General features: G+C 62.2%; 50 protein-coding genes, 2 pseudogenes and 1 riboswitch (2 of these 53 running past the window's edge). Of the genes and pseudogenes, 26 read left to right on the forward strand and 26 right to left on the reverse strand.

All coding sequences use genetic code 11. The features are described 5' to 3' along the window. A riboswitch (TPP riboswitch) is annotated at positions 1-36 on the reverse strand; it reaches 78 nt to the left of the window's first position. Positions 37-479: 443 nt separating this feature from the next. Next, the gene (locus NMG80_RS20185) at positions 480-1,856 is read right to left on the reverse strand and encodes an aspartate aminotransferase family protein (protein ID WP_254019721.1); all 1,377 of its coding nucleotides are present in this window, start codon (positions 1,854-1,856) and stop codon (positions 480-482) included. 144 nt (positions 1,857-2,000) lie between these two features. Between NMG80_RS20185 and NMG80_RS37065 the strand changes: the two genes are divergently transcribed. The 5 genes from NMG80_RS37065 (at position 2,001) to NMG80_RS20205 (ending at position 5,481) form a co-directional block, all read left to right on the forward strand. Beyond that, complete coding sequence (locus NMG80_RS37065) at positions 2,001-2,126, forward strand: hypothetical protein (RefSeq protein ID WP_301943377.1); 126 nt, start codon at positions 2,001-2,003, stop codon at positions 2,124-2,126. Between the two features lie 2 nt (positions 2,127-2,128). Beyond that, positions 2,129-3,250 carry an NAD(P)/FAD-dependent oxidoreductase gene (locus NMG80_RS20190; RefSeq protein ID WP_254019722.1) on the forward strand — a complete coding sequence of 374 codons (1,122 nt, stop codon included), beginning with the start codon at positions 2,129-2,131 and terminating at the stop codon, positions 3,248-3,250. Between the two features lie 114 nt (positions 3,251-3,364). After that, positions 3,365-3,580 carry a hypothetical protein gene (locus NMG80_RS20195; protein ID WP_254019723.1) on the forward strand — a complete coding sequence of 72 codons (216 nt, stop codon included), beginning with the start codon at positions 3,365-3,367 and terminating at the stop codon, positions 3,578-3,580. 163 nt (positions 3,581-3,743) lie between these two features. After that, the gene (locus NMG80_RS20200) at positions 3,744-4,205 is read left to right on the forward strand and encodes a hypothetical protein (protein WP_254019724.1); all 462 of its coding nucleotides are present in this window, start codon (positions 3,744-3,746) and stop codon (positions 4,203-4,205) included. 85 nt (positions 4,206-4,290) lie between these two features. Beyond that, complete coding sequence (locus NMG80_RS20205; protein ID WP_254019725.1) at positions 4,291-5,481, forward strand: NADH-quinone oxidoreductase subunit D; 1,191 nt, start codon at positions 4,291-4,293, stop codon at positions 5,479-5,481. 15 nt (positions 5,482-5,496) lie between these two features. Here the strand turns inward: NMG80_RS20205 and NMG80_RS20210 are convergent, their stop codons facing one another. Both NMG80_RS20210 and NMG80_RS20215 read right to left on the reverse strand, forming a co-directional pair. Further along, on the reverse strand, positions 5,497-6,249 hold the full coding sequence (locus NMG80_RS20210; protein ID WP_254019726.1) for a metallophosphoesterase family protein: 753 nt from the start codon (positions 6,247-6,249) through the stop codon (positions 5,497-5,499). Next, complete coding sequence (locus NMG80_RS20215) at positions 6,242-7,054, reverse strand: nucleotidyltransferase family protein (RefSeq protein ID WP_254019727.1); 813 nt, start codon at positions 7,052-7,054, stop codon at positions 6,242-6,244. The genes NMG80_RS20210 and NMG80_RS20215 overlap by 8 nt, the downstream gene beginning before the upstream one ends. 163 nt (positions 7,055-7,217) lie before the next feature. On the opposite strand from NMG80_RS20215, the gene NMG80_RS20220 reads away from it, so the two are divergent. Next, complete coding sequence (locus tag NMG80_RS20220; protein ID WP_254019728.1) at positions 7,218-7,502, forward strand: acylphosphatase; 285 nt, start codon at positions 7,218-7,220, stop codon at positions 7,500-7,502. Between the two features lie 272 nt (positions 7,503-7,774). Here NMG80_RS20220 and NMG80_RS20225 read toward each other — a convergent pair whose 3' ends face one another. Continuing rightward, positions 7,775-8,209, reverse strand: a complete 435-nt coding sequence (locus tag NMG80_RS20225) for a hypothetical protein (RefSeq protein ID WP_254019787.1) — start codon at positions 8,207-8,209, stop codon at positions 7,775-7,777. A 299-nt stretch (positions 8,210-8,508) separates the two neighbouring features. Between NMG80_RS20225 and NMG80_RS20230 the strand changes: the two genes are divergently transcribed. From NMG80_RS20230 to NMG80_RS20245, 4 genes are all read left to right on the forward strand, one after another. Then, positions 8,509-8,688: a hypothetical protein gene (locus tag NMG80_RS20230; RefSeq protein WP_077374092.1), complete on the forward strand. Its 180-nt coding sequence runs from the start codon at positions 8,509-8,511 to the stop codon at positions 8,686-8,688. 366 nt (positions 8,689-9,054) lie between these two features. Next, the gene (locus NMG80_RS20235) at positions 9,055-9,462 is read left to right on the forward strand and encodes a hypothetical protein (protein WP_254019729.1); all 408 of its coding nucleotides are present in this window, start codon (positions 9,055-9,057) and stop codon (positions 9,460-9,462) included. Between the two features lie 231 nt (positions 9,463-9,693). After that, positions 9,694-10,611: an aldo/keto reductase gene (locus tag NMG80_RS20240; RefSeq protein WP_254019788.1), complete on the forward strand. Its 918-nt coding sequence runs from the start codon at positions 9,694-9,696 to the stop codon at positions 10,609-10,611. After that, on the forward strand, positions 10,612-11,277 hold the full coding sequence (locus NMG80_RS20245; protein ID WP_254019730.1) for a DUF6064 family protein: 666 nt from the start codon (positions 10,612-10,614) through the stop codon (positions 11,275-11,277). A 264-nt stretch (positions 11,278-11,541) separates the two neighbouring features. On the opposite strand, the gene NMG80_RS20250 is transcribed toward NMG80_RS20245, so the two are convergent. The 4 genes and pseudogenes from NMG80_RS20250 to NMG80_RS20265 form a co-directional block, all read right to left on the reverse strand. Next, entirely contained in the window at positions 11,542-12,183 is a 642-nt protein-coding gene (locus NMG80_RS20250; protein WP_254019731.1) for a ThuA domain-containing protein, read from the reverse strand. A gap of 68 nt (positions 12,184-12,251) precedes the next feature. After that, a pseudogene (locus NMG80_RS20255) lies at positions 12,252-12,892 on the reverse strand (LysE family translocator). Between the two features lie 23 nt (positions 12,893-12,915). Continuing rightward, positions 12,916-13,845 (reverse strand): dihydrodipicolinate synthase family protein, encoded by a 930-nt coding sequence (locus tag NMG80_RS20260; protein ID WP_254019732.1) that lies wholly within the window; start codon positions 13,843-13,845, stop codon positions 12,916-12,918. An 11-nt stretch (positions 13,846-13,856) separates the two neighbouring features. Further along, entirely contained in the window at positions 13,857-14,483 is a 627-nt protein-coding gene (locus tag NMG80_RS20265; RefSeq protein ID WP_254019733.1) for a LysE family translocator, read from the reverse strand. A gap of 169 nt (positions 14,484-14,652) precedes the next feature. Here NMG80_RS20265 and pdxR point away from each other — a divergent pair, with 169 nt between their 5' ends. Continuing rightward, complete coding sequence (gene pdxR, locus NMG80_RS20270) at positions 14,653-16,146, forward strand: MocR-like pyridoxine biosynthesis transcription factor PdxR (protein WP_254019734.1); 1,494 nt, start codon at positions 14,653-14,655, stop codon at positions 16,144-16,146. Positions 16,147-16,373: 227 nt separating this feature from the next. Here the strand turns inward: pdxR and NMG80_RS20275 are convergent, their stop codons facing one another. The 3 genes from NMG80_RS20275 to NMG80_RS20285 form a co-directional block, all read right to left on the reverse strand. Further along, complete coding sequence (locus NMG80_RS20275; RefSeq protein ID WP_254019735.1) at positions 16,374-16,709, reverse strand: hypothetical protein; 336 nt, start codon at positions 16,707-16,709, stop codon at positions 16,374-16,376. A gap of 110 nt (positions 16,710-16,819) precedes the next feature. Beyond that, positions 16,820-17,992, reverse strand: coding sequence for an acetate/propionate family kinase (locus NMG80_RS20280; protein WP_254019789.1), 1,173 nt, complete (start codon positions 17,990-17,992; stop codon positions 16,820-16,822). Continuing rightward, positions 17,992-20,418: a phosphoketolase family protein gene (locus NMG80_RS20285; RefSeq protein WP_254019736.1), complete on the reverse strand. Its 2,427-nt coding sequence runs from the start codon at positions 20,416-20,418 to the stop codon at positions 17,992-17,994. Before NMG80_RS20285 ends, NMG80_RS20280 begins: the two co-directional genes overlap by 1 nt. A gap of 267 nt (positions 20,419-20,685) precedes the next feature. Between NMG80_RS20285 and NMG80_RS20290 the strand changes: the two genes are divergently transcribed. Together NMG80_RS20290 and NMG80_RS20295 are read left to right on the forward strand one after the other, a co-directional pair. Then, positions 20,686-22,680 carry a protein-L-isoaspartate(D-aspartate) O-methyltransferase gene (locus NMG80_RS20290; protein ID WP_254019737.1) on the forward strand — a complete coding sequence of 665 codons (1,995 nt, stop codon included), beginning with the start codon at positions 20,686-20,688 and terminating at the stop codon, positions 22,678-22,680. A 96-nt stretch (positions 22,681-22,776) separates the two neighbouring features. Further along, positions 22,777-22,983, forward strand: a complete 207-nt coding sequence (locus tag NMG80_RS20295; protein WP_029350518.1) for a hypothetical protein — start codon at positions 22,777-22,779, stop codon at positions 22,981-22,983. Here the strand turns inward: NMG80_RS20295 and NMG80_RS20300 are convergent. The 4 genes from NMG80_RS20300 to NMG80_RS20320 form a co-directional block, all read right to left on the reverse strand. Further along, a complete protein-coding gene (locus NMG80_RS20300) occupies positions 22,949-23,503 on the reverse strand; it encodes a DUF1772 domain-containing protein (protein ID WP_254019738.1) in 555 nt (184 codons plus the stop codon). The genes NMG80_RS20295 and NMG80_RS20300 overlap by 35 nt on opposite strands. A 537-nt stretch (positions 23,504-24,040) precedes the next feature. Further along, positions 24,041-25,663 carry a SpoVR family protein gene (locus NMG80_RS20310; protein ID WP_254019739.1) on the reverse strand — a complete coding sequence of 541 codons (1,623 nt, stop codon included), beginning with the start codon at positions 25,661-25,663 and terminating at the stop codon, positions 24,041-24,043. A gap of 9 nt (positions 25,664-25,672) precedes the next feature. Then, positions 25,673-26,983, reverse strand: a complete 1,311-nt coding sequence (locus tag NMG80_RS20315; RefSeq protein WP_254019740.1) for a YeaH/YhbH family protein — start codon at positions 26,981-26,983, stop codon at positions 25,673-25,675. A gap of 19 nt (positions 26,984-27,002) precedes the next feature. Next, a complete protein-coding gene (locus tag NMG80_RS20320; protein WP_254019741.1) occupies positions 27,003-28,952 on the reverse strand; it encodes a PrkA family serine protein kinase in 1,950 nt (649 codons plus the stop codon). Positions 28,953-29,371: 419 nt separating this feature from the next. Between NMG80_RS20320 and NMG80_RS20325 the strand changes: the two genes are divergently transcribed. Continuing rightward, positions 29,372-29,551, forward strand: a complete 180-nt coding sequence (locus NMG80_RS20325; RefSeq protein WP_254019742.1) for a hypothetical protein — start codon at positions 29,372-29,374, stop codon at positions 29,549-29,551. Between the two features lie 27 nt (positions 29,552-29,578). Here NMG80_RS20325 and NMG80_RS20330 read toward each other — a convergent pair. Together NMG80_RS20330 and NMG80_RS20335 are read right to left on the reverse strand one after the other, a co-directional pair. Further along, positions 29,579-30,015 (reverse strand): annotated as a pseudogene (locus tag NMG80_RS20330) (DUF2267 domain-containing protein). A gap of 96 nt (positions 30,016-30,111) precedes the next feature. Continuing rightward, positions 30,112-30,276: a hypothetical protein gene (locus NMG80_RS20335; RefSeq protein WP_254019743.1), complete on the reverse strand. Its 165-nt coding sequence runs from the start codon at positions 30,274-30,276 to the stop codon at positions 30,112-30,114. A 94-nt stretch (positions 30,277-30,370) separates the two neighbouring features. Between NMG80_RS20335 and NMG80_RS20340 the strand changes: the two genes are divergently transcribed. The 7 genes from NMG80_RS20340 (at position 30,371) to NMG80_RS20370 (ending at position 37,952) form a co-directional block, all read left to right on the forward strand. Next, positions 30,371-30,841, forward strand: a complete 471-nt coding sequence (locus NMG80_RS20340) for a nucleoside deaminase (protein WP_254019744.1) — start codon at positions 30,371-30,373, stop codon at positions 30,839-30,841. Between the two features lie 126 nt (positions 30,842-30,967). Continuing rightward, positions 30,968-31,963 (forward strand): cytochrome c oxidase subunit II, encoded by a 996-nt coding sequence (gene coxB / locus NMG80_RS20345; RefSeq protein ID WP_301943378.1) that lies wholly within the window; start codon positions 30,968-30,970, stop codon positions 31,961-31,963. Further along, positions 31,960-34,476, forward strand: a complete 2,517-nt coding sequence (gene ctaD, locus NMG80_RS20350; protein ID WP_254019746.1) for a cytochrome c oxidase subunit I — start codon at positions 31,960-31,962, stop codon at positions 34,474-34,476. The genes coxB and ctaD overlap by 4 nt, the downstream gene beginning before the upstream one ends. A gap of 7 nt (positions 34,477-34,483) precedes the next feature. Continuing rightward, positions 34,484-34,864 (forward strand): hypothetical protein, encoded by a 381-nt coding sequence (locus NMG80_RS20355; RefSeq protein ID WP_254019747.1) that lies wholly within the window; start codon positions 34,484-34,486, stop codon positions 34,862-34,864. After that, a complete protein-coding gene (locus NMG80_RS20360) occupies positions 34,861-35,484 on the forward strand; it encodes a cytochrome c oxidase assembly protein (protein WP_254019748.1) in 624 nt (207 codons plus the stop codon). Before NMG80_RS20355 ends, NMG80_RS20360 begins: the two co-directional genes overlap by 4 nt. Then, positions 35,484-36,569, forward strand: a complete 1,086-nt coding sequence (locus NMG80_RS20365; RefSeq protein ID WP_254019749.1) for a c-type cytochrome — start codon at positions 35,484-35,486, stop codon at positions 36,567-36,569. The genes NMG80_RS20360 and NMG80_RS20365 overlap by 1 nt, the downstream gene beginning before the upstream one ends. A 108-nt stretch (positions 36,570-36,677) precedes the next feature. After that, on the forward strand, positions 36,678-37,952 hold the full coding sequence (locus NMG80_RS20370; protein ID WP_254019790.1) for a PQQ-dependent sugar dehydrogenase: 1,275 nt from the start codon (positions 36,678-36,680) through the stop codon (positions 37,950-37,952). A gap of 97 nt (positions 37,953-38,049) precedes the next feature. On the opposite strand, the gene NMG80_RS20375 is transcribed toward NMG80_RS20370, so the two are convergent. The 3 genes from NMG80_RS20375 to NMG80_RS20385 form a co-directional block, all read right to left on the reverse strand. Further along, a complete protein-coding gene (locus NMG80_RS20375) occupies positions 38,050-39,180 on the reverse strand; it encodes a GNAT family N-acetyltransferase (protein ID WP_254019750.1) in 1,131 nt (376 codons plus the stop codon). Further along, entirely contained in the window at positions 39,180-40,166 is a 987-nt protein-coding gene (locus NMG80_RS20380) for a sterol desaturase family protein (protein WP_254019751.1), read from the reverse strand. The genes NMG80_RS20375 and NMG80_RS20380 overlap by 1 nt, the downstream gene beginning before the upstream one ends. 270 nt (positions 40,167-40,436) lie before the next feature. Then, positions 40,437-42,344: a heparinase II/III family protein gene (locus NMG80_RS20385; protein ID WP_254019752.1), complete on the reverse strand. Its 1,908-nt coding sequence runs from the start codon at positions 42,342-42,344 to the stop codon at positions 40,437-40,439. Between the two features lie 117 nt (positions 42,345-42,461). Here NMG80_RS20385 and NMG80_RS20390 point away from each other — a divergent pair, with 117 nt between their 5' ends. Beyond that, the gene (locus NMG80_RS20390; protein WP_254019753.1) at positions 42,462-43,706 is read left to right on the forward strand and encodes a glycoside hydrolase family 5 protein; all 1,245 of its coding nucleotides are present in this window, start codon (positions 42,462-42,464) and stop codon (positions 43,704-43,706) included. Here NMG80_RS20390 and NMG80_RS20395 read toward each other — a convergent pair. After that, entirely contained in the window at positions 43,700-45,046 is a 1,347-nt protein-coding gene (locus NMG80_RS20395) for a phenylacetate--CoA ligase family protein (RefSeq protein ID WP_254019754.1), read from the reverse strand. The two genes, NMG80_RS20390 and NMG80_RS20395, sit on opposite strands and share 7 nt — an antisense overlap. Positions 45,047-45,114: 68 nt before the next feature. After that, entirely contained in the window at positions 45,115-46,233 is a 1,119-nt protein-coding gene (locus NMG80_RS20400; RefSeq protein WP_254019755.1) for a glycosyltransferase family 4 protein, read from the reverse strand. A 165-nt stretch (positions 46,234-46,398) separates the two neighbouring features. Here NMG80_RS20400 and NMG80_RS20405 point away from each other — a divergent pair, with 165 nt between their 5' ends. Continuing rightward, positions 46,399-47,838 carry a lipopolysaccharide biosynthesis protein gene (locus NMG80_RS20405; RefSeq protein ID WP_254019756.1) on the forward strand — a complete coding sequence of 480 codons (1,440 nt, stop codon included), beginning with the start codon at positions 46,399-46,401 and terminating at the stop codon, positions 47,836-47,838. Between the two features lie 80 nt (positions 47,839-47,918). Here the strand turns inward: NMG80_RS20405 and NMG80_RS20410 are convergent, their stop codons facing one another. The 3 genes from NMG80_RS20410 to wecB are packed head-to-tail and all read right to left on the reverse strand — an operon-like array spanning position 47,919 to position 51,197. After that, entirely contained in the window at positions 47,919-48,722 is an 804-nt protein-coding gene (locus NMG80_RS20410; RefSeq protein WP_254019757.1) for a WecB/TagA/CpsF family glycosyltransferase, read from the reverse strand. Next, the gene (gene wecC, locus NMG80_RS20415; protein WP_254019758.1) at positions 48,719-50,050 is read right to left on the reverse strand and encodes a UDP-N-acetyl-D-mannosamine dehydrogenase; all 1,332 of its coding nucleotides are present in this window, start codon (positions 50,048-50,050) and stop codon (positions 48,719-48,721) included. The genes NMG80_RS20410 and wecC overlap by 4 nt, the downstream gene beginning before the upstream one ends. Then, complete coding sequence (gene wecB, locus NMG80_RS20420) at positions 50,043-51,197, reverse strand: non-hydrolyzing UDP-N-acetylglucosamine 2-epimerase (protein ID WP_254019759.1); 1,155 nt, start codon at positions 51,195-51,197, stop codon at positions 50,043-50,045. The genes wecC and wecB overlap by 8 nt, the downstream gene beginning before the upstream one ends. A 263-nt stretch (positions 51,198-51,460) precedes the next feature. Here wecB and NMG80_RS20425 point away from each other — a divergent pair, with 263 nt between their 5' ends. Then, positions 51,461-52,840 (forward strand): glucosamine inositolphosphorylceramide transferase family protein, encoded by a 1,380-nt coding sequence (locus NMG80_RS20425; RefSeq protein WP_436798642.1) that lies wholly within the window; start codon positions 51,461-51,463, stop codon positions 52,838-52,840. 17 nt (positions 52,841-52,857) lie between these two features. Here NMG80_RS20425 and NMG80_RS20430 read toward each other — a convergent pair whose 3' ends face one another. Then, positions 52,858-54,165 carry a VpsF family polysaccharide biosynthesis protein gene (locus NMG80_RS20430; RefSeq protein WP_254019761.1) on the reverse strand — a complete coding sequence of 436 codons (1,308 nt, stop codon included), beginning with the start codon at positions 54,163-54,165 and terminating at the stop codon, positions 52,858-52,860. 171 nt (positions 54,166-54,336) lie between these two features. Here NMG80_RS20430 and NMG80_RS20435 point away from each other — a divergent pair, with 171 nt between their 5' ends. Beyond that, positions 54,337-55,902 (forward strand): GumC family protein, encoded by a 1,566-nt coding sequence (locus NMG80_RS20435; protein WP_254019762.1) that lies wholly within the window; start codon positions 54,337-54,339, stop codon positions 55,900-55,902. 8 nt (positions 55,903-55,910) lie between these two features. After that, positions 55,911-56,343, forward strand: the beginning of a protein-coding gene (locus NMG80_RS20440) for a glycosyltransferase (RefSeq protein ID WP_254019763.1). The gene runs 674 nt beyond the window's last position; 433 of the gene's 1,107 nt are visible here — the first part of the coding sequence; its start codon is at positions 55,911-55,913; its stop codon lies off the right edge, out of view.

Here is a 56,343-nt window from a genome sequence, read left to right on the forward strand (position 1 = left end):
AGCCCCGGCAATTACGGAGCGCCCCTGTCGATTTGGCTGGAAGTAGCACCGGCGCGGTGGATGTTCAAGTACGGTCCAAGGGCAATCGTTCCAAACCAATTGCCGAGCTGGCGCCGTCAGCGAAGCTGCCGATCTCCCCCCTTGCGGGGGAGATGCCGGCAGGCAGAGGGGGGTGCTGTCCCTCGAGCCTCTCAAGACTTGGGTTCCTCGCTCCCGCGAAGCGGGGGAGAGGTGGCCGCGAAGCGGCCGGAGAGGGGGCTTTCGTAGGGCGCGGTTCCCCCTCTCCGTCTCGGCTTCGCCGAGCCACCTCTCCCCCACTCTGGTGGGGGCGAGGAACCCAAGCTGGAATGAAGCCGCTATCCCCCTCTGTCCTGCCGGAGATCTCCCCCGCAAGGTCCCCGCAAGGGGGGAGATTGGATGTCGCCTTGGCTTTCGCCAATCACCAGCGCCCATTCAGCCTCTTTGTTTCGCTGCCCTGTTCAACTCGGTGATCCGACCTGCCCGGCGGCGGCTTCGAGCGATCTTTCGAACGCCTCGATCACCTGATCGACCTGAGGCTCGGTGATGATGAGCGGCGGGCAGAAGGCCAGCGCGTCGCCCATGTTGCGGGAGATGACGCCGTTCTGCTGCATAAAACCGTTGACGAGCCCGCCCAGCGCGCCGGCCGTCTCCCACGGCGTCTTGTTCGCCTTGTCGCCGACCAGTTCGACCGCCGCGATCAGGCCGACGCCGCGCACCTCGCCGACAAGCGGGTGCGAAGCGAACTTGCGCAGCCGCTCCTGCATATGCGCGCCGACCCTGCGCGCATTGCCGACGAGATCGCGCTCCTCGATCAGCTTCAGGTTCTCCAGCGCGACCGCGGCCGCAACGGGATGGCCGCCGCCGGTGAAGCCGTGGCCGAAGGTGCCGATGCGATTGCTTTCGTCGGCAATCGGCCCGAAAACCTTCTCGTTGATCAGCAGCGCCGAGATCGGCAGGTAGGACGAAGAGATCTGCTTCGACAGCACCATGATGTCCGGCCTGATCCCGAAGGTCTGCGAGCCGAACATTTCGCCGGTTCGGCCAAAGCCGCAGATCACCTCGTCGGCAACGAGCAGAATGTCGTATTTCGACAGCACCGCCTGGATCTTCTCCCAATAGCCGGCCGGCGGAACGATGACGCCGCCGGCGCCCATGATCGGCTCGCCGAAGAAGGCAGCGATGGTTTCCGGTCCTTCTGCCAGGATCAGCTTTTCCAGATCGTCGGCAAGCCGGCTCGAAAACTCTCCTTCGCTCTCATTTGGCAGCGCCTCGCGCCAGTGGTGCGGCGTCGAGGTGTGCAGCACGTTGCCGATCGGCAGGTCGAAGGAATTGTGGTTGTTGGGCAGCCCGGTCAGGCTTGCCGAGGCAATGGTGACGCCGTGATAGCCGCGGATGCGGCTGATGATCTTCTTGCGCGCCGGCTGGCCGAGCGCGTTCGACCGGTACCAGATCATCTTCATGGCCGTATCGTTGGCCTCGGAGCCGGAATTGGTGAAATACGCCTTGCTCATCGGCACCGGCGCCATCTGCACCAGCTTCTCGGCGAGATCGATCAGCGGCGAATGCGATTTGGAACCGAAGTCGTGATAGTAAGGCAACTTGGACATCTGGCGCACCGCAGCGTCGACCAGCCGCTTCTCGGAGAAACCGACGGCGACGCTCCAAAGCCCGGCCATCGCCTCGATATAGCGGTTGCCGGCGAGATCCTCGACATAGATGCCGTCGCCTTTCTCGATGACGAGCGGCCCTGCCTCTTCATGCTTGCGGGCATTGGTGTAGCCGTGCATGTGGTAGCTGATGTCGCGGGCTTCGGGAGAATTCGGTCGAGCGTCCATGATGGCTCCTGTCCTGCATGCCGGGACGTGCGTCCTGCCGCCGTTCGGCGCGCGCATCGGCCTCTGGATTAATGCTGTTTGGTGCATCCGTTTCTTGTAAGGGTGTCAAGCCCTTTTGGAAGGGCCGGCGGATGGACGGAAGACATGCAGAATTTCAGCTTCGAGGCTGCGGAACGCGAGAACCTGCGCCAAGCCGACGTTGCGCGTGGCCAAGACTTGATCCCCGAACGGGTCACCAGCAGGCACAACAACAAGGCTGAGGTGGCCTGATCGTGGACCATGTCGACTGCATCGTCGGCGGCGCCGGCGTCATCGGCCTCGCGATCGCGCGAGAGACGGCGCAGCGCGGCATGGACACCCTGATCCTCGAGGCCGAGAACGCCATCGGCACCGGGATTAGCTCGCGTAATTCCGAGGTCATCCATGCCGGCATCCACTATCCGGCCGGATCGCTGAAGGCCCGGCTCTGCGTGGCAGGCCGCGAAATGCTCTACCGTTATTGCCAGGAGCGGGCGGTGCCGCATGCGCGCTGCGGCAAGCTCATCGTCGCCACGAATACCGAACAGGAACCAGTGCTCGCTTCGATTCTGGCCAATGCCGCTGCTAGCGGCGCGGGCGATCTGGTGCCGTTGAGCCAAGCTGAGGCGCTTGCGCTGGAGCCGAAGCTGCGCTGCACGGCGGCGCTGCTGTCTCCCGCCACCGGCATCATCGACAGCCACGCCCTGATGCTTGCGCTGCTGGGCGACGCCGAGGAGCACGGGGCGGCGCTCAGCCTCAACACCCGCATCGTTGCCGGCCGCATCGAGGGCGGGCGCATCGCGCTCGACACGGTCGACAGCACCAGCGGCGAGCGCTTTGAAATCGCCACCACGCGCTTCATCAACGCCGCCGGGCTTGGCGCCACGGCACTTGCCGGCTCGCTTGACGGGCTCGACCCACAATTCGTGCCAGGACTTCGCTATGCCAAGGGCAATTATTTCTCGGTCGCCGGCCGGGCGCCGTTCTCGCGGCTGGTCTATCCCGTGCCCGAACCCGGCGGGCTCGGCGTCCATCTGACGCTCGACCTCGATGGCGTCGCCCGCTTCGGGCCTGACGTCGAATGGACCAAGACACTCGACTATCGCGTCGATCCAACGCGTGGCGAGCGCTTCTACGACCAGATCCGCAAATACTGGCCGGATCTGGCCGATGGCAGCCTGCAGCCGGCCTATAGCGGCATCCGGCCGAAGCTCTCCGGTCCCGGCAAAGCCAATGCCGACTTCATCATCCAGGACGCTGCGGTGCACGGCGTCGAGGGCCTGGTCAATCTGTTCGGCATCGAGAGCCCCGGCCTGACCTCAAGCCTGGCGATCGCCGACCATGTCGCGCAGCGCCTCGCGCCAAAGGCAAGCTAGCCGAGGCGACCCGCGCGAGCGCGCCCGCTGCCAAAAGCATAATGCCAAACGCCGTAAGCCATCCATAAGCCGGGATCGCAGAACCTCGGTCCGTCGATCACCGGGACCATCGATATGAAGATCCGTTTCGAAGCCATACCGAACCCAAGCTGCCGGTTCGAGATCTGGGACAATGAGACCGGCGTGCCCGTCGTCCATCGCAATCGGCTGCTCACCTTCGCCTCGGCGAAATCGGCGGCAAGGATCGCCGACTTTCTCAACGACGGCCGCAGCCACAGGCGCCGCGCCGACGCCACCGAACGGCGCGTTGCGGATCGCGATCTCGGCTGAGGAGGATGATCGCCAGGCTGCTCTACCTCGCGGTGGCGGAGCTTCGCCGGGTCGGTTTCCACCCCACCGACGGCCATCTCCATCACGGACGGGAACCATAACCCGGCACGATGGTTGTCTGGTCACCAAGTGATCCTCCTCGAGCAATCGGAGAACGGAAGGAATGATCATGCGCATGTTGACGACAATTGCCGCTCTTTCGGGGTTGGCCCTGGCGCAGCCGATCCACGCGCAATCCACCGACCCGCAGCTTCCCCAGATCGCACCCCCGGCCCCGGAAGCCCTGCCCGATCCAACCCTCCCTGACCAAACGCCGCCCGACCAGGCCCTGCCCGACCAAGCCTTGCCCGACCAAGCCTTGCCGGATCAGGATTTCACCGACCAGAACTTTACTGGCATTGCCATCGTCGCCCTCGAGGATTTGCCTCCGGAACTCAAGACACAAGCCGAGGCGGTGATCACCCAGACCAGCGTTGAAGATCTGCTTACCCTGCAGAGCTCGATCGATGCGTCGCCGCAGGCAGCGACGGCGCTGGCGGCGAACGGGCTGGATTCCTCGCAGGTCGTCGCTGCCAACATCGATGGCGACGGCACGCTGACGCTGATCATCCAGACAACCACGTAATTGGCGGGACCTGATCGGTGGTTCGGGCGTGGCGGGCCGGAGCACGCGGCTTCGGCCCTGAAACCCGGTACAGCGGAGCAGCGCCATGGTCGAAGCCGCAGTTCGCAACTTCACCCTCAACTTCGGGCCGCAGCATCCCTCTGCTCACGGTGTGCTGCGGCTGGTGCTGGAACTGGACGGCGAGATCGTCGACCGCGCCGATCCCCATATCGGCCTGCTCCACCGCGGCACGGAGAAACTGATCGAGTACAAGAACTATCTGCAGGCCCTGCCCTACTTCGACCGGCTCGACTATGTCGCGCCGATGAACCAGGAGCATGCGTTCTGCCTCGCCGCCGAGAAGCTGCTCGAAATATCGGTGCCGAAGCGAGGACAGCTCATCCGTGTTCTGTTTTGCGAAATCGGCCGGCTCTTGTCGCATCTCCTCAACGTCACGACACAGGCCATGGATATCGGCGCGCTGACCCCGCCGCTCTGGGGTTTCGCCGAGCGCGAGAAGCTGATGGTGTTTTACGAGCGCGCCTCCGGCGCCCGCATGCATGCGAATTATTTCAGGGTCGGCGGCGTGCACCAGGACCTGCCTGAGAAGCTGCTGGACGATATCTGGAATTTCTGCGATCCGTTCCTCAAGGTTTGGGGCAACCTCGACGAATTGCTCACGGAAAACCGCATCTTCAAGCAGCGCAATGTCGATGTCGGCGTGATCGGCCTCGATGACGCCTGGGCCTGGGGCTTCTCCGGCCCTATGCTGCGCGGCTCGGGCGCAGCATGGGACTTGCGCAAGACGCAGCCATATGAATGCTACCCCGAGATGGATTTTGACATTCCCGTCGGCAAGCACGGCGACTGTTACGACCGCTATCTCGTCCGCATGGAGGAAATGCGCCAGTCGGTGCGGATCATGAAGCAATGCCTGGAGAAATTGCGATCGCCCGAAGGCCAAGGGCCGGTGGCAATTCCGAACCACAAGATCACGCCGCCGCCGCGGGCGACGATGAAACGCTCGATGGAAGCGACGATCCACCATTTCAAACTCTACACCGAGGGTGTTCGCGTGCCCGCCGGAGAGGTCTATGCCGCCGTGGAGGCGCCGAAGGGCGAGTTCGGCGTCTATCTGGTTTCGAACGGCAGCAATACTCCCTATCGCTGCAAGATCCGCGCGCCGTCTTTTGCCCATCTGCAGGCGATGGATTTTCTGTCGCGAGGGCACATGATCGCCGATGTCGCCGCGATCATCGGGTCGCTCGATATCGTGTTCGGCGAGATCGATCGCTGACGAGGCGCGGGGTGTTCAGATTTCGAGCAAGGCGTAGGGACGGCCGGTCGGCTTCGCCACGTGCATGGCGACGTTATACACCGGGGCGCCGCCCGGCGTGCGACCTTCATAGACGCCGCGATGCGCGTGGCCATGCACCACCGCGCTGACCTTGAACCGATCGATCGTCTCCGCCAGCCGCGACGAGCCCAGGAACGGAAAAATCTCCAATGGCTCACCAGCGACCGTCTCGACCACCGGAGCGTAGTGCAGGACGACAAGCGTGCGCTCGGTGCGGACCTGCCGCATTGCGTTTTCGAGCCGCATCGATTCGCTGACGCTTTCGGCGACCATCGCCTTGATCGCCGGCTCGCCGAAGGAGCCGAGCATGCGTGATCCAAAACCGCCAACGAAACCCTTCACGCCGACAAAGCCGACCTGCTTGATTTCCGTCGTCTGGCCGTCAAGAAGATGGACGCCCGCCTGCCGAAGAATGTGGGCGACGTCCTCGACCGCGCCGGATTCATAGTCGTGGTTGCCGAGCACAGCGACAACCGGGATCGTGCAGGTGCGTAAATCCTCCGCGAGGATTTCGGCTTCGCGCGGTTTGCCGAGATTGGTGAGATCGCCAGTGAGCACGAGAACGTCTGCTTCGCGCGAAATTTCCCGGAAGAGGTCACGACAGGAGGCCTGGGCGTCTTCCTGCACGTGCAGGTCGCCAACAGCCGCAATCCTGACTGTGCGGCCTGTCTCGGTTGTTGCCATGGCTGCTTCGTTCCTCTCAGCCATCGCGAAATTCTCCTGTTCCGCCGACGCCGGCAAAGCCCCATTCCTTGACGTCGATCTCGTAGTCGGTCGGCGAAAGCAGGCGCCCGCGGCAGATTTTCATCCGGGGGGTAGGCAACTCCCTCTGCTTGGCGAGCCGGTCAAGCAATTCGTCGAGCAGCCAGGCGGGAACATGGTCGCGCTCGCTCGGATAGATCCATCGGAAATTCAGAAGCTGCATCAACAGGACCTCCCAGTGAACTTCGAGGTAGGAAAGGAGCCGGTGCCAGTCGATCTGATCCTGCGCTTTGAGGAGGGTGTGAGCGATGTCAGCGCCGTCATGGCGGCCTCTGTCCTGGATGAAGCACTTGGACCAGATAAGCTCCGTCGGACCGACGATCCGCACCCGGCTGCCCAGCAAATCGATTTGCCTTGCGTGCTCCAGCCACTCGTCGCTGACAGGCATGGTTCCGTTCGCCGATGCGAATATGACGTCAAAAAAATGCGTGCCCTTGAAGACCTTGCCGAGCCACCGGTCATCCAATATCTCGACCGCATAACCGGCCTGTTTGAAATGGGCAAGGATGCGGGCGTAATCGCCGGCCTTGCAGAAAATGTCGAGATCCTTCGTCTGGCGCGTGACGCCGGTGTAGGCGCTCACCGCGTAGGTGCCGGCGACAAGAAAGGGAATGTCCGTCGCGCTGAGTTCGCGGATCGCCTCGGTGTAGAACACCTCGGCCTCGGCGTAGCGAAGCGTCGGCTCCGCTTTTGCGTCGATCGTCGGAACGGACGCGGGGATGGCGCCTCCCTTTGGAGAATCGTTGGTCATGAAATCGCGGCTCCGAAGCCCAGCAACCTGCAGCTGTCCGTCTTTAAACAAAGCCGCCGCCGCATGGTTCCGTTGCCGACATAATGCGTAAAATGTGATGGCGGAGCCTTTTTCGCCGCTGGTGAGTTGAAGGTGTGAACAAACCAGCCGCACGGAGGTGACCATGGAGGACGGGCGCAAAGCGGTACGGGTCAGACTGAGTGGAAGGGTGCAAGGCGTCTCGTTTCGCCTGTGGACACGGACCGAGGCCGAGAGGCTCGGTCTTTCGGGCTGGGTTCGCAATGAGGAGGATGGATCCGTAACGGCACTGATCGTCGGAGCCGAAGGCGCGGTTTCGACCATGATGAACCGGTTCTGGAAAGGGCCGACCGGAGCGTCGGTCGCCAGCGTGACATCCCAAGACGTCGATGCCGGCCAGGAGCCGAACGGATTCAGAATCATCGGCTAGAAAATGGGGTACCTGCTTCGCCGATGCGGCTGTGCGGAAGTGGTCCATCGCCGCTACACGACGCCCGCCGACTGAAATCCGCGCACACTGTGGTATCGAACCTATGGTTCGAGCTTCGCCGATGGCGGATCGCCGCCGAAACGGCCTATCCGCTCATCAACCACCACTGATGCGAGGCGTGGAAATCACTTCGCCGCCCCATCACCCGAACATGCCGACCCGTAGCATAAATGCCGGCAGCGTGAATGCCCGTAGCGTGAATGCCCGTAGCGTCAGTGCATGAATATTCCTCGCAGCCAGGCGAAGAAACCAAACCGCTCGGACATTGCCGCACGGACGCGAGAGGCAGCCCATCGCGCTCGTATCGTGGCGCCGACATGGCAATGGCAGACGATTTCGTGCAGCTGCCAGTCGGTCAGCTCGAAGAAGCGCCTGGCTTCACCGTAGGTGTCATCTCTCAAGCCTTGCGCGCGAAAGATCGGGTCCTCGAAGGCAACCGTGAGAGGCGAGTCGTTGTAACGCATTTTCTCGCGTATCTCAGGGGACTTGTATTCGGTGCCCGTCAACGCTTCGAGACGTCGATCGGGATTTTTCTCCAGCAGTTTCGCCCAACGTTCGAGACGCTGGCTTCGAGTCGCTACGAGGTCTGTTGCTTCAGCGTGAACGTCGGCAACGGTATGCAGTTGGTCAAGTGTTTGGTGCTTCACGGCCGCCTCCTTATTCAGCAGGTGAGTTCGTCCCACCCTAAAATGGAAATTATGGCGCTCCACGACGCCGGCAAGGCCCTTATGGGCGGACCATTCGATCACTTTTCTGACGGTCCCGTCCGGCCACGAATGCCGATGCCTGCGGGATCATCGCAGGCTCGCGTCGGAACCATAGGCATGCGTGGTCGTTCTGCGTGCGTCAGCCCGAGCGAAAACCGATCGAAACGGGGTGGTTTCAAAAATCCCAGCCGACGTCGGCGACCCGCCAAGGCAGAGTGCGAGCGGAAGGAAATCACACCATGGCCATTCTTCCCACTCCCGAACCAACGCCCACTCCCGCGCCCACACCGCCACCGTTTCCTGAACCGAAGCCCGTGCGTGAGCCGGACCCGGACAGACTTCCCGACGAAGCTCCTGTCCCCAATCCGGATGAAAATGATGCGCCGCTGAAAATCGGTCCTAAAAATCCCGGCATTTGACGGATCGGATTAAGCGATCGGGAGACGCTTATGGAGGCCGGATGGCGTCGGCGCATTGCGCGGCCGAAATGCCAATCGTTGCAGGCATCGAGTTCTGCGGCGAAGCCAACCCCGAGGGTCGCGCACGATAGCGGCGCGTGCGCGTGGGGCGCCGTCAGCTCAAGGTCGGACGGGCGACAAACGACATCGTGAAGTTGTGCAGGTTGACTCGTTTGTGGGCTGGCTTAACTAGATCTCGGGGCCCAGCGCAAATTCTCCACAGTCGGTATGATATCTCCTCGCATCCGAACGCTTGTCTGTCTTCTTGTTGTTTCCGCCGGCGGTTCGATCCTGTCCTCCTGCGTCGCGCCTGACGATACGTCTAATGTGACCAAGGAAGACGCTACCGCGGCAGCAGCCCGCAAGGAGATGGTCGGGCTAAGCGAGGCGGACGTGCGAATGTGCGCCGGCTTTCCGACTGCCACCGCCGATGCCGGCGGATCAGGCCAGATCTGGACCTATCAGCGTACCGTTCAACGCGGCAATCTCAACGTCGTGATTCCAACTTTGGCCGTGGGTGCGATCCCGACGGTTGGAGGATCGCTCAATGTCGATCCGGGCGGCTACTGCAACACGCAAATCCGAATGGTCGATGGCCGAGTTGCCGAGGTGGCCTATGCGGGCGACAACAATCTGCCGAATAACCGCGATGCGCTCTGCGTCAGCACGGTAGACGGCTGCGTGGCATATGCGCGCCAGCGACATCAAGTCAGGACAGGGGCCATTTCCAGGTAATCGGGATCCAGGTAATCGGGATCCAAGGTGATCGGTTTCAGGTAATCGGGCTGGCTGGCGCAACCCAGGCCCTGCAGCATTCGTTCCTATTTCAGGCAGACGTTCTATATCCGAACCGTTGCCATGGACCGACCGCCGGCCCCCGCCGATCGGCCTTGCGAAAAGCCGGTCGGCCGGAACCATTCTTGGGGTCGGGAGTACAAGACGTCGGAAGTACAGGGATGGCAGATGATGATCATCACCCGCAGGACATTCGTGAAGGCTGCCGCCGCTTCCGGAGCGGCTCTGGTGTTGCCGGCAGCCGCTCCCGGCGCGCCGCCCGCGCCGGTGATGCGGGCCGTGCCCTCCTCGGGAGAGATGCTTCCCGCAGTAGGACTGGGCACCTGGATCACCTTCAATGTCGGCGACGATCCGGTGCTGCGCGACGAGTGCGCCGAGGTGATCGCGGCCTTCTTTGCGGCAGGCGGCCGCATGATCGATTCCTCGCCCATGTACGGCTCCTCGCAGCCTGTGATCGGCTATGGCCTCGAGAAGCTCGGCCGGCCTGAAGCGCTGTTTTCTGCCGAGAAGGTCTGGACCTCCTCCGCCGGCGACGGGCCTGCGCAGATCAAGCAGTCGCGCCGCTTCTGGGGTGTGCCGCGCTTCGATCTCGTACAGGTCCACAACCTCGTCGCCTGGGAGACGCATCTCGAAACCCTCTTCGCCATGAAGGCGGACGGGCGGATCCGCTATGTCGGCATCACGACGTCCGAAGGACGGCGGCACGACCTGTTCGAACAGATCATGCGCGCGCATCCGCTCGACTTCGTGCAGCTCACCTATAACGTCGTCGACCGTGAAGCGGAGGAACGGCTCCTGCCGCTGGCGGCCGAGCGCGGCATGGCCGTCATCGTCAACCGGCCGTTTCAGCAAGGCGCGCTGACGCGCCAGCTCCAAGGCGAGACGCTGCCGGACTGGGCGGCCGAGATCGGTGCCGGGACCTGGGCGCAGTTCATTTTGAAGTTCATCCTTTCGCATCCCTCCGTCACCGTCGCCATCCCCGCCACGACCCGCGTCGACCACGTGCGCGAGAACGTGATGGCGGCGACCGGTCCCCTCCCCGACGCGGCCATGCGCGAGCGGATGGCGGCCTACGTCCGGGACCTCTAGATGTCGGAATGGTGGACTTACCGGCTGGAAGATTTCCTGCTCTTCTCGCCGCGCGTCTACTGGCGCATGTTCGAATTGAACAATGCCGCCTCCTGGCCGTTGCATCTCCTGACGCTCGCCGCCGGCCTCGCCCTTGTCGTGCTCGTGCTTAGGCGGCCGCGTCGCCATGGTTTCTGGATTGCGCTCGTCCTCGCCGCGCTCTTTGCCTTCGTCGGCTGGTCCTTCCTGCGGAGCCGCTATGCCGCGATCAACTGGGCGATCGCCTATGTCGCGCCGGCCTTCGGCCTGCAGGCGCTGCTGCTGGCGATCGGCGGTGCCGCACGCGGCGGCCTCGCCTTCGACCGGCGGGACATCGCAGGGCGGCTCGGGCTGCTGATCGCGGTCGTTGGCCTCGTCGCTTATCCCCTCCTGCCGCCGCTCTTCGGGCGGCCATGGTCGAGTGCCGAGGTCTTCGGCATCGCGCCGGACCCGACTGCGATCACGACGCTCGGCGTCCTGCTTGCAGCGAGCGGCGGGCTTGTGCCGCTGCTGTTTGCGATCCCGCTGCTGTGGCTGCTGCTCAGCGGCCTGACGCTCCATGCCATGGGCGATCCACAAGCCTGGCTGCCGCTTCTGGCAGCGGCCATCACCGTCGCTGCCTTGGCGCTGCGCCGCATTGCTCGGTGATGCGGCGGCTCGTTCGGCATTTGCTGTCAGCGATTTGCTGCGAGCTCGCGATTTCGTGTCAGCAAATTTGTTCTCGCTTTGTGCCGGCAACTATGCTATCGATTCGTGCATGGTGCCGATTCGCGCCAACGACCCGCCGCAAGGCGGGTTTTGTATTTTCCGGTTTGGGTACCATCCGTCACGCGGCATCGAAACCAGATCTGACGGCGTGGCAGGGTTCCTGGCGTGGCGACCAGTTCCCAGCATAGCCAATCGTTGGCGCTCTCAACGCGCCGCCCAGACCAGGCCTCGGCGAAATATCGTTCGCATCTGCGGCACCGCGAACTCCTTGGCGACATGGCCGAGCGCCGAATAGAATACTCGTCCCTTGCCGTGCCGGCGCTTCCAGACGACCGGCATGACCACGGCTTCTATCCAGGACGCGTGCTCGCCGGAGAAGGTGGTGGTCGCCAGCACCTCGTTCGATGGGTCCACGTGCATGTAGTACTGCTCGGAGCGGTACGAGAAATCATCGATGCCGTTCATGATCGGATCGTCGCGCCTGGTGATGTCAACCCGGTAGTCGATGATGTTGCCCGGGTGGGCCACCCACTGACCGCCGCACATGAACTGGTATTCCGTGGCTTCACGAAACGCATCGCACATGCCGCCGTGATAGCCGCCAAGACCGACACCGCCCTCGACCGCCTTTGTCAGGTTGAGCTCCTCGTTCTTCGCAAGCTTGGCCATCGTGTAGATCGGCACGATCAGGCTCAGATCGGCGATCGCGGGGTCGGCGAATATCTCGGTCGTGGTTTCGACGCGCACGCCAAAGCCTTCCTCTTCGAGCATCGCCTTGACGACGCGCGCACCTTCTTCCGGCTCGTGCCCGGCCCAGCCGCCCCATACGATCAGCGCTTGCCGCATATTCTTCTCCGTCAGTTGGTTGTATTGCCAAAACGAGCCTTCGGCGGCAGTGCGGCCGGCCGATTTGGTCAAGCAACCGGGCGCTTTGCCAGCAGCAGCCCACATCCAAGCATGATCATAGCGCCGCCCGAGCCTTCACGAAGATAGCGAATGAGATTCGGACGGGCCGCCGCGCCATCGCGAAGTCTTCCGGCTGCAAACGCCACGACAATATCGGCGAGCGTGTTAAGAGCAAGCGAGATGGCGCCAAGGATCACGAACTGCAGGGCAACGTGATCCGACGATGTGTCGACAAACTGGGGAATGAAGGCGAGGAAGAATGCGGCCGTCTTCGGGTTCATCGTTTCCACAAGAACGCCATCCCTGAAGGCCCGCGTCGCGCCGACGGGCGGCTCTGAATGACCCAGCGACTTGTAGTCGAGCCTGGCATGGCGAATGGTTCGGTATCCCATCCAGACCAGATAGAGCGCGCCGACCACTTTGAGTGCCGTGAACAATTCGGCGCTTGCCAGCACGATCGCCGAGACGCCAAGGCTGCCGGCTACGACATGAAACAGCCCGCCGAGACCATGCCAAGGCTCGAAGCGATTCCTTCCGAGCGGCCGCCGGAAAGGGTTCGGGCGGCGACATAGAAGATCCCCGGACCCGGTGTAATCGCCAGCAGGAATGCCGTGAACAGGTAGACGGTGAAGGCGTTGGAATCCAGCATGGAAATGTCCTGATGAAGACTGACTATCCAGGTTCAATACAAACTGTGGAACCAACGGAGAAAACCGCATCGAGATGGTCGAGAGCGGCGGCGACGCGCTGCCGTGCCTGGTCCTTCAGCGGCAGGACGGGGCGTGGCGGATCGACGTCGCAGAGGTTCAGAAGCCTGGCGATGACATACATCACCCTAAAACTGCCGAATTCCTTGAACAGCGCCCAAAGCGGTACGAAGGCGGCGTCAAGTCGCTCGACGGTCGCGGCGTCCCCGGCTTGCGCCGCTCGCGTCAGGGTCAGGGCCTGTGACGGCAGAAGTCCTGCGACGACGGAATACCAGGCGTCGCTCCCGGCGAGCAGCGCAGGCGCGCCGCCCCAGTCGCCGCTGTAACCGATCTTGAACGCCGACCCGGTCGCAGACCGGAGGACGGCGAGTTCGGAAGCCAAGTCGCCACCGGACGGCAAAGGCATCTTCACGGCTTCGATGTTCGCCACCTTCGACAAGCGGGAAATGAGGTCCAGGCTGAAGGTGAACCTGGTCGTGCCGGGATTGTTGTAGATGCAAAGCGGGAGCTGCGCCGCGTCGGCGACTGCGGCGAAGTGTTCGAAGACCTCGTCGTCGAAGAGCGGCGTATAGGAAACCGGAGCGAGAAGCAGGCCGTCGGCGCCCGCAGCCTTCGCGTCACGGGCAAGGTCCACCGCATCGCTGGTCCGGATCGCTCCGACGCCGACGATAACCGGGATTTTGCCGCCGACCGTGTCCTTTGCCGTTTCGACCGCCCGTCGACGCTCTTGTCGCGTGAGGAAAGCGTAGGCGCCGGTACTGCCGAGCAGTCCAATGGAGTCCGCTCTCGGCTCCTCGATGTTCTTCAGAAGGCGCGCGAGGGCGGCGGTGTCGAGCCTGCCGGAAGCGTCCGCCGGGGTGATCGGGAATGCTGAAAGGCCTTGGAAGATAGACATGAAGCAACCTTTCAGATGCGGATCAGGAGAAGTTTTAGCCCGGCAAATCCGAAGAATACCGCCAGCGTGCCTTCGATCCAGCGCCGCGCCCGCCGATACAGGCGGATCATGGGAGCGGTCGAAAAGACGATCGCGTAGCCACAGAAGATGGTCACGCTCAGCACCGCGCAGCCTGCGAGGATCACGAGAACCGTATGCGACGACGACCCAGGGCCGAGTCCTAACGTCATCAGTGCGATCCAGGCCAGGATCGATTTCGGATTGGTGAGATGCATTAGCAGTCCGCGCTTGTAGAGAGTGGCCGCCGTCGCCTTTTGTTCGTCAGTCGGGCGAAGCTGATCCTTGTCTGACGAAAGCGCAGCCTTGCCCGCTTTGAAGGCGAGATAGAGAAGATACAGGCCTCCGAGCATCTGCAGGATCACGAGTGCCTGCGCGTACTGACTGAGGATCGCCGAGACACCTGTCGCCGCCATCAGGCCCCAAAAGATCGAGCCACTGACTACGCCAGAGGCGACTGCCAGCGCGGCCCCGCGGCCGTCCTTCATGGCGACGGCCATGATGCGCATATTGCTCGGCCCGGGACTACCGGCAGCGATGACGTAGGCGGTAAAGACGATGATGAATTGGTCGGCCAGCATTTTACTTCTCGGGAGGTGCAAACTGGCGTCGTCAATAACCGCACAACTGGCCCTGGCATAGAACCAGTTTTGAATAAAAAGTGCTGGTCCAGTTGCCCTCAGGCCTTGCCTGACTGAGTTTTCCCGGTAATGCCTGGATCAACGAAACGTCTTCATTTGGGTAATCGCGATGGTCCAGTTACCGCCCCGCAAGCAGAATTCGTCGGGAAACTCGTCGTCGGGACTGGGCGCGCGCGGGATCTATGAGAACCTGCGGGAACAGATCGTGGCAGAGGTATACGGCCGTGGAGACGTGCTTCCGTCGGCTCGTGCACTGGCGGTCGAGCTTGGCGTCTCGCGAACGACTGTGACGTCCGCTTACGAACAGCTCGCCGCCGAGGGTTTCGTGGTCATTCGACATGGCGCTCGGCCACGGGTGGCCATCAAGATCGCGCACAGTGAGCCGGGAGAAGTCGCTCATACAGCCGCAGAGCCACACGGCCTCTCCGCTTTCGGAGAAAGGCTTCGATCCCGAGCCATCCCGATGCGGGTTCCGTCGGAGAAGCTCGTCGCCGATTTCCGCTACGGCGACATGTCGGCCTCTGACTTCCCTACCCTTGCCTGGCGCAAGGCCATGAACGGCGCTGCGCTGGGACGGCCGCCCAAGCTATCCTATGGCGACCCCTGTGGCTCGATCCACCTGCGTACCGCCCTGCAGGGCTATCTATGGCGAGCCCGCAGCATCAGGTGTGAGGTGGGCGAGATCGTCGTCGTCAACGGTTCTCAGCAGGGACTGGATCTCTGCGCCCGCCTGCTTCTCGATGAGGGCGACGGGTTCGCCATCGAAGAGCCCTGCTACCCGATGGCACGGAGCGTCTTCGAGATGACAGGAGCCATCGCCGCCCCGGTGGAGGTTGACGCCGAAGGCATCAGAGCGGACCTGTTGGCGGATGTTGGCGCGCGGCTGGCTTACGTCACGCCTTCACATCAGTTTCCCTTGGGAAGCGTAATGTCCATGGGGCGACGCCTGCAACTGCTAAGATGGGCGCAAGAGAAGAGGGCCTACATCGTCGAGGACGACTACGACAGCGAATATCGATTCGACATGAACCCGATACCGCCGCTTCGCGCGCTGGGAGGCGCGTCGAACGTCATCTATATCGGTACGGTTTCGAAGACACTGTCGCCGACGCTGCGGATCGGCTACGTCGTCATTCCGCGAGAGTTGCAGGAGGTTTTTGCCCACGCCAAGCGCCTGACGGACAGGCATGCCCCCATCCTCGAACAGGAGGCGCTCGCGACACTGGTGGAATCCGGCGTCTACGAAAGCCACGTGCGCAAGGCCCGGCGTCAAAATGCCCGTCGACGTGCAGCGCTCCTCGACGTCCTGCAGGCTAAATTCCGCGATGTCGTTCGTGTCGAAGGCGCGGAGGCCGGTCTGCACGTCGTCGTCTGGTTCCGCGACATGCCGCCCTCTATGGCGACATCGTTCATCGATAAAGCCGCCTCGCTCGGAGTTGGCATCCACTCCATATCGCCTCATTATTTCGATCAGACATTGGATCGGAGCTGCCTCGGCCTGGTGATGGGATACGCAAGCCTGACCGAGAGCCAAATCCACAGAGGACTAAAGCTCCTTCGACGCGCTTACGAGGATGCAACAGGCTGCGGCGACGTATCGTAGGTGCTTTAGGGCCTGCCTGAGGGAACAGATGCGCGATCTCACCGCCGCCGCCGACGCCGTCGGCGACCTCCTGGGTGCTATCTCGATGCAGAAGCGAGCCTCGGCACCGCGCGGGTGGTGATCTGTCCCTAAAGCGCTTTGCGTTTTGGTGGAACCAAAACCGCGCTCTAACTCCTTGTTTTACGCATTTTGTCGACGCCAAACGAAGATTTTGGCTGCAAAACGCTCTAAAACCACCGCCGTTCAGGCTCGGAGCTCTTTGCAATCACAATTCCCAAGAGAACACCGAGCACGCCGCCAAGCATCATCGCCGAAGAGATTGTGCCTGGATTCTGCTGGACGGTTTCAGTCACGGTGTGTGCCTGGCTACGCAATTGCCGGGCTGCGCGCGAGGCCCGTTCGGCGGCGCTGTCGTACCAGCCCTGTGCCTCCTCGGCGCGGTCTGAAAGGGTCCGATTTATTTTGGTGATTTCGCGACGAAGCTCGGCGATCTGTTTCTTCATCGCCTCCTGGGCGTCGTTTGCCGCCTTTGAGGCGCCTGCGGTGTTAGCGGTTTCGGCCATTGGATCTCTCCTTTTAATATCAGAGACAGGGCTTTTAGTATTAGAGACAGGGGAACGGTCGCGGACGCGCAGGGTTCCTTGCCTTGGAAAACGCGCCGCTGATTGCGGTATCAAGCATTCCCCTGCACGCGCGTGTGGCGAGCGATGATGCTCTCCTCATCGGTGGCGACGACGCGTATTTCGACCTTGCTGTCTGGCCGGCTTATGATCTCGGCATGCGAGGCATTGGATGGCTCGTCGATCGCCACACCAAGCCAATCAAGCCTTTCGCATATTGCCTTGCGGACCGAAGCCGAGCGCTCGCCGATGCCGGCGGTGAACACCAGGCATTCGAGGCCGCCCAGCGTGTTGGCGAGCGCGGCAGCCTCCCTTGCCGCCCGGAAAGCAAAAAGCTCTACCGCTTCGCGGGCGTGAGGGTCGTCGCTTGATTCCAGCGTGCGCATGTCGCCCGAGATGCCGGATATTCCAAGCAGCCCGGATTCCTCATAAAGCATGTGCTGCAGAGCCTCTCCAGCGATGCCTCTTTTCAGGACGAAGTACAAAAGCACCCCCGGATCGATGGCGCCGCAACGCGTGCCCATGACCAGCCCGTCGAGCGCGGAAAAGCCCATTGTCGTGTCGAAGCTTCTCCCGTCGCGCATGGCGCACAGGCTCGCCCCGTTGCCGAGATGGGCGACGATCGTCCGCTTCGCTGCAAGCGCGGGCGATATCGCCTTGAGCCGCGCGGCGATGTACTCGTAGGAAAGACCATGAAACCCGTAGCGGCGGATTCCGTCCGCATCGTATCTGCGCGGCAGCGCGAAGCGGCTCACGATCGGATCGATCGTCTGATGGAAGGCGGTGTCGAAGCAGCCGACCTGCGGCAGATCCGGCCGCAGCGCGGCAAGTGTGCGGATCGGCGCGAGACTGCGGGGCTGGTGCAGCGGCGCAAGCGGCGTCAACCTGTCCAACGCCTCGATCAGGTCCGGCGTCAGACGGACGGGTTCGACGAACTCGCGCCCGCCATGCACGATGCGGTGACCGGCGGAGACCAGTTTCCTGCCACCAAGTTCGCTCTCGATCCAGCGGAGCAAATCGCCGATGCCCGTATCGCGTGCGTCTGCGGCAAGCCGCCGATCACACTGAACTGTTCCGTCGGCCGCTTTCGCGCTGAGCCTCGGCGCATCGCCCAGATCCAGCGTGCCACGCGAGACAAGTTGGAGCTCCACGGACGGTTCAAGATCGTACAGTCCGAACTTGATGCTGGAGGAGCCGGCGTTCAGTGCAAGAATTGCCTGTCGCATCAATCGCCGGCCTTCGTCGCGCTGTTCTCGGGCCAGTTCCACTCCTGAATCTCGGGCATGTCTTCGCCGTGCTCGCGGACGTAAGCTTTGTGTTCGGCAAGCTTCCCGTGAAGTTCGGCGGTAAGATTTTTCGCCCGTTCGGCGAGCCCCCGTTCGACGAGCCCAGGCACGCGTTCGACCGCAGCGAGCGCCAGGTGGTAGCGGTCGAGCTCATTGAGCACGACCATGTCGAACGGCGTCGTCGTGGTGCCTTCCTCGCGAAAGCCGTGCACATGCATGTTGTCATGATTGGCGCGTCGGTAGGTCAGGCGGTGGATGAGATAGGGATAGCCGTGATAGGAGAAGATAACCGGCCTGGCCTTCGTGAACAGCGCATCGAAATCCTCGTCAGCGAGGCCATGCGGATGCTCTGAATTCGACTGCAGCGTCATCAGGTCGACCACGTTGACGACGCGAACCTTCACGTCCGGAAGCGCCGAACGCAGAATGTCGGCGGCAGCGAGCGTCTCCAGTGTCGGCACGTCGCCGGCGCAGGCCATGACCACATCCGGATCCTCGCCCTCGGCAACCGTCCCGGCCCACTCCCAGATCCCCGCCCCCGCCCTGCAGTGCGTTTCCGTGTCTTCGACAGACAGAAATTGCGGCGCCGGCTGCTTGCCGGCGGTGATGACGTTGATGCGGTTATACGTTCTCAGGCAATGGTCGGTGATCCAGAGCAGCGTGTTGGCATCCGGCGGGAAATAGAGCCTGACCGTGTCGGCCTTCTTGTTGGCGACAAAATCGGCAAAGCCCGGATCTTGATGGCTGAAGCCGTTGTGATCCTGCCGCCAGACATGGGAGGTCAGCAGGTAATTGAGTGAAGCGATCGGCTCGCGCCAGGCAAGCTCGCGGGATGTCTTCAGCCATTTCGCATGCTGGTTGACCATGGAATCGACGATGTGGATGAACGCCTCGTAACAGGAGAACAGGCCATGGCGGCCGGTCAGCAGATAGCCCTCCAGCCATCCCTGGCAGAGATGCTCGCTGAGTACTTCCATGACGCGGCCGTCCCGAGAGAGTTGGACGTCATAGGGCTCGATCCGCTGCATCCAGACCCGGTCCGTGACCTCGAATACCTCGTCAAGGCGGTTGGAGGATGTCTCGTCCGGCCCCATCAGCCGGAAATTCCCGGCCTGCGCGTTCAGGCGCATGACGTCGCGGAGATAGCCCCCGAGAACCCGCGTCGCCTCGGCTTTGACACCTCCCGGACGCGGCACATCGAGCGCCAGGCTTTTCCAATCGGGAAGCACGAGGTCGCGCTTCAGCAGTCCGCCATTGGCATAGGGGGTTGCGCCCATGCGCTTGGATCCGGTTGGCGCAAGCGCCGCCAGCTCTGGAAGAAGATTCCCGCTTTCGTCGAACAGCTTTTCCGGTTCGTAGCTCCGCATCCAGTCTTCGAGGATCTTGCGGTGTCCCGCGTTGCTGCGGGCGTTCGACACCGGCACTTGATGCGAGCGCCAGAAATCCTCGACCTTCTTGCCATCGACCTCCTTCGGCCCGGTCCACCCCTTCGGGCTGCGCAGCACGATCATCGGCCACAGCGGGCGCCCTCCTTGCCAGCCCGTAGTGCGGGCGCGCTTCTGGATCGAGCGGATTCTGTCGAGCACGGTGTCAAGCTTCGTGGCCATCAACCGATGCATGGGAACCGGCTCGTGACCTTCGACGAAAAAAGGTTCGTAGCCATAGCCGGCGAACAGGGCTCGCAATTCCACGTCATCCATGCGGGCAAGGATCGTCGGGTTGGCGATCTTGTAGCCGTTGAGATGCAGGATCGGCAGCACAGCGCCGTCGGATGCCGGGTTGAGGAACTTGTTGGAGTGCCATGCCGCCGCTAGCGGGCCGGTCTCCGCTTCGCCGTCACCGACGACGCAGGCGACCACCAGATCGGGATTGTCGAAGGCCGCGCCGAAAGCATGGACCAGCGCATATCCCAGTTCTCCGCCTTCATGGATCGAGCCGGGCGTTTCCGGAGCAGCGTGGCTCGGCACTCCGCCGGGGAAGGAGAATTGCCGGAAGAGTTTCCTCAGGCCGTCTTCGCCCTGGCCGATTTCGGGATAGATTTCGCTGTAGCTGCCCTCGAGCCAGGTGTTTGCGACCATCGCCGGACCGCCATGACCCGGGCCGCAGATAAACAGAACGTCGAGACCGCGTTGACGGATGACGCGGTTCAGGTGGACGTAGATGAAGTTGAGGCCAGGCGTCGTGCCCCAATGGCCGAGCAGCCGCGGCTTGACGTGTTCGGGTTTCAGCGGCTCGCGCAGCAGCGGATTGTCCATCAGATAGATCTGGCCAACCGAAATAAAGTTCGCGGCCCGCCAATAACGGTCCATGAGATCGACCTGGTAAAGGCCTGTTGTGGTCGCAGCTTTCTGAGCCTCGTCGTTCATCGAAACGTCTCCAGAACGCGTTCGCCCGTCGATATCTGGAGTGGCATCGCCCTGGAGAAAGGATTTTCACGGAAATAAGTTCGGCTGGAGCTGCTGTTGTGCCCGCCAATCGCTCTTTTGCAGGAACCTGGAAGCTCGCCAACGATTAAGGAGACGAGCCGCCGAAATAAGAGCAAGCGCTGCCGAGCGCACGCCGATCAAGGGATTGTCGCCCAGGAGCCGTTGGCCACGATTGGGGCGGACGTCAGCTTGTAAGAGGAGCAAAAGATGCTCGATCTTTCCCACGCACGCAACCGAATGGTCGAGGTCCATCTCAGCCGACGTGGCATCCAGGACCGCGAGGTGCTGGAAGCGATGCGCGAGGTTCCGCGCGAGGCATTCGTCGCCCCCGGCTTTGAAGAATTCGCCTATGAGGATGGGCCTTTGCCGATCGCCGAGGGTCAGACGATATCGCAGCCCTATATCGTCGCCTTGATGATCGAGATGGCAGAGATCGGACCGGGTGATCATGTCCTGGAGGTTGGCACCGGTTCAGGCTACGCGGCTGCCGTGATTAGCCGGATCGTCGAACGCGTCTACACGATCGAGCGCCACGCCGGGTTGGCCGAAACGGCGAGGCAGCGGTTCGAAGAGCTTGGCTACGACAATATCGAAGTCCGCACCGGCGATGGCACCAAAGGCTGGCCCGACGCAGCGCCGTTCGACGCCATTCTGGTCGCCGCCAGCGGACCCGGTGCGCCGCTTGCGCTTCAGGAACAGCTCGACGTTGGCGGCAGGCTCGTCATCCCGGTCGGCGACGAGCCGCATGATCAGCGCCTTCTCAAGGTCACCCGAACCGGCGCTGCAACTTACAGCGAGGAGGATTTCGGCGGTGTGCGGTTTGTCCCGCTCATCGGCGAGCAGGGCTGGCCAGAGAGCGGCAACCGTATCGCGAACGATCGTCCGTCCGGACGCGCACGCACGCGCAGCCTGCCGGAGATGATCGCTGCCACGGCCGAACCGCTGCCGGATTTCGACGACCCGGCGTTCGGCGAATTGTTCGACCGGTTTGGCGACCGGCGCGTCGTCCTGCTCGGTGAAGCGAGCCACGGCACGTCGGAGTTCTACCGGGCCCGCGCAGCGATCACCCGCAGGCTCATCGAGAAGCACGGCTTCACCATCGTCGCCGTCGAGGCCGACTGGCCTGATGCAGCGGCAATCGATCGCCACGTCCGCCACCGGCCGCCACGGGCCAATGCCGATCCGCCGTTCCAGCGGTTTCCCACCTGGATGTGGCGCAACACCGACGTCGCCGCATTCGTCGACTGGATGCGACAACACAATGAGCGCATCAGGATATCCTCCCGACTGGCGGGGTTCTACGGCCTCGACATCTACAATATGAGTGGATCGATCGCCGCGGTCCTGCAATATCTCGACCGGGTCGATCCGCAGGCAGCAAAGATCGCGCGTGAACGCTATGGCTGCTTGACGCCTTGGCAAAATGAACCATCCACCTATGGCCGTGTCGCGCTCACCTCCGGCTACCGGAAATGCGAGCAGGCCGTGCTCGAACAATGCCGCGGACTGCTTGTCAGGCAGCTCGACTATGCCCAGCAGGACGGCGTCGATTTTCTGGATGCGACCCAGAATGCCCGGCTGATCGCCTCCGCGGAACGCTACTACCGGATCATGTACTATGGCGGCGCGCAGTCTTGGAACCTGCGCGACACCCATATGTTCGAGACGCTCGAGCATCTGCTGGAAGCCCGCGGGCCTCATGCCAAGGCGGTCGTGTGGGCGCATAATTCCCATATCGGCGACGCCCGCTACACCGAAATGGGGATTATCAGGGATGAAGTGAACATCGGCCAGCTGTGCCGCCAGCGCTTCGGCGACGAGGCGGCCTTGATCGGGCTCAGCACGCATTCCGGGACAGTGGCCGCGGCCTCTGACTGGGACAGCGAGATGGAAATCAAGCGGGTGCGGCCTTCCCATAACGATAGCTACGAGCGGCTTTGCCATGATAGCGGCGTCTCGCGTTTCCTGCTCGACATCAAGCGCGACGACGATCTTCGCAACCGGCTTCTGGAGCGCCGGCTGGAGCGCTTCATCGGCGTGATCTATCGGCCGGAAACCGAACTGCGCAGCCATTACGCGGATGCCTCTCTTTCCCAGCAATTTGACGCGCTCGTCTGGTTTGACGAAACCGTCGCGGTGACGCCGCTTGGGCCGGAGCATGTCGGAACCGGCGTTCCCGACACCTATCCGTTCGGGCTTTAGCGCCTCACAACAGAGCCGCATCAAGGTGAGTTTCGGCGGAACATTCATCGCGCCCTGCTGTTTCTAGAACAGGACCCTTTTCGAAGGAGTTGTGCCATGAGCGGAACCAAACATCCAAAGTGGAAAAAGCCGAGCGATGCCGATCTGAGGAACAATCCCGGTATCGGCACCTCGAAGGGCACGATCAAGGAAGGCGATGAACTCTTGCTCGAAGGCGAAAACACAATCGAAGGCGATGTCGAGAATGACACAAACGCCCTTGGCGGGATCAATCCAAGGCAAAAGATGCGGACGAACAAATAGCGCCGCTGCGCATCCCTCCGCCTAATTCACTCCCCAGCAAAAACGTCGCGGCGACAGCAATTGAAAGCAGGCTCAGCATCGCCAGGCCTGCCCTGGCGACGTGCGAGGCTTCCCAAAAGTCGCGCAGGTCTGTCCAGTCGCCGCTTTGCTTGCGACGGAGCATTGAAAAAAACGTCGCGGCTGGTTTCGAGACAGCGACATCTTGCACCCAGAAATTGTTGACGGGATGCGTGACCAGCCAATAGGTCGCATGTTCCGCCACCAGGAAGACAAGGGCCGCCAAGGTCCACCAGAATCGAGCGCCTGGATAAGGCGTGAGGTAAAGCAGGATGGCGAGTGCAACGATGCCGCCGATCTCGGCAAACCCGCCGACGGTGAAACCGGGATAGTAGATCGTCTGCACAGATTTATAGGTGGCCTCCTTGAGGCGCAACTTGCCGGGCAACTCCAACGCGTGCGCAAGCGAGAGCGCCATCGTGATCGCGACCAGGAGAATGGTGACAATCATGAACGCGCGCATGCTGCTATTCCGTGAACGGTGCCTACGCAGCGTAGATAGCATGCCCGCCGGCCGGGTAAAGGCGTCGAAGGTGGAGGGCTGCCCCATTCCCAACGCCGCTGGCATTGAGCACCGCAAGGCAGGGAACCATCGTTCGGCATGATGGTTGTCATCCCGGATGATCCTGCTCGGCGAAACGAGGAGGTATACTGCAAACGGCCCGCATCTACGCCGAGGTCGACCACAACGCGTTCGGAGCGTATCGAATGACTGATCCCGATCCTGATCCGAACAATCCCGTGCCGATTCCAGATAATCCCAATCCCGAGCCTGCCCGGCCGCCTGCTCCGCCGGAAACTCCGCCGGGTGAGCCTCCGGGCGTTCCCCCGCCTTCGCCTGATCCCGTTCCAGGCCCGCAAAGGCAGCCCGTCGAAATTCCTCCCGAAACACCGTCCGAAATCCCGACGGAGCCGACCTTCCCGGGTCCGACGGCCAGAACATCGGAAACTGGCGGAACTTACAGCGAGTGGCGTAGAACGACGCCGTCGCCGGTTTTGGTCATTCCCCGATTTGGCTGGTCGAACGTTCGTTGAGCGTGCCGCCCGTTTGCGCATCGATCGCCGCCAGGCTGACCTCATAGCCCCACAGGGTCCGGATATGGCGCAGCGTGGCGTCGCGACTGGCCTCCTCCAGCATGATGCCGTTCTTCACCTTGTGCTCCAATCGCAACTGCCGGTCGCCGAGCAGATCCACATCCACCACCTGGATATCCGGCCGGCTCGCGCCGATGTCATAGCTCTGGGCGAGCCCAGCGCGTATCTTTTCGTAGCCACGCTCATTGTGTATCGACGCGACTTCGTAATGCGGTTCGCTAGCGGCGTCGGCGAGGACAAAGAACCGCCATCTTCGCATCAGAGCGGGGCTCAGATACTGGCGGATGAAAGATTCGTCGCGATGGTTCGCCCACGCGTCGAGCAGGGTTTCGCGCCAATTGCCATTGCCGGCGATATCGGGGAACCAGTCACGATCCTCGGCGGTCGGCTCTGTCGATATGCGCTGGATGTCCTGCATCATGTCGAGACCCAACGCATAAGGATTGATGCCGGAAAAGCGCGGGTCGTCGAAGCCCGGCTGAAAGATCACGTTCGAATGGTTGCGCAGGATTTCCAGCATCGCGCCCTCGCTGATCAGGCCGCGATCGAACAGCATGTTCATGAGCGTGTAGTGCACGAAGGTGGCGCAGCCTTCGTTCATCACCTGCGTTTGCCGCTGCGGATAAAAGTATTGCGCGACGACGCGGACAATCCTGATGATTTCACGCTGCCAGGGCTCCAGGACCAGGCTGTTTTTTTCCAGGAAGTAAAGCAGGTTCTCCTCGGGCAGGTTGAGCGTTTTCTTTCGCTCCGCGATGCCGAGGTCCGTTCCGCTGGCCTTGGTCCCGTCCTTCGAACGCGGGAGCGTACGCCACAGATCGTTGTAAGAACGCTCTTCGTATTCCAGGCGCTCACGAACGCCCTCACGCTGCCGCTCCGACGACAGCTTCGGCGGCCGGCGATATCTGAACACCCCCTGTTCCATCAGCGCGTGGGCCGCATCGAGGATCGCCTCCACAGCGGCGACGCCGTGCCGCTCCTCGCAACGGGCAATGTAACCCTTGGCAAAGTCCAGATAGCTCAGGATCGCGCTGGCGTCCGTCCATTGCCGGAACAGATGATTGTTCTTGAAAAAATGATTATGGCCAAGCGCTGCATGAGCTGTCACCAGGGCCTGCAGGGCCATGGTGTTTTCCTCCATCAGGTAGACGATGCAAGGATTGGAATTGATCACCAACTCATAGGCGAGCCCCCGCCCGCCTTTGCGATAGAGCAATTCCTGGTAGAGGAAATGCTTGCCGAAGGACCAGTGGCGATACATCAGCGGCATGCCGACCGAGGAATAGGCGTCGAGCATCTGCTGGGACGAGATGATCTCCATCTGCACCGGATAGATGTCGAGGTGAAGCTCTTCGATGGCGATCGCCTCAATCGCTTCGTAGGCGCGCGACAGCGTCTTGAAATCCCAGTCCGACCCAGAAAAGAGCAAACCTGATTTGCTGGTTTGGCCGGACTTGCTGGTTTGTCCTGGTTTGCTGGTCTGGCCGAATTTGCTGGTCTGGCCGGATTTGCTGGTCTGGATTGCCATCGGCTCTCCTCAAGCGCTTTTCTGCAAGACCGGCTGCCTGGCAAAGAGCTGGCGAAAGACCGGATAGATGTCGGCTGCGTTGGCGATACGGCTCATCTGGAAATTCGGCCATCTCTGGTTGACAACGCTGTAGGCGCGCCAGAGCGAGGTTCCATTGTCGGTGCTGCCGAAAATATGGCTCTCACGTTCGTCGATGATCTCGACATAGGCGAAATACTGGCACAGGCGCATGATCTGGCCGTCCATGAGGCCAATGCAGCGCTCGGAATCGGTGACGAAATTGTCGCCGTCCGACGCCTGGGCGGCATAGATGTTCCACTCGTTGCTGGGATAGCGCTGCGCGACGATGCGGTGCATTTCCTCGAGTGCCGTGGAAACGACCGTGCCGCCGCTTTGCGTATTGTAGAAGAAGGTTTCCTCGTCTACCTCCTGCGCCTCGTGCGTATGGCGGATGAAGACGATTTCGGTGCGGTCATAGCGCCGTTTCAGGAACAGGTGCAGCAGCACGAAGAAGCGCTTGGCCAGATCCTTCTCGCGTTCGCCCATCGAGCCGGATACGTCCATGAGACAGAACATGACCGCATTGGCGTTCGGCACGGGCTGGGCGTCGAAACGGTTGAAGCGGATGTCGACGGGATCGACATAGGCGATCCGCTTGCGGCGGCGCTCAAGTCGCTCAAGCTCCTCCCGCAACGCTGCAATGCGCTGGCGTGCCGGCGCCGCGCTCTGCGGCTCGGCCTCCAGGATTGCGAGTTGCTTCGCAATCGCATCAAGCTCCTCCTGCTTGGGGCGCCTTAGCGCAATCCTGCGACCATGGCTGTTTCGCATCGTGCGCCCGACATTGATGTTGGTCGGCGAACCGGTCGCCGCGAATCCGGCGCGGCGCGGTTTGAAGGAAAGTATCTCCTTGAGGTTGAGCTTGACCATGTCGGGAAGCTCGAGATCCTCGAAAAAGAGGTCGAGCACCTCCTCGCGCGAGAGCACGAAACGAAACTCGTCCTCCGAGGCCGTTTTCCCGGGAGACGAGCCGCCGCCACCCTGGCCGGGCTTGGGAACCCGGTCGCCCGGGGCGAAATGCTTGTTGCCCGGCAGGATGTGCTGCCGCCTGCCGCTGTCCTTCGCATCGCTGAAGCTCGGCTCGCCTGTGCCCCTCGCCGGCATCGAGACGGCGTGCTCGCTGTCGACATCGGCGATCTTGCCGGTACGGATCCGATCCCGGATGCTTCGCTTCAGCTCTTCGCGCGCACGCTTCAGGAAGCGCTGGCGGTTGCCGAGGCTCTTGTCCTTCGGGTTCAGTCGGCGATCGACAAAGATCGGCATGGAACCATCCCGGCCGGACTCAACCCGCCTTGTTCACCCGCATATACCAGTCCACCAGCCGGCGGACCTGACGTTCGGTGTAACCGCGTCCGACCATCCGATGCACGAACTCAGTATGCCGCTTCTCCGTCACGCTGTCCTGCTTGGAGCCGAAGCTGATCACCGGGAGCAGATCTTCGACCTGGCCGAACATCCGCTTCTCGATGACTTCGCGCAGCTTTTCATAGCTTGTCCATGACGGGTTGCGGCCGTGGTTCCTCGCCCGGGCGCGCAACGTGAACTTCACGACCTCGTTGCGGAAGTCCTTGGGGTTGGCAATGCCGGCCGGCTTTTCGACCTGCGACAGTTCGTTGTCCAGCACCTCGCGATTGAGGATCTGGCCGGTATCGGGGTCTTTGTAGTCCTGGTCCTCGATCCAGGCATCGGCATAGGCGATGTAGCGATCGAACAGGTTTTGGCCGTATTCGCTGTAGGATTCCAGATAGGCCTTCTGAATTTCATGGCCGATGAACTCGGCATAACGCGTGGCCAGTTCCGACTTTATGAAGTCGAGATAAGCGGCTTCCGTTTCCTTCGGGAACTGCTCGCGCTTGATCGCCTCCTCCAGAATGTACATCAGATGCACGGGATCGGCGGCCACTTCCTTGGTGTCGTAGTTGAAGGTCTGCGACAGGATCTTGAAGGCAAAGCGCGTGCTGACGCCGTTCATGCCTTCATCGACCCCGGCGGCATCGCGGTATTCCTGAACCGACTTCGCCTTGGGATCTACGTCCTTAAGGTTCTCGCCGTCATAAACGCGCATCTTCGTGTAGAGCGGCGAATTGTCGTGCTCGGCCAGACGGGTCGAGACGGTGAACCGGCTGAGAATGTCGAGAACCTCTGGAGCGCAGGAACTGGAGGCCAATTCGCTTTCGCGCAGCAGCTTTTCGTAGATCTGCCTTTCTTCGGTGACCCGCAGGCAATACGGCACCTTGACCACCAGGATACGGTCGAGGAACGCCTCGTTGTTCTTGTTGTTCTTGAACTGCAGCCATTCCGATTCGTTGGAATGGGCTACGACGATGCCCTGATACGGGAAAGATCCGAAGTTTTCCGTACCGTTGTAGCTGCCTTCCTGGGTAGCGGTCAGCAGCGGATGGAGGACCTTGATCGGCGCTTTGAACATCTCGACGAACTCGAGCAGCCCCTGCGTGGTCCGGTTCAGGCCGCCGCTGTAGGAATAGGCGTCCGGATCGGATTGGCTGAAATGCTCGAGCTGTCTGATGTCGACCTTGCCGACCAGGGCCGAAACGTCCTGGTTGTTCTCATCGCCTGGCTCGGTCTTGGCGATGCCGATCTGGCGTAGCCGCGAAGGCATCAGCTTGACGACGCTGAATTTGGAGATGTCGCCTGACAGTTCGTCGAGGCGCTTGGCCGCCCATGGCGAAATAAGACCGTTCAGCCGGCGCCGCGCGATGCCATACTTGTCCTCCAAAAGGTCGCCCATGCGGTCAGGATTGAAAAGCCCGAGCGGCGATTCGAAAACCGGGCTGATCTGGCCACCCACCTTCAGCGTATAGATCGGACGCTCCTCCATCAGCTTCTTCAGCCGTTCGGCGAGCGAGGACTTGCCGCCGCCGACAGGGCCAAGCAGATAGAGAATCTGCTTGCGCTCTTCGAGCCCTTGCGAGGCATAGCGGAAATAGCCGGCTATGCGCTCGATCGTGTCCTCCATGCCATAAAACTCGGAGAAGGTGGGATAGACCTTGATTGTCCTGTTCGAGAAAATGCGGCCGAGCCGCTCATCCATGCTGGTGTCGATCAGGGTGGGCTCGCCGATCGCCTCGACCATCCGCTCGGGCGCCGAGGCGTACATCGATTTATCCTCGCGGCAGGCAAGGAGATACTGCTGGATGCTTATCTCCTCCTGCGCCGCATTCGTATAAATCTCCGAAAACAGATCGAAGACGTCGGAGTGGTTCTCGCGCATGGTATTCCTCGCCCCGGCCGGTCTGGTTGCTCTCGCCTCTTCATTCAACTGTCGGAAAGCCTTTGTGGTTCCCTATTACACGTAGTGCGTCTGCGACCGGATGTTAGGGGTCGAGACAGATATCGTGAACGCCTGGAAGTCAGCCAGCGAATGGCTCGCACAATGGAACGTTTCCGAGGGAAGTCCATTCTTCCATCAGCGCTTGCCGAGTGCAACAGCCCGCTGGGTACAAGCTGCCTTTCTGAAGAAATAAACCGCCCGCGCTCAGCAGTTGCCCGCGCTCAGCAGGTTGCCCGCGCTAGCAGGTTGAATGGCGACGCACAGGTGATTCGGCGAAGAGAGCTGCGCTGCGGTGTCCAACCCTGCACCAGGAGCAACGGTTTCGCTCCTGCTCGGAAATGAGGGAAAGGAGATGTTCCATGTTCGAGAACAGTATGTGGTTGATCGTCGTTGCTGGCGGCCCGCTACTGCTGGCAATCCTGCTCGCCTACGCACTCCTTACGTGGCGACGCCGCGGGCCTGCAGAGCGCAGAGAAAGCGATCGGGCCACCGAGCGACTGTATCGCGAGGAAAACGACCGCCCGGGCGGAGGCAGTTGAGAACCGTATCGGCAGCCCGACTTTCTGCTAGACTCCGACACTTTCGGGCCAAAGCGCCCGGATCTGCTTCGGCAACGCGTCCCGCACCTTGGCCGACTGGCCGAGGTCGACATGCCTGGCGAGTACCTTGAACACGGATCTCGTCGCATCTTCGGGATTCACGGGTCGAGTGGATTTCATCTCCTCGGCCACCCGCTGCAGGAAATCTTCCAACGATCGGCTGCTCGTCGGCAGATCAGGCGGCCGATACCGATCATAGTAGGCTCCCCGCACGAGAAGCGGCAGTTCCACCCCAAGTTGGCAGCCAGGTTGATCTGCAGCCAATCCCGCAAGGTGCGTAGAACGGCTCCCAGCATATGCCAGGCCACGCGCCTGTCGGGCCCGTGATCGGCCATGATCTCGTCCAGCCAGATGTTTGTCGTCTGCAGGGTTTTGTCAAAAACGTCCAAGCCGGTTGCGCTCATCGTCGCCTCCTCTGGGCAATCCCAACACCTGCCCAAAATGCCCGCCCAATATACCCGCCATGACGCGCAAAACGGCGATCGAGCGCAATTGTTTCGTCACGCGTTGAAAATCGTCCAAGAGCAGCGGCGGATGCAGCCATGGATTGCATCCAACGTCTGAAGCCAGGCGATCACCTTCGGGTGTTTTTGGGCTGCATAATTGCCGACATCCATGCCAGGTTGCGCAGCCATGAATTTAATGCCCATGACTTTCATGCCCATGACTGGACAGCTCCGAAGCGACCCAAGACTATAGAATCCAGGCGAAGGGCCTTTACGCGTGCAGTTACGAACGGGCATCCAAAAGGAGGCGGCCATGAGGAGCGATACCGAGTATCTACGTCACGCCGTGCAGATCGCCACCGAGAGCCGGGCGAGTGGCAATCATCCTTTCGGGGCGCTCCTGGTCGGGCCGGAAGGCGACGTGCTGCTTTCGTCGGGCAACACCTACGCGCGGGATCGCGGCGTTGGCCACGCAGAGGCAAACGTGGCCCGCGCGGCCGCGCAGCAATACGACCCGACCTTTCTCGAGCGATGCACGCTGGTGACCTCGGTCGAGCCGTGCTGCATGTGCGCCGGGGCCTGTTACTGGGCTGGCATCGGCACCGTTGTCTACGGACTCAGCGAAAGGCGGTTGGCCGAGCTGACCGGAGACAACCCGGAGAATCTGACCCTCGATCTGAGTTGTCATCAGGTGTTCGCCGCCGGACGGCGCCATGTAGCAATCCGTGGCCCATTCCCTGAACTCGAAGAAGAGATCGTAAACGACCACAAGGATTTCTGGTGACAGAAACCCATCAATAAGGGACTGCTGTCGGTGAAGCGTCCGTAGCCTCTGGGGCGCCACCAGCCGAAAGCTCAGTTGCCCGGAACCTTCCTCCCCTCTCGCCGGTTTACCGCAGAGGGGTTGCAAATGGGTCGATATTTCAGCCTGTCAGCTGCGTCATTATTGCTCGCGAGCGGCTCAGCCGGCGCCCAGTCGGTAGCCAGCACTCAGTCGGCACTTGAGCCCGCGGGAGCGGAAGCGCAGCAGGTAGCCATGCTGTTTTGGGTCATGCTAAGCGGCGGCGCCGTCCTCTGGCTGGGCGTGGTCGGCCTGCTTCTTCATGCAGCCCTGGTCAATCGCCGCAGGCTGGCCGAAAAATCCGCCAGCAGGGTCATCCTTTGGGGCGGCGTCGTCTTCCCCTCGGTCACGCTTTGTGCGCTGCTCGCCTATGCGCTGTGGCTGATGCCTGGCCTTCGGCCCTTCGCCCAGGCGAGCCCCGCTGCCCTGCGGATCGAAGTCACCGGCAAGCAGTTCTGGTGGGACGTTGTCTATCACCCTGCTCAGGGACCGCCGGTCGCGTCCGCCAACGAGATCAGGCTGCCGGTCGGCGAACGGGTCGAATTGACCCTGAAAAGCGCCGATGTGATCCATTCCTTCTGGATCCCACCGCTCGGCGGCAAGATGGACATGATCCCCGGCCGCAGCAACAGGCTTTCGATCATGGCCACGAAACCTGGTATATTCCGCGGGCCGTGCGCGGAATATTGCGGCACGTCTCACGCCCTAATGGCTTTCTCGGCCGTCGCGATGGCGCCTGAAGCATTCCGGTCCTGGCTTGCCGTCCAGGCAATTCCCGCGGAAGGGGCCGGCGCAAGCGGCGGCGCGCTGTTCCTGCGCCATGGCTGCGGGTCCTGCCATTCCGTCGCGGGCACCGATGCGCGCGGCCTGATCGGCCCGGACCTTTCGCATGTCGGTTCCCGCGCCACCGTCGCAGCCGGCATCCTGCCCAACACCGAAGACGCCGTCGCCCGCTTCATCGCCCGGCCAGACCTGATCAAGCCTGGGTCCAGCATGCCGGCCTTCGACATGCTGCCGCCGGACGACATTCGCGCCATAGCCGCCTGGCTGAGAGGCCTGCGATGAGCGCTGCGGTCAAGGAGCGTTCGCGGGAGGAATACAAGGCGCAGGAAGAGCGGCTGCGCGCCGTGTGGGCCAATCCGGCCGGCTGGCGCTACTGGACCTCGGTGAACAATTACCAGATCGGCCTCTGGTACGGCTCGGCCGCCTTCGCCTTCATGCTGTTCGCCGGCGCGCTGGCGCTGCTGATGCGGCTGCAGCTCGCCGTGCCCGACAACGATTTTCTGTCGGCCGACTTCTTCAACCAGGCCTTCACCCTGCACGGCACGGTGATGATGTTCCTGTTCGCGGTGCCGATCTTCGAGGCAGTCGCGATTTTCCTGCTGCCGCCGATGCTGGGCGCGCGCGAGATGCCGTTTCCGCGCCTCGGAGCCTTCAGTTTCTGGAGCTTTTTGCTCGGCGGCATCTTCGTCTGCGGCTCGATCTTCTTCAATGCGGCGCCGTCGGCAGGCTGGTTCATGTATCCGCCGCTCGCCACCGACAAGGAGTTCTCCGGCATTGGCGCCGACATCTGGCTGCTCGGCCTTTCCTTCATCGAAGTCGCCTCGATCGCTGCCGCCGTCGAGCTCATCGTCGGCATCATGAAATGCCGTGCGCCGGGCATGCGCATCAACCTGATGCCGCTTTTTGCCTGGTACCTGCTGATTGTTGCCGGAATGATCCTGTTCGCCTTCCCACCGCTGATCGCCGGCGATCTCCTGTTCGAGATGGAACGGATGTTCGATTGGCCGTTCTTCGATGCAGCGCGCGGCGGCGACCCGCTGCTGTGGCAGCATCTGTTCTGGATATTCGGCCATCCCGAGGTCTACATCATCTTCCTGCCGGCCATAGCGCTGATGGCTATGATCGTGCCGACTTTTTCGCAGCGTCCGATCGTTGGTTATTCCTGGATCGTGCTCGCGGCAGTTGGGACGGGGTTCCTCTCCTTCGGCCTGTGGGTACACCATATGTTTGCGACAGGCCTGCCGCAGATCTCGCTGGCCTTCTTTTCGGCGGCCTCCGAGGCGGTGGCGATCCCGACCGGCGTGCAGATCTTCGTCTTCATCGCCACCATGCTGGCCGGCCGGGTGATCTTCTCGACCCCGATGCTGTTCGGCACCGGAGGGCTTGCCATCTTCGTCATCGGCGGACTGACGGGCGTCATGGTGGCGCTCGCACCCTTCGACTGGCAGGCGCACGACACGTATTTTGTCGTTGCGCACCTCCACTATGTGCTGATCGGCGGCATGCTTTTCCCGGTCGTGGCCGGGCTCTATTACTATTACCCGCTGATCGACGCGAAGAAGCTCTCCGACCTTCTGGGGCGGCTCGCCTTCTGGCTGATGTTCTGCGGCTTCAACATCGCCTTCTTCCCCATGCATCTGAGCGGCTTGCGCGGCATGCCCCGCCGCGTCTTCACCTATCCAGCCGAAATCGGCTGGGACTGGCTGAACCTGATCTCGACGGCCGGAGCCTTCATTTTCGCCGCCGGCGTGCTGGTGGTCGTCTTCGACGTGATCAGGCCCAAGCACCGGCAGCCGCGCGGCGAATTCAACCCGTGGAATGCCGGCACGCTGGAATGGATTTCCGAGCCGGAGGAGAACTGGGGCGTCCGCTCGATACCCATCGTGCGCAGCCGCTACCCCTTGTGGGACCAGAGGGATCTTGCCCGCAAGGTCAATGAAGGCCGCTATTATCTGCCCGACGCGGAAGAGGGATGGCGCGAGGGACTGGTCACCTCGGTGCTCGACGCCGAACCCATCCAGGTGCTGCGCGTCGGCGGCACCTCCCATGTCACCATCGTCTCGGCCCTCTCGCTCGGAGCCGCCTTCATCGCGCTTACCTTCCACTGGTGGATCGCGACGGCGCTGGCCTCAATCATCTGCTTTTGCGCCGTCATCTATTGGCTCTGGACGGGCACTGGCGAAATCCCCGAGAAGCCGGATAAGGATGTCGGCCTGGGCCTCAGCCTGCCGCTTTATGCCTCCGGCTCCGATTCGGTCGGCTGGTGGGCGATGTTCATCACCATGGTGGGCGACGGCACGGCGTTCGCCAGCCTCGTCTTCGGCTATTTCTTCTACTGGACGATCCATGCCGACTTCACCGCGGGGATTGCCGGGCCCGATGCGGTCTGGTCGCTGATCGCTGCCAGCCTGTTCGCTGCGGCGTGGGGCCTGATGGTGGCGGCACGCACGGTCAACAGGCGCGGCACTACGGCCACTATGCGCGGCTTGCTGGTGCTGTCCCTGCTGACGACCGTTGCCGCGTCCGCCGCAGGCTTGGCCGCGCCATTGTCTCCAGGCATGGACCCGACGCGCCACGTCTATCCCGCAATCGTGTGGATCCTCGTGATCTGGGTGCTCGCCCATGCGGCGCTCGGCACGGTCATGCAGGCCTATTGCCTGGCCCGCTCGCTGGCCGGCCGACTGACGCCGAATCATGACATGGACCTAGGCAATGTGGTGCTCTACTGGCATTTCCTGCTGATTGCCGCCGTCATCACCTTCGCCATCATTGGCCTCTTTCCGGCAGCGATGTGAGGCGGCGATGCGGCTCGTCCCAAAACAGATCGAGACGCTCTGGACGCTGTTCACCGCGCCTGTGGTGTGGGCTGCGCATTTCCTTGTTTGCTACATCGGCGCGGCGATCTATTGCGCCAAGCCCGAGCTTGTCGAGCTAAGTTTCAGCGCTGTGCGCGCCGGCATCGCCGCCGCCACTGTGATCGCCCTCTCGCTGATAGCGCTGTCAGCATGGCTCGCCTGGCAGCAATGGGGCTTCGGCACGGACGATCCGCCGCATGACGATCCGACGAGACGCGACCGGACCCTGTTCCAGGGCTTTGCGACGCTGCTGCTCTCGGGCCTCAGCTTCATCGCCGTGATCTTCACCGCGCTGCCCGCATTGTTCCTGACGGAGTGTATCCGATGAGACGCGCCTGCCTCATCCTCGGCATCCTCGTCCTCGCCCTGGTCTGGCTCGGGCCGCTGTTCGATGCCTGGCGGGCTTCGTTTTCGGCGCACATGCTGGCGCATATGGGAGTGGTGGCGATCGCCGCGCCGCTGATGGCGATCGGGATCCGGCTCGGACCGACACCAGATGCAAGCCGGGCGTTCACACTCGCCCTCCCCGCCTCCCTCGTCGAACTCATAATCGTCTGGTCCTGGCACGCGCCGGCCTTGCGGGCTCTGGCGCAAAGCTCGCTGCTTGCAACCGCTGTCGAGCAGGTCACGTTCCTCGCCACCGGGCTGTTCCTGTGGCTGGCCTGCCTGCCGCGCCGCGGCTCGGACACCGCAGGCAATGCCGCCGCCGCCTTCGCCCTGCTTCTGACGTCCATCCACATGACCTTGCTCGGCGCGCTGCTGGCGCTGACCCCGAGGCCGCTTTATGGGACCGGCGAGACAAGCTGCTTCGGCGTCGCGCTTTCCGCCCAGCAGGATCAGGAGCTTGGCGGCGTAATCATGCTTCTGGTCGGCGCTGCGGTCTACCTGGCCGGCGGGTTGACGCTTTTCGCGCGCATCCTCGCCACACCACCGCGGAAGACGGTCTGATGCATATCAGCTGGAAGAAGCTCGCCATCGCTCTTGCCATTCTGCCCTTCGTCGTGGTGCTGGCGGCCTGGATCGGCTTTTTCAATGTCGGTGCCTCGAGCGGCCACTGGAAGATCACGGAATGGTTTCTCCATTTCGCCATGCGATCGGCTGTGCGCACCTATGCCCTGGCGGTCGATGTTCCAGAGGCGCTGCCGCGGCATGCGGTCCAGCCGGCCGCCGGGCATTTCGCGCGCGGCTGCGCCATCTGTCACGGTGCGCCGGGCGAGCCGCGATCTCCTGTCGTCATGAGAATGCTGCCGCAGCCACCTGACCTTGCCGGGACCATCGGCGAATGGTCGGACGCGGAACTTTTTCGTATCGTCAAGCACGGCGTGCGTTTCACCGGCATGCCGGCCTGGCCGACGCAGGAACGTGACGACGAGGTCTGGGCGATGGTCGCCTTCCTGCGCGAACTGCCGTCGATGGACGAAGCCACCTATCGTGATCTCGCCTATGGCGAACGGCTTGCGCCTCCTGCAGGCGCTGGCGGAAGCCTAGGGCAGGCGCTGGCGGATTGCGCCCGCTGCCACGGCAAGGACGGCCTTGGGCGCGGTCCCGCGATACCCGTTCTGGCCGGGCAGAGCGAGGCCTATCTCCTTGAAAGCCTGCGTGCCTATGCCGAGGAAGGCCGGGCAAGCGGGTTGATGAGCCTGCCCGCCATTGAGGCAGGGCCTCAGTTCTGGCCGGACCTGGCCAAGCATTTCGCAGCCCTGCCGGCGATGCACCCCGGCGGCGGGGGCGAACCAGCACTTGTGCGGCGTGGCAAGGAAATCGCCGAGAGGGGCGTCAAGGAGGCCAACGTGCCCGCCTGCCTCGGCTGTCACGGAAGACAGGACCGCAGCCCGCTCTATCCCTCCATCGCCGGCCAGCCGGCGCGCTATATAGAGGCGCAGCTTGGGCTGTTCAGGGCGGGAAAGCGTGGCGGAACGCGCTTCGGCCATCTCATGGCCAATGCGGCGAAGGGTCTGACGGATGACGACGTCCGCGCGCTTGCGGCCTATTTCTCCCGATCGGCCGCTCCGTCCGCAACCGCAGCGCGATAGGCGCGTTTGCGTTCTTTCGACGTTTTCGAGGTTCTGGTGAAAAACTTGCTTGCCGCCCTTCTCATGCTGGTCGTTCTTGTCGTAGTCGCCGGAGGAGCGGTCTTCTTCATGTCCCGCGAAGAGGCGACAGTTCCGATCGCGGAGACCTATGGCCCCAACCCGACCCTGCCGGAGCCCAATCCCACCTGGCTACCGACTGTCCATGTCGCCAAGGCCACGCCGTGGCCGCAGGGCACCAAGCCGACCGCGGCCCAGGGATTTGCAGTCAACGAGTTTGCCGGCGAGCTCGACCATCCGCGCTGGCTGTACGTGCTGCCAAACGGCGACGTGCTGGTGGCCGAGAGCAATGCGCCGCCCAAGCCGGAGGAGGGCTTCAGCATACGCCGCTTCTTCGTCAATTTGTTCCAGAGTCAGGCCGGCGCGGGAACGCATAGCGCCAATCGTATCTCGTTGCTGCGCGATCAGGACGGCGACGGGGTGGCAGAAACCAAAACCGCCTTCCTCACCGGGCTGTTCTCGCCATTCGGCATGACCCTGCTTGACGGCAAGCTCTACGTCGCCAACGCCAATGCAATTGTGGCCTATCCCTACCAGGAGGGTGCGACCGAGATCACCGCATCAGCGGAGAAAATTGTCGACCTGCCCGCGGGAACGAACCACCACTGGACCAAGGACGTGACCGCCTCGCAAGACGGGAAGAAGCTCTATGCGACGGTCGGATCCAATTCCAATGTCGGCGAGAACGGCTTGGAGGAAGAGGAGAACCGCGCCGCGGTGCTGGAGATCGATCTCGCCTCGAAACAGACGCGTGTCTTCGCCTCCGGCCTGCGCAATCCAAACGGCCTGTCGTGGCACCCGGAAAGCGGCGAGCTCTGGGTCGCCGTCAACGAGCGCGACGAGATCGGCAGCGACCTGGTGCCGGACTACATGACTTCGGTAAAGGCTGGCGGCTTCTACGGCTGGCCTTACAGCTATTTTGGCCAGCATGTCGATGATCGCGTCAAGCCACAGCGGCCCGACCTCGTCGCCCAGGCGATCAAGCCGGACTATGCGCTCGGGGCGCACACGGCTTCATTGGGACTGACCTTCAACACAGGCGACCTGTTCGGTCCTCGATACAGGAATGGCGCTTTCATCGGGCAGCATGGCTCGTGGAACCGCAGGCCGCGCAGCGGCTACAAGGTGATTTTCGTGCCGTTTACCGGCGGTAGGCCCTCAGGCCCGCCTCAGGACATCCTCACCGGCTTCCTGAGCGAGGACGACAAGGCTTTTGGCCGTCCTGTGGGCGTAGCGATAGACCGGCGCGGCGCCCTTCTCGTGGCGGATGATGTCGGCAACAAGGTCTGGCGGGTGGTTCCAGCTCAGACGCAATCGGCACTTTGAGCGGTTTGTGCTGCCGGCGACCCGATGAGGGAAGCGATAGGACACCTCTTGCCATTGCCGGTCGAACACGGCGTTCCGGCACCGATCAAGCCGAAAATCAAGCTGTCGTTGCCAATCCGCGCCCGCGTGCATGCCGGACCCTCTGACGCATACGATCGGCAAGGGAAGCGAGCGAGCCTTGCGCCGTGCGCGTCCCAAGAACGGATTGCAGGACAACGCCCTGCGTTGCGAATTTATGCTTGAACGCCTCTGCGCCGCACAGGAAATCGACCGTGCTTAAGCCGTGATCGAACGACCACTGTATGTAGTCCATCATCAGGATCATGCCCGGTGACGCCTGGCTGAAATCCGGATCGAAAGTGGTCACCAACGCCATCATGGTGTGGTGCTGGACGAAGTTGATGGAAACCGCGACCATCGCGCCATCGCATTCAAGTACGAAAATGTGCAGCACGCCGGCGCGCGCCAGCGCGTCAACGAGTGCGGCCAGTACCGGCGCTCCCTCTTCGAAAAGTTGCGATTCACGCTTGCGCTCGACCAGCCATCTGCGCTTCAGGGCAGAGAGCCGGTCCAGTACCGGCTGCAGTGGCTCGTCTGGCGCAAGCAGGCGAAATTTCATTTCCCCGGCTTCTTCCAGCGTCTTGACGCCGCGCCGATAGTTCTGCCGTGCCTTTTTCGACTGCTCCGCGAACCACGCTCCTCCGCTCGCCCATTGTCCGGCGACGCGATAGCTGACTTCCTCCCTGTGATTGGGGCGAAGCCTGATTCCGCTGGAGGTATCCGGAGTGAAAATTTTGCGGGCCGCCGCACCCGGCAAGAGACGATTGAGAAAGGCAATATCGAAGCCACCGGCGTCACAGATCCGGGCCCATACGTCCTGCAGCGCCGATAGCGAGCATTCCGGAGCAACGAGAATATCGCCGTAGTCGGTATAGCTGCTAGCCGCCCATTCGAGAAACCGCAGGCCTTTGCGTTTGCCGATCGCCATGGGAAAGACAGCAACGAGCCTGTCACCATTCCAGACCAGGCCGATCCGCAGCGCGCGCTGGTCACGGTCCGCCACGGTATTCCACCAGGCCGAAATCCAGGCATGACTCTGAAAGACCAGCCCATCGGTGCGATGCCAGAGATGCACCCAATCGGCTTCGATCGCAGCCAGGCGATCCGCCGAACGGACAACTTCCAGGCGCTCTGCGCTCGAAGCGTCAATCGAAACAATGGTGTTCATCAAGGGGAACGATCCTGTGCGATGGCATCGGGACGCCTCCGGAACGGTCTGACGACATGCCCTCCCATCTTTCTGAGCGGCAGGATGTAAAGCCCAAACAGCGATTGATAGTCGCGCACATCGCGATCGATCAGGCCAAATTTGAGGTCTTCATCCGGATCCGGGACAAACTGCGTCCCGAAGAGGCGATCCCAGAACGAAAACAGCAGGCCAAAATTCTTGTCGTAGTGGCGAGGGTCGATGCTGTGGTGCACCTGGTGCCAGTGCGGACACAAGATGATTTTGTTCAACGGGCCGAAGGAAATCTTGAAATGGGTATGACGAACAAAGTCCATCATCAGGATGTTGCGGATGACATAGACGTTGACGCCGAAGATGGCGATCTCTACTGGATCGAGCGCGATCAGGCTCCAGATGCCGAAGCAGCTCCCCGGGATGACGCCATCCCAAATACGGTTCATCAGATCGTCCAGCGGGTGAACCCGATCCTTGGTGATTCCCACCATCACCTCGGCCGAATGATGCACTTTGTGCAATTCCCACAGGAACGGGAAGTGGTGCTGGGCGACATGGTAGAGATAGTATGAAATGTCGTAGGCGATCAGCATGGTTGCGGTGAAGATGACGATCGTCACCGGTCCGGCCGGGCCATTGATGAGCGGCGCCTGAATATCAAGCAGCCAGCCGATTGCCTGGTGCGTCCCATAGCCTACGGCGGCAACGAAGGTGACCCCGGCAGGAATGAGCAGGAATGGCATTATCGTCCGTTTGGTGACCCAAAATAGGACATCCGCTCGCGCCGACGGGTGCAGGATGACTTCCGCCGGGAAAGCGAAATCGAAAAAGTCCCTGAGGGATTTATGCTCGACAGTCCGCCAGTAAGCGACCACCGCGCTCCCCAGTGCCGTGGAAAACAGGAGGCCGAGCGTCACCAGATTGACGTTCGAAAGCTTTTCCACAATCAATCCGGCGAATTCAGAAAACATCGGTGCGGTGGCTCCTGGGCCGTAAAATGGCCGTCCGGCGAATTGCGAAGCAAAAAACTTGCCAAACCCACTGCATGTTGCCGGCAACCAGGTGGCTATTGCGGCTGCAACGAGCAAAAGCATGCCGGATTTGCGCCAGACTAGCAGTTCAACCGTAACAAAACGCTAAATGTCCTGATGTAATTAATCTCGAATACGGCCGGAACACCGGACAGGCCGCTCTGCTGCAGCGCCGGTCGCTATCGTAGCGGCCCCTATCGTAGTGGCCCCCTATCGTAGCGGCGGCGGGATTGCCGCGAGGTGGATCAAAATTCCGTCTTCGCCCACTTCGCCACGCCAGGCGATGCGTTCGGCCGGCTGCCTGACGCCAAAACGCGGCGAAACCCAACCGCCCTGCCCCGGTGCGTCGCCGCCGGCGCGGATGTCGACTGCAGCGTCCGGAAAGCGCATGGCTATCAGCGGCTCATCGTCGCGCAGTACCGTGACCGTGTTTTCGTCCCGGTCGGTGCCGAGACCGGCTGCGAGTTGAAAGACGACCTCGGCCACGCTCCTGCCGCCGAGCAGTTGGTCGGTCACGACGATGCCGTCAGCCTGGTGCGTCACGGTGCGCTGATGCACGACGCCGAAGCGGCTTTTATACCCGTCATGGCGGGCGCGCAGCTTCCAGTGCGTTCCCGGCTCGCTCTCCACCAATCTCGCAACCGCCTTGTGCGACCAGTTGAACATCCCGGCGATGATGCTTTGGCTTTTGCCCTCGATATTCAGCGTGTTATGCGCCGGTGTTGAGCGAAACCAGTCGCGCCAGACGCCTCCCGAACCGTAGAGCCAGGTGCCGGGGTCGACCAGCACCGGCTCACCATCGATGCACAAGGTGAGCGACAGCGCGTCGGCATGGCCGTGAGCCGCTATCGAGAGATAGCCGAGCGGGCCGTGGTCGAATGTCAGATCGATGCTGCGGCCGTTCATCTCGCCGCGCCAGACGGAGAGCCCGCCTTGCGTGAACGTTTGCAGCCCACGCGACGCCGGTGCCGGTTCCGACGGCGTGCCAAAGGCAAGCGCCCGAAAATCGTCGGCCTCCGCTGCGTTGCCCGGCATCTGTAGAAAGCTATGGATGGCGGCGGCGACGGATCGGACATAGTCCGGCTCGTCCCCGAGCGTCAGCACGCGACCTTCGTCATTGTCGCCAAAGCCGGCGGCTGGTGGCAGCCAGGCGACGAAATTGGCAAAAGCGGCCAGACGCGCTTCGACGGACGAGGCAAACGGCGTTCCGGCCTGGCGGGCCGCAGCGGCGCACAGCAAGATGAGTTCGGCGGTGAAGGCCGCGTATGTCGGGGTCTGCTCCGCACCGGCGCCATCGGCGAGAATCTGCTTGCGCGCCTCAGCCAGGAGGGCGCCGCGTGCAGCGTCGGGTGCGGCCCCCAACGCCAGGCCGATCAGATACTCGCCAGCCAGTTCTGCGACGAGATGATTGTTGGCGGAGGAAAACCGGGAAGGGAAGCGCGGCAGCCAATAGGCGCTTGCCGCCAGCATTTCGCCCACTTGCTGCCGTGTCGCCGCGGCTAATCGGTCGCCGACGAGGTCCATGGTGACAATCAGGCTGATGGCACGCACCCCGACTTCGATGCCGGAGGCCCAGCCAACCCCCCGAAACGGCGGGTTGGCTGAATGCCAGCTGTCGATCGCCGCCTCTATGGCCCTCCGGGACTGGTCGTCGCCGGCGAGAAGCAGGTGGGCGGCCAATGGCGGCAACTGATGCAGCCGGTTGATCTCCCACACGTATTTTACATCGCCGCGGCCGCCGCCATGGCGAAAATCGATATCGAAAGCATGGGCCTCGGCACCCGGCCAAAGCCTGCCGGTCACCGGATCAAGGCGCCAAAGCTCGGGAGGAAACAGCCGAACGGGATCGCGCCGCGGCCATGTCCGCCCAAGTGCGGAAAACTCGCCGCCAAGCGTTTTTTGCGCCGCCGCCGCTATGGCTTGCCGCTGTGCCGGTGTCGCAGCCAGCACAGCATCGCGCAATCCGCGCAGCACCGGATGCAACCGGGGCGAAGCATAACGCTGCCAGCCGCCGTCGCGGCGGCGCGAAGCGATCCTTCGACGCTGCTCGCCCAGCCGGTGCAACATCTCAGCCGGCTCCATGCTGCGCAACCGGTTGATGTACCAGCCGATTCTCATACCGCTCCACCAGGATTTCGATTCTTGTATACCATGCTGTCGAAAAGCCGCGCGACCGCAATCCTCTTTTCCGATCCTGCGGTTAATATCTCCGACCATGAAACGGAAAGAGTGGCGATGAGCAGGACGGCTTTTGTTGCAGCGTGGATGCTCGGCATGGCGATAGCCGCCAACGCTGCGCCGATCCCGCTGCAGCGCGGCGTTGGCGTGCACGAATGGCTCAACTGGTCGCCGGTGGAGGACGATGGATCCTACCGTTGGCCGCCCTATCGCAGCGAGCAGGAGTGGCGCGCTGGACATAGGCCGCTCACCGATTGGCCCCGCGACGCGTTTGCGCGCATTCGGTCGATGGGCTTCGACTTCGTCCGGCTGAGCGTCGATCCCGGTCCTCTGCTTGCCAGCCGGGGCGCCAAACGGCAGCAGGCGCTGGACATACTTGCCGCCGCCGTGGAGCGGGTCACGTCGGCCGGCCTCAAGGTGGTTTTCGACCTGCACGGCGTCACCCAGGTTCCGGCCTACAGCATGGAGATGATCTATGACGGTGCCGACAGCGAAGGCGTTGCCAGCTATCGCGAAATGGTTGTGGCAGTCGCCGCCATGCTGGCCAGGATCGGCGCCGACAAGGTAGCGCTCGAGCCTTACAACGAGCCGGCATACTACCCCTGCGATTCGAGCGGCAGCGATGACTGGCAGCGGATCATGGCCGACACGGTCCGCGATATTCGCGCAGTCAGCAGCGAACTGACCATAGTCGCAACAGGCGCCTGTGGCGGCAGCATTGCCGGACTGGTCAATCTCACCCCGGGCTTTGACGATCCGAACCTCTACTACAGCTTCCATATGTACGAGCCGCACAGCTTCACGCACCAGCGGTCCGACGGGACAGGCGCTTTCGCCTCGGGCCTGCCCTGGCCGGCCGACAGCAGCACGCCCGAAAAGGTGACCGAAACCCTTAAGGCGCAGATGGACGCCGCCGGCTTGAGCCCGGTCGAGCAGGTGATGAACATGGTCGCGGCGCGTGAAGCAATCGCCCGGTATTTCGAGCACAATTGGGGGCGGAGCCAACTCGAGGCGAGCTTCCGTCAGGCGGTCGACTGGGCCGAGGCGCATGGCATTCCCAGCCGGCGCCTGTTCATGGGCGAATTCGGCGTCATCCTCATGTCTGCGGACGGTCGCATGGGCGCGTTCGACGCTGACCGTCTGCGCTATCTCGAAGCGGTGCGCCAGCAGGCGGAACACTACGCGATACCCTGGTCCGTCTGGGAATTCGCCAATCCCCATGGGATGTCGCTGATCCGTCCCGACGGACCGCCCGTACCTGATGCCGGACTGGTACGAGCGCTGGGTCTTGCGTCTCAGTAACGCGACATGTCGAGCTGCTGGTTGATGAGCGCCCGCTTGCCGCCCCGCCCGGCGGCAATGCGGTCCACCGCCTTCAGGCAAAACCGGATACGACCGTGTGTGCGGTTGACCAACGTCTCGGCGAGTCGCGCGGCGCAGGCAGGTGCCGCCCCGGCGGTCGGGATATAGCGAATCAATACCTCGCCGGGCTGGTCCTGGTAGAATTGCAGCTCCTCTATGCCGTCGAAGAATGCGGGACCGTCGGGCACGAGGTGCGTCGTCACCAACCGGCCGCCGTCGGCGGTCACCAGATAGTCGACGTTTCGGCGCGGCATGACAGCCTCGACTCTAAGCCGCTGGCCGTTTGCCTCATTCGGTAATTCCACCAACCGGGCAGAGTCGCCGGTATCGTAGCGGATGAAAGGCATGCCGGTCGACAGGAAGCCAGTGCCGACGAGCCTTCCCTCCTTGCCTGTCTCTGTTACCGGCTCGCCTGCCGCATCGACCAATTCGGCGAGGCCGTAGAGAGGATTGAACTCGTAGGTGCCGGGGGCTCCGGGCGTTTCTTCGGCGAACAGCACCTTTTCGCTGAGCCCATAGAAGCAGGACAGCGGTACGTTGCCAAGAACGCTTCGGATGATCTCCCGTTGATGGGGATGGACTGGCTCTGAGATCATCATCATGCCCTTGACGGGCCGTTTTGGTACTCGGTTAAGCACGCGCATATGCCGACAAAACAGCTCTATGGCCGAGGGGTAGCCATAAAAATACGTGATGCCCCGCGCGTCGATCAGGTTGAGATAGAGATCGGCGTCGTCGACCGTCATTGGAAAGACAGAGAGCCTTAGCTCGCGAAGTGCCGGGTCCCATTCATGCAGTCGCTTGCCAGTGGCATCGAGGCTGAAGCCGCGGAAGCAGACGCGCGCCGTGCCTTCATCATAACCGATCCGCGACCAGACGTGGTAGACGAATGCCATCTCGCGGGCGCTCCGATCCTTATCGAGATAGAAGCGAAATGGCTTGTCGGTGCTGGAGCCATTGCCGGAGGCCTCATCCAGTTGGGCGATCGGCACCGCCAACGTTGCAGTTCCAGCCATCCGCAGGATGTCCTTGGACAGGACCGGGAGGCGACGCAGGTCGGCAAGTCCCAGCGTCGACAGATCGAAGCCAGGACCGAGGGCCTGGTCGATCGACTCGCGATAGAACGGACTGCCCGCATGGGCTTTCCGCAACAGCGCGCGCAGCGCGGCCAGATGAAATTGCCCGGCATAGACAGGATCCTCGGCGGCCCTGGCGATCCGGGTCCGCCATGACCGATAGGTCGCACCAAATTTCACCCGAGTTGGCGCCAGCGCCAGCACAGGCGCCAGCAGCCGCCTGACCGCTGTCGGGCTTCGCACATAGGCACCGCGCGCTACGTCAAGAAAATTCATGATTTTGCTCCGGGCCTGCCGTTTGCCGCCTCATCCCACACACGGCATATCGATGCCGCGAAGGATGAAAGCTCAAGCCGTTCCCGGTGCACCGCCATGGCAGCCGAGCCAAGACGGGCGCGCAACGCCGTGTCGTCAACCAGTTCTGTCAGTGCCTTGGTCAGCGCCGCCACATCGCCGGGCGGCACCAGCAACCCGGTTTTCTTGTCGATGATGATGTCCTCTACGGCGCCGACAGGCGTGGTTACCACCGCGAGGCCGGAGGCCATTCCCTCGATGACCGAGACCGGGAGGTTTTCGGCGAAGGAGGGAAGCGCCAGAATGTCAGCCGAAGCAATCAGCGATCCAACCTCGTTCGGACCCACCCAGCCTGGAAAGGCAATACATCCGGCAAGCCCCAGCCCGGCCGATCTTGCCCGCACGGCCTCGACGTCACCATCGCCGGCGATTGTGGCGCGCCACTGCTTGACAGGCCTCATGCGATGCAGTGCGTCCAACAATTGCGGCACGCCCTTGCGGTCGCCGATACGGCCCAGGAACAGGATGTGAACGCTGTCTCCACCACCGACATGAGCCAGGGACGGCACTTCGGTAGCATTGGCCACAATCACTATATTCCCAGCCGCGCCTGGCGCCCGTGCAGTGACGAAGTCGCGCCAGATACGGCCCAGAACCACGATCCGATCGGCATGCTCAAACATATGCCGGATGCGGCGGCTCATGAAGCTGCGGTTTTCCTTCCAGAACGTCTGGTACTCAGCTCCATGCAAATGCAACACATAGGGGATGCCGAGCAATCGCGCGCACCTCGCGATGACCATCTTGCGGTAGGTACTGCCAAAGCTCGATACGTTGATGTGAACGACGTCGGCACGGCCGGCAATACGCGCGACCAACATCCGAAGACAAAAGCCAATCATATAGAAGACTGACAGCGCGACCGAGCCCGAACCGCGACTGGGAAGGAACCGCGCTTCGACTTTTCCATCTCCCTGTCGTTGGAGTTCGCGATCGAGCGCCGCCATGATGCGGTCGATGCCGCCCTGCCCCGACCCACCCGACGGGGTCGCGACCAGGACATGTATTTTTCGATCGGGTAAGAGACTCTGCAGCATGGTATTCTGGATAGCACGGACAGCGTAACCACAAAGAAAACGTTCCCGGTAAGTTTACGGCAAATCTTTTAGTTCAAACTGAATCTGTTCACCCTTCGCCGCTGTCGCGCTGGATTTTCCGCCGGTCGACGGTTAGTCGAGGCGGAATTTTCCGGGGACAACCGTTTGCTGCTGCGCTCCACGCTCATCTATGCCCCGGCGATCCTGCTGACGCGGATTTCCGCGCTGCTCCTGCTGGTCATCGTAACGCGGTTGATCGACCAGACCGAGTATGGGCTGCTGACCCTGGTGGTGACCGTCGGCGAAATGACCGACATTGCGGTCACCAACTGGCTGCGCATCGCTTTGCTCAGGCTTGGCGGCAAAGGCGACGTCAGCCGCGGCAGCCTGATGCTGGCCGGGCGGGTGTTGCTTGCCAGCACGGCGCTGGCGCTGATCATATCCGTGGTCGCCTCTGCAGTGATCGTGCCGGAGCGCTGGATCGAGTTCGCGGTCGCCGTCTGCAGCTACCTGATCGCCGGTTCCATCGGCCGCTACGCGTTGACGGTGCTGCAGATGCAGCAGCGTCATTCCGTCTATTCGATGCTCGAGTTCCTGCGCGCCGTGCTGCAGCTGGCGCTGCCGATCGGCGCCATCGTGATGTTTCAAGATTCCTTTCTGACGGTATCGCTCGGCTCGAGCCTCGGTGTTTTAGTCGCCGGTATCGTGGCGGGCATCATGGCATCCCGACGCGTCGTTGCCGGTCCGCCACGCTTCACCCAAAAGGAGTTCTTCGTCCTTGGCGTGCCCCTGGTTATCATGGCACTGGTAGGCTTCGGCCTGCACAGCGCCGAGCGTGTGTTCCTCAAGATCTATTACGATGCCGGCGCAGTGGCGATCTTCGCCGCAGCCTATGCACTGGCCCGCCAGCCGATCGATATGGTCGCCAATTCCATCAACATGGGCGCCTTTCCCGAGGTGGTCAGCCGGTTCGATGACGACGGGCCCGCGGCATCGGGCCGATTGCTGTCGCAGTTGATGGCCTTGATGATGCGCCTTTGCCTGCCGGTTGCTGCGATGCTGGTCGCACTCAGCAGCGATATCACGCAGCTCCTGCTGCCCTCCGAATATCACGGCCGTTTCGGCCTGCTCTTTCCGATCATCGCCTTCAGCGTGCTGTGTGCCAATCTCGCCAGCTTCGTCTATGGCACTGTGGTGCACGCACACAAGCGGCCGTGGCTGCTGATCATCGCCAATTCCTTCGGCTCGGTGGCGACAATCGCGCTGTCCGTGCTGTTGATCCCGCCGATGGCGGAGGTCGGCGCTGCTTTGGCGCTGGCAGGCGGATCGCTGACAGGCCTTTTAGCCTGCATCGTCATCAGCGAACGGCTGACGCCGGTGCCGGTGCCATGGCGCGACATCGGCGTTTCGGTCGTCATCTCGCTCAGCACCGGGCTGGCCGCCAGCCTGGCCAGCGCTCTACTCGGCAAGATGCCGGCCATTTTCTCGCTCGTCGCGGGCGGCGCCGCTGGCGCGGTGGTTTTTTTCGGGCTGACCTGGCTGGTCTACCCTGCCGCCGCGATGCAATTCGTAGCCAAGCTGAGGGCGCGGCTGCGGCTCGCATAGACCCGTGCGGTAGTCCTGAAAAAACGGCTCCGACTTCGGATCGATGCAGCAGCCCAAGGCCGGCGCCCTGTAATCGCTATTCATAGATCGACCTTCCGGCCTCCCCGACGGCCCCATAACTCCCGGCACAGCAGCGCCGCGTAGGCGGTGTTGGTGTCATAGTAGCGCCGCCACAAGCGTCGCGGCTCCTGTGCCACGCGAAACAACCACTCCAGACCGGCCGCTTGAACCAGTTTTGGCGCCCGGGCAACCTTGCCACCATAGACGTCGAAACTGCCGCCCACGCCCATGACGAAACTCGGGGTGAGTTCGTCACGATAGCGCTTGAGAAAGCGCTCCTTGCGCGGCGTCGGCATCGCCACCAACAGGCAGTCGGCCCCCGAAGCATTGATCGCCTCGACGAGGCCGGCCTCGTCTTCCGGCTTGAAATAGCCATTGCACATGCCGGCGACGACGAGACCCGGATGATCCCTGGCAAGCCGCATTTTAACCGCATCGAGAACCGATTGTTCGGCGCCCAGGAGGAAGGGCCTGAAGCCACGATTCACGCAGAGGCTCAGCAGATTGATCATGATGTCGACGCCGGCCACCCGCTCAGGCAGTGCGACGCCGCAAAGACGCGCCCCCCAAAGCACGCCGATGCCGTCGACGTTGATCACATCCGCCGTCGCGACATCCTCCCGCAGTTCGCTATTGTTGCGCATGTTCACAAGCTTGGCGACATTCACCACCACATGATGCAGCGGCCGCCGCAGGGTCATCGCCTCATCGGCGATGGCCAGTGTCTCGGCCATGGTCAGCGCATGGATGGGCGCGCCGAGGAATTCCCGGCGCCGTGACGCCAACAAACGATGCTGCGCCCATGCCGGGTCGTGCGTGTTCATGCGGCCTCCTCTGCACTTGCAGGAAGCGCCTCGAGCGCTGATTTCTTGCCTTCGATGCGGGCGTCGGGCTTGCGTGCCTTGCGCCAGGTCCACAAACCCCTGGTGTCGATGAGCTTCTTGTCCTTGAGCGCTTCGGGATCGACCAGATTGAATTGCCGATGGTCGACCAGCAGGACGACGATATCGCACTGGTCGATGGCGGAGAGCGCGTCGGTGAAGACAATGCCCTTGCCCTCGAGCTCATGCGGCAGCCTGTGTGCGTTGGGCTCGGCCGCAATGATCTTCAGGTTGGGAATATCTGACAAAAGCTTCACCACCTCGACGGCCGGGCTCTCGCGCATATCGTCGATATTGGCTTTGAAGCTGAGGCCAAGGCAAGCGATCGTCTGCTTGCGGGATGGGTCGAGCAAGGCTTCTATGTCCCTGACCACCGACAAGGGACGCTCGGAATTGATCCGGCGTGCCGAAGCCATCAGCCGCGTGCTGTTGGGCGCGGCATCGATGATAAAATACGGATCGACCGCAATGCAGTGGCCGCCGACCCCCGGGCTCGGCTGCAGGATGTTCACGCGGGGATGCCGGTTGGCGAGATCGATCACCTCCCAGACGTTGAGCGACAGATCCTGGCACACTGCCGCAAGCTCGTTGGCAAAGGCGATATTGACGTCGCGGAACGCGTTCTCGGTCAGCTTCACCAGTTCCGCGCTTTCGGCCTGGGTCGTGAACAGGTCACCGGCAACAAAGGTCGAATAGAGTGCCGCCGTGCGTTCCGCCGACTTGCGCGACAGTCCGCCGATCGAGCGATCGTTGTTGATCAGCTCGGTAAGGACCTTTCCCGGCAACACCCGCTCGGGCGAGTAGGCGACCAGGACATCGGCCTGTTCGCCATGCACGAGAGGAAATCTGAGATCGGGCCGCAACTCGGCAAGCAGTCCGGTCATGGTGCGCGTCGTGCCGACCGGCGATGTCGATTCCAGCACCACAAGGTCTCCCCGCTTCAGCACCGAGGCGATGCTTCGTGCCGCCGCGAGCACATAGCTCACGTCAGGCTTGTGGTCCTCGGTCATCGGCGTCGGCACGGCGATGACAAAGGCGTCCGCCGGCTGCGGCGTCGTGAAAGCCCTGAGCTTGCCGTTGGCTACAACCTTCTGGATCAGACCATCGAGGTCCGGCTCGACAATGTGGATTTCGCCGCGATTGACCTTCTCGACCACCGCCTCGTTGACATCGACGCCAATGACGTCGAGCCCGCGACTGGCGAAGATGGCACAGGTCGGCAGGCCGATATAGCCCATGCCGATAACGGAAACGGTCTTGATCTCAGCCATGATGCAGCAGTTCCTCAACGATCCGGTTACTGGCCCGGCCATCGCCATACGGGTTGTGTCGTTCCGCCATGCCGCGATAGGCCGCCTGGTCGTCGAGCAGGCTGTTGGCATTCAACAGGATCTTTTGGATATCGGTGCCGACGAGACGGGCGGTACCCGCCGCGATCCCCTCCGGCCGCTCGGTATTCTCACGCATCACCAGCACCGGCTTGCCGAGGGAAGGCGCTTCTTCCTGGACGCCGCCGCTATCGGTCAGCACCAGATAGCTCTGCTTCTGCAGGAACAGGAACGGCAGATAGTCTTGCGGGTCGACCAGATGGATATTCGGCACGCCGCCCAGTTCTGCGTTGACCACCGAGCGCACATTGGGATTGGGATGGACCGGATAGACGATCTGCACGTCCTCGCGCACCGCCAACCCCTTCAGCGCCGTGCAGATACGATGGATGCCGCCGTCGAAATTCTCACGGCGATGACCGGTGACAAGGATCATTTTCTTGGCGGGATCGAGGAACGGGAAGCGGGCGGCGAGTTTTGCGCTCATCAGTCTGTCGGCATCGATCACGCCGGAAAAGTGCAACAGCGTGTCGATCACCGTATTGCCGGTCACGAAGATGGTGCTCGCAGCCTTTCCTTCGGCGATGAGATTGTCGCGCGCCTGGATGGTCGGCGCGAAATGCCAGGTCGCGATGTCGCCGGCAATCTTGCGGTTCAGTTCCTCTGGAAACGGAGAGTTGATATCGTGGCTGCGCAATCCTGCCTCGATGTGGGCGACCGGGATGCGCTTGTAGAAGGCAGCCAGAGCCGCAGTCATCGCCGTCGTCGTGTCGCCTTGCACCAGGACGATATTGGGCTTCGCCTTCTCCAGCACTTCCGCCATGCCCAGCAGCACGCGCGAGGTCACGTCGAACAATGTCTGGCCAGGCTGCATGATGTTGAGATCGTGATGCACCGGCAGGCCGGTCAGTTTGATGACCTGGTCGACCATCTCGCGATGCTGGCCGGTGATGCATGTCTCGGTGATGAAACCTGGATGGGCAAGCGCGGCACGCACCACCGGAAAGCATTTGAGCGCCTCCGGCCTGGTGCCGAACACGATCAGCAATTTTTGCCTGGACGGCAGTTTTGGATGTGAAAGGACGTTCATTGCTGATCCTGGTCGCCAGAAGGCATCGCGACCTGCCGATTATTCGCCACCACAGCTATAATAGCGGCAGAAGCCGCCTCCGTGACCTTAAATCTTAATATATGATTAACAGCCAAGCCCACCTCCTCCCCGGTAACTCTTATGAAAGCCCAAACCGATAGGTATCCTGGCAGAGTAGGCTTGAAAAAGAACATATTCGATTGGCTAATATTTTAATCATCGGCCACACAGTCGGATCTCGGCGCTGGGAAAATGAGCTTCTGGTGCGGTTGAGCGCAGCCGGACACGTGGTTTCGAGCGGCCGCGCGCCGACGCCTGCGCCGATCGCACGCGGACTGGATAGTGTGCTGGCGATCGAGAGCCGGCGCTTCGGTCCCTCATTGGCAAGCCGCTCCGAGCCGTTGCCGTCTGGCGGCTCTGGTCCAGCCGACCTCGTAATCGATCTCACCGGCACTGCCGCACGACGTGGCACGCGGGTTCTGACGCTCGAATTTTGTGGCCGCAGCACCTTCCCCGCCGGTATGGCCGAGATGCTGGCGAGCGGGCGATTGCCCGAACTTGCCGTTCGCCTCGACGGCGTCACAGTCGCCCGGGGACGGCCGATGGTCAGCGACCGGCTCTGGCTGTCTCGCAGCTGCAACGACCTGCTCGCTGGGGCCATCGCGCTGGTTGCGCAAAGCGTAGCTCGTTTTTCCGCGGGCGAACTTGCGCCGATAGCCGATAGCCCGGCGCCGATCCTGAGGAACGGCGGTTTTGTCCGGCACTATCTGCCTTTTTTCTGCAGGGGGTTGGTCGATCGCGCTGTGCAAAAACTCAGGCTTGGACGGCGTCCCTTCTATTGGCAGGTTGCCTATCGGCTGATCGACGGGCCAGGTGTCGCCGAAACCGGGCAGCTCGACGGTAAGCCGTTCACGGTACTGCCGGACGATGGCCAGCGATTCTATGCCGATCCCTTCGTCATCGAGCGGGATGGCCGCCACTATCTGTTTGTCGAGGAATTTCCTTATGCTACGGGTCGCGGAGTGATTGCTGTCGCCGAATTGGGTGACGGCGGCAGCTTCGGCGTGCCGAGGGTGGTGCTGGAGGAAAAGCACCATTTGTCGTATCCGCAGGTGTTCGCTTACGCCGGCGAGATTTTCATGATCCCTGAAAGTGCTGCGGCGCGCGAGCTTGTGCTCTACCGCGCCGCGCAGTTTCCAGATCGCTGGGTACGCGACACCGTGCTGATGACGGACAAGGATTTCAATGACGCCACGCTGCTCGAATCTGACGGGCGCTTCTGGCTGTTGGGGACGGAGCGGTTCGGCTATGGCAGCGCGTCGGACACGATGGCTGTCTATTCCGCACCCTCGCTGCGCGGGCCGTGGGTTGCGCACGCGCTCAATCCCATCGCCGTCGATCACTCGGCCGCTCGGCCTGGCGGCGCCTTTATCGACCAGGGCGATGCGTTGGTGCTGCCGGTGCAAAACGGGTCGAGAGCCTATGGCGGCGGTCTGGGGTTGATGCGGCTGGACCGGCTTGACGATTTCGACGTCCGTTTTGCGCCGCCCCGCCCGATCGGCCCGGGACCGGCATGGGCCCGCGCGGGCATTCACACGCTTAACCGCGCAGGCAATCTCGAGGTTGTGGATAGCGCCGGCTGACGCGTCTGGAGCGTGCGCTATCCAGGCCGATCCAATTTCGGCTCGGATGCAGCCGCGGCCGACAGTATGCTCCCCGGCCGGCTTCGAAACGGCGCGTCTCTATAGGCGAGCAGCAACACCACGATAATGGTGATCTCCGGCGATTTTGAAGAGAGCGCGTTGTTCGACAGCGCAGCAAGCAGGAACGTCATGGTGCCGATCCATGCCGGCAGCGGCGCCCCGCGCAGCAGCCGAAAAATGAACCAGAATACCAGCACGATAAAGAGCACGGCTATGGGCAAGCCGAAGAGCATGATGATGACCACCGGCGCGCTCTCGATGTAGGGCAGATGCAACTTCTCGTTGACGACCGCCAGCAGGTCGTCGACGTTCATGCCGAACAGGATGTCTTTCCAGCTGACAAATCCGAACACCTGGTAGATCGTCACCCGCGCCATGAAATTTTCGTCAAAGATCGTATTGCCGAATCGGTTCAGCAGTCCGCCCGAAAACAGGATGGCCACCAGCACTGTGCCGCCCGCCACGGCGAGCAGCAGCACGACAGACTTGGCCTGCCGCTGATGCTTGAGGGTCAGGCGCGGCCAAGGCACGAACATCAGCAGAATGAGGGTTTCTGCGGCAGCGAGCAACAGGGCGGCGCGTGCGCCCGATGCAGCACAGCCGACGAGCAATACGAAGATCGCCAGCACCCGCACCCATATGCGCCAGCGCGTCAGCGGTACGAATCCGATGACTGTGGCGCAGAGCGCGCCCAGGGCCAGCGGGTGCGCCGATAGCCCGATTGGCCGGAATTGCAGTTCGTTGAGACCGTAAGGCAGAAATCGATGTTGAGTCACCGCCTCGATCGTGCCCATCACAGCGCTGAGGATCACCATCCCAAGCACGAGGTCGCCCAAAGCACGCCGCACTTGCGCGTTCAGGGCCAGCATCAACAGGCCTGCGGCGCCCGCCACCAGATAGGTATCGATGACGAACCCGGAGGAGCCCGCGCGGCCGGTGATGAACAGATACGGCACCAGCGCGAAAATCAGCGCAGAATAGAGCAGCAGAGCCTTGAAGATTCCAATTTCGTCGCCCTGCAGCAGAAACGGTCGGCTGAAAAGGACGATAGGAAGCAGCAGAAAGATGGCATAGGTGCCGAAATGCAGTTTCTCGTAGAATGAACCGCCGTCGGCCGTATAGTCGACGACCATGTTCATGATCTGCGGTGAAACCGTGAAGCGGAGCAGGAACGCGAACGCAGCGCATAGGAAAAACAGCAGCGACAGCGCGTTCTGACGGCGCGCCTGGCTGGATCGTTCCGATACGGCAGCGGGATAGCTCATGGCCGATCCAAGTGGGGGCATTCAAACGGCATTCTGGCCACCGAGATCCATTCAAGCGACCGCTGAACGGACGCGGTGCGTGACTCGGCAAAATATGCCAACTTGGAAAATGACATGTTAACGATCTTTCTGTAGTGCTGGTCCGCGTAGCGAATAACCAGAGTTAGCACCATGTCCGCCGCTTCCGGCACAACCCCTCCCTCTGCGGCGGGTTCCGACGTCAGCGCGTTCGAGCGGATCGCCAATGCGCGGCGCGCCAGCAGGGCAAGGCTGCAACAGGATGCCCCAGCCATGGCACGCCCCCCTGCCCCTGTCATGCCGCGCACACCCGAGCCTGTCCCGACGGTGACGCTTGACAAGATTGGCGATTTCCTTGAACTCGATTTTCGACGCCTTTTTGTCTGGCTGCGTGCCGGGCTCGTCTTGGCATGCATGCTGGCAGTGGCCGGCGGCGTCATCGGCGCCGCCTATGGGTTGCTGAGCAAACAGCGTTACACCGTGACGACGGAAATCCTCATCAATCCTGCCAATTTGCAGGTTGTGGAAAACGATGTCTACTCGCAACCGGGTCAGGTCGACAGCCAAATACTGAACGCGCGCAGCAAGCAGCGCATCTTGACCTCTGGCAACGTGCTTGCACGTGTGGTGGACGAACTCGGTCTAGCCAACGATCCGGAGTTTTTCGATCCGGACCAGACCGCCTCCACCTCTGGTGTTGCAGCGAGTGGCGTCAGGTCCGATCCGAAGCTTATCGCCCAAAAAAGCCTGGCGGAGCGGGTCAGCGTCGCTGCAGATGAAACGTCGTTCGTTACAACCCTTGCGGTATCGGCCGAAACCACTGGCAAGGCGATACTGATATCGCAAGCCATCGTGAAGGCTTTCCAGGAAGAACTGGCCAAGGCCGAAGCTGCTGGCGCCGGCCGTGCCGCAGCTGCTCTTGAGGGCCGGCTCGGCCAACTCAAGCGCGACGTGCAGGCAGCCGAAGAGAAGGTCGAGAGCTACAGGCGCAGCCACAACTTGTCGGCCAGCAATGGCCAGCTTGTCAGTTCGCAGACGATGACGCAGCTCAATAGCGAAATTGGAGAAGCGCAGTCGCGCGTCATCGCTGCGCAGGCAAGTTACGACGCTTTGGTTGTTTCCGGTGTCAATGGGGCCAATCCTGACCCCGCGGTTTCGGCAGCACTCTCAGTATTGCGCGACAAAGCGAATGGCTTGCGGCAGCAGATCGATTCTCAGTCCATGACCTTTGGTCCGCGCCACCCAACGATCGTCCGGCTCAGGACAGAATTCGAAACCGTCAGTTCTCAACTCAGGGCGGAGTTCTCCCGCACGGTCGGCACGGCAAAAGCCAATTTGGATAAGGCCAACGCCTCGTTGGCTTCTCTCACCGCCAGGATGAACGATCTGAAGAACAACGTTTTCACCGACAGCGAGTCCCAGGTCGCTCTGCGTGAGCTTGAACGCGACGCCGCCTCGAGAAGGGCGGTCTATGAAAGCTTCCTGTCTCGCGCGCGCCAAATCACCGAGCGCGAGCAGATCGACACCACGAATGTGCAGGTGATCTCCACCGCCGTGCCGCCACCGGGGCGCTCCTGGCCGCCCCGCACCCCTCTGACGGCAGGGCTGGGAGCTTTCGCCGGCTTTGCTCTGGGCATGCTGCTGGCCATTGCCATGGGCATCGTTCGCGACATGCGCCAGCCGCCGAACCGATCAGGCATCGGCGTCAGCCGAGTCTGAATCCAGGCATGGCGAAGCGGATTGTCTTTCACATCGCCAGTCTCAGGGGCGGCGGCGCCGAGCGTGTCTTCGTCCTCATGGCAAACGAATTGGCATCGCGTGGGCACGATGTCACACTTTTTACCTGGAACGCGGAAGGACCCAACGCCGCGCTGCGCTCCCCCGCCGTGCATCTGGTCGATTTCGACCTTGCCATCCGGGGCGAGGGTTACGGCAAGTGGGAGACGCTGAAAGGCATTGTGCGAAGCGCACGTTTGTTCAGCCGCCTTGGTCCGCATGCTGTCTATAGCGCCCCGGAATTTGCCAATCTGGTCGTCGCGCTGGCGCTTCTCTTGGCGCGAAGCCGAGCGCGGTTCTTTCCAAGCTTCCACGCAGCGGCCTCACTGCCTTCCAGCAGCTTCGGCGCGAGAATAGCGGTCTGGCTTTCCGCGCTGGTTGCAG

The sequence above is a fragment of the Mesorhizobium escarrei genome, assembly GCF_935825525.1.
Lineage (GTDB): Bacteria > Pseudomonadota > Alphaproteobacteria > Rhizobiales > Rhizobiaceae > Mesorhizobium > Mesorhizobium escarrei.

Excerpts from the sequence above, each read along its gene's own strand:
- NMG80_RS20265 (WP_254019733.1), bottom strand. The coding sequence starts at position 14,483 with ATGCTGGCCGACCAATTCATCATCGTCTTTACCGCCTACGTCATCGCT.
- NMG80_RS20325 (WP_254019742.1), top strand. The coding sequence starts at position 29,372 with ATGTTCGAGAACAGTATGTGGTTGATCGTCGTTGCTGGCGGCCCGCTA.
- NMG80_RS20185 (WP_254019721.1), bottom strand. The coding sequence starts at position 1,856 with ATGGACGCTCGACCGAATTCTCCCGAAGCCCGCGACATCAGCTACCAC.
- NMG80_RS20215 (WP_254019727.1), bottom strand. The coding sequence starts at position 7,054 with ATGACCAACGATTCTCCAAAGGGAGGCGCCATCCCCGCGTCCGTTCCG.
- NMG80_RS20200 (WP_254019724.1), top strand. The coding sequence starts at position 3,744 with ATGATCATGCGCATGTTGACGACAATTGCCGCTCTTTCGGGGTTGGCC.
- NMG80_RS20385 (WP_254019752.1), bottom strand. The coding sequence starts at position 42,344 with ATGAGAATCGGCTGGTACATCAACCGGTTGCGCAGCATGGAGCCGGCT.
- pdxR (WP_254019734.1), top strand. The coding sequence starts at position 14,653 with ATGGTCCAGTTACCGCCCCGCAAGCAGAATTCGTCGGGAAACTCGTCG.
- NMG80_RS20360 (WP_254019748.1), top strand. The coding sequence starts at position 34,861 with ATGAGACGCGCCTGCCTCATCCTCGGCATCCTCGTCCTCGCCCTGGTC.
- wecC (WP_254019758.1), bottom strand. The coding sequence starts at position 50,050 with ATGGCTGAGATCAAGACCGTTTCCGTTATCGGCATGGGCTATATCGGC.
- NMG80_RS20210 (WP_254019726.1), bottom strand. The coding sequence starts at position 6,249 with ATGGCTGAGAGGAACGAAGCAGCCATGGCAACAACCGAGACAGGCCGC.
- NMG80_RS20390 (WP_254019753.1), top strand. The coding sequence starts at position 42,462 with ATGAGCAGGACGGCTTTTGTTGCAGCGTGGATGCTCGGCATGGCGATA.
- ctaD (WP_254019746.1), top strand. The coding sequence starts at position 31,960 with ATGAGCGCTGCGGTCAAGGAGCGTTCGCGGGAGGAATACAAGGCGCAG.
- NMG80_RS37065 (WP_301943377.1), top strand. The coding sequence starts at position 2,001 with ATGCAGAATTTCAGCTTCGAGGCTGCGGAACGCGAGAACCTGCGCCAA.
- NMG80_RS20285 (WP_254019736.1), bottom strand. The coding sequence starts at position 20,418 with ATGAACGACGAGGCTCAGAAAGCTGCGACCACAACAGGCCTTTACCAG.
- NMG80_RS20245 (WP_254019730.1), top strand. The coding sequence starts at position 10,612 with ATGTCGGAATGGTGGACTTACCGGCTGGAAGATTTCCTGCTCTTCTCG.
- NMG80_RS20370 (WP_254019790.1), top strand. The coding sequence starts at position 36,678 with ATGTCCCGCGAAGAGGCGACAGTTCCGATCGCGGAGACCTATGGCCCC.
- NMG80_RS20295 (WP_029350518.1), top strand. The coding sequence starts at position 22,777 with ATGAGCGGAACCAAACATCCAAAGTGGAAAAAGCCGAGCGATGCCGAT.
- NMG80_RS20335 (WP_254019743.1), bottom strand. The coding sequence starts at position 30,276 with ATGGGCATGAAAGTCATGGGCATTAAATTCATGGCTGCGCAACCTGGC.
- NMG80_RS20300 (WP_254019738.1), bottom strand. The coding sequence starts at position 23,503 with ATGCGCGCGTTCATGATTGTCACCATTCTCCTGGTCGCGATCACGATG.
- NMG80_RS20375 (WP_254019750.1), bottom strand. The coding sequence starts at position 39,180 with ATGAACACCATTGTTTCGATTGACGCTTCGAGCGCAGAGCGCCTGGAA.
- NMG80_RS20220 (WP_254019728.1), top strand. The coding sequence starts at position 7,218 with ATGGAGGACGGGCGCAAAGCGGTACGGGTCAGACTGAGTGGAAGGGTG.
- NMG80_RS20290 (WP_254019737.1), top strand. The coding sequence starts at position 20,686 with ATGCTCGATCTTTCCCACGCACGCAACCGAATGGTCGAGGTCCATCTC.
- NMG80_RS20430 (WP_254019761.1), bottom strand. The coding sequence starts at position 54,165 with ATGAGCTATCCCGCTGCCGTATCGGAACGATCCAGCCAGGCGCGCCGT.
- NMG80_RS20275 (WP_254019735.1), bottom strand. The coding sequence starts at position 16,709 with ATGGCCGAAACCGCTAACACCGCAGGCGCCTCAAAGGCGGCAAACGAC.
- NMG80_RS20205 (WP_254019725.1), top strand. The coding sequence starts at position 4,291 with ATGGTCGAAGCCGCAGTTCGCAACTTCACCCTCAACTTCGGGCCGCAG.
- NMG80_RS20315 (WP_254019740.1), bottom strand. The coding sequence starts at position 26,983 with ATGCCGATCTTTGTCGATCGCCGACTGAACCCGAAGGACAAGAGCCTC.
- NMG80_RS20340 (WP_254019744.1), top strand. The coding sequence starts at position 30,371 with ATGAGGAGCGATACCGAGTATCTACGTCACGCCGTGCAGATCGCCACC.
- NMG80_RS20435 (WP_254019762.1), top strand. The coding sequence starts at position 54,337 with ATGTCCGCCGCTTCCGGCACAACCCCTCCCTCTGCGGCGGGTTCCGAC.
- NMG80_RS20240 (WP_254019788.1), top strand. The coding sequence starts at position 9,694 with ATGATCATCACCCGCAGGACATTCGTGAAGGCTGCCGCCGCTTCCGGA.
- NMG80_RS20280 (WP_254019789.1), bottom strand. The coding sequence starts at position 17,992 with ATGCGACAGGCAATTCTTGCACTGAACGCCGGCTCCTCCAGCATCAAG.
- NMG80_RS20260 (WP_254019732.1), bottom strand. The coding sequence starts at position 13,845 with ATGTCTATCTTCCAAGGCCTTTCAGCATTCCCGATCACCCCGGCGGAC.
- NMG80_RS20250 (WP_254019731.1), bottom strand. The coding sequence starts at position 12,183 with ATGCGGCAAGCGCTGATCGTATGGGGCGGCTGGGCCGGGCACGAGCCG.
- NMG80_RS20230 (WP_077374092.1), top strand. The coding sequence starts at position 8,509 with ATGGCCATTCTTCCCACTCCCGAACCAACGCCCACTCCCGCGCCCACA.
- wecB (WP_254019759.1), bottom strand. The coding sequence starts at position 51,197 with ATGAACGTCCTTTCACATCCAAAACTGCCGTCCAGGCAAAAATTGCTG.
- NMG80_RS20410 (WP_254019757.1), bottom strand. The coding sequence starts at position 48,722 with ATGAACACGCACGACCCGGCATGGGCGCAGCATCGTTTGTTGGCGTCA.
- coxB (WP_301943378.1), top strand. The coding sequence starts at position 30,968 with ATGGGTCGATATTTCAGCCTGTCAGCTGCGTCATTATTGCTCGCGAGC.
- NMG80_RS20355 (WP_254019747.1), top strand. The coding sequence starts at position 34,484 with ATGCGGCTCGTCCCAAAACAGATCGAGACGCTCTGGACGCTGTTCACC.
- NMG80_RS20320 (WP_254019741.1), bottom strand. The coding sequence starts at position 28,952 with ATGCGCGAGAACCACTCCGACGTCTTCGATCTGTTTTCGGAGATTTAT.
- NMG80_RS20310 (WP_254019739.1), bottom strand. The coding sequence starts at position 25,663 with ATGGCAATCCAGACCAGCAAATCCGGCCAGACCAGCAAATTCGGCCAG.
- NMG80_RS20380 (WP_254019751.1), bottom strand. The coding sequence starts at position 40,166 with ATGTTTTCTGAATTCGCCGGATTGATTGTGGAAAAGCTTTCGAACGTC.
- NMG80_RS20400 (WP_254019755.1), bottom strand. The coding sequence starts at position 46,233 with ATGCTGCAGAGTCTCTTACCCGATCGAAAAATACATGTCCTGGTCGCG.
- NMG80_RS20195 (WP_254019723.1), top strand. The coding sequence starts at position 3,365 with ATGAAGATCCGTTTCGAAGCCATACCGAACCCAAGCTGCCGGTTCGAG.
- NMG80_RS20365 (WP_254019749.1), top strand. The coding sequence starts at position 35,484 with ATGCATATCAGCTGGAAGAAGCTCGCCATCGCTCTTGCCATTCTGCCC.